61 protein-coding genes, 1 rRNA gene, 1 other RNA gene and 1 riboswitch (1 of these 64 running past the window's edge) are annotated in these 54,069 nt (G+C 60.8%); of the genes, 38 read left to right on the top strand and 25 right to left on the bottom strand.

From position 1 onward, the window contains the following. The 3 genes from rrf to ACB037_RS13490 form a co-directional block, all read left to right on the top strand. Positions 1–104, top strand: a 5S ribosomal RNA gene (rrf, locus tag ACB037_RS13500); the annotation flags it as partial. A 373-nt stretch (positions 105–477) separates the two neighbouring features. Next, positions 478–795, top strand: coding sequence for a PTS system regulator TmaR (tmaR, locus tag ACB037_RS13495; protein WP_010672687.1), 318 nt, complete (start codon positions 478–480; stop codon positions 793–795). A gap of 213 nt (positions 796–1,008) precedes the next feature. Next, a complete protein-coding gene (locus ACB037_RS13490; protein WP_124244971.1) occupies positions 1,009–4,092 on the top strand; it encodes a transglycosylase domain-containing protein in 3,084 nt (1,027 codons plus the stop codon). Between the two features lie 86 nt (positions 4,093–4,178). Here ACB037_RS13490 and yjgA read toward each other — a convergent pair whose 3' ends face one another. Further along, positions 4,179–4,703, bottom strand: coding sequence for a ribosome biogenesis factor YjgA (yjgA, locus tag ACB037_RS13485; RefSeq protein ID WP_010672689.1), 525 nt, complete (start codon positions 4,701–4,703; stop codon positions 4,179–4,181). A 114-nt stretch (positions 4,704–4,817) separates the two neighbouring features. On the opposite strand from yjgA, the gene pmbA reads away from it, so the two are divergent. Further along, on the top strand, positions 4,818–6,161 hold the full coding sequence (pmbA, locus tag ACB037_RS13480) for a metalloprotease PmbA (protein ID WP_371175425.1): 1,344 nt from the start codon (positions 4,818–4,820) through the stop codon (positions 6,159–6,161). A gap of 92 nt (positions 6,162–6,253) precedes the next feature. On the opposite strand, the gene murA is transcribed toward pmbA, so the two are convergent. Genes murA through mlaF form a run of 7 tightly spaced genes read right to left on the bottom strand, consistent with a single transcriptional unit; the run spans position 6,254 to position 10,775 of the window. Next, a complete protein-coding gene (murA, locus tag ACB037_RS13475) occupies positions 6,254–7,510 on the bottom strand; it encodes a UDP-N-acetylglucosamine 1-carboxyvinyltransferase (protein ID WP_045522219.1) in 1,257 nt (418 codons plus the stop codon). A gap of 19 nt (positions 7,511–7,529) precedes the next feature. After that, the gene (gene ibaG / locus ACB037_RS13470) at positions 7,530–7,787 is read right to left on the bottom strand and encodes a BolA family iron metabolism protein IbaG (RefSeq protein ID WP_010675882.1); all 258 of its coding nucleotides are present in this window, start codon (positions 7,785–7,787) and stop codon (positions 7,530–7,532) included. Then, positions 7,787–8,059, bottom strand: a complete 273-nt coding sequence (locus ACB037_RS13465; RefSeq protein ID WP_010675881.1) for a lipid asymmetry maintenance protein MlaB — start codon at positions 8,057–8,059, stop codon at positions 7,787–7,789. The genes ibaG and ACB037_RS13465 overlap by 1 nt, the downstream gene beginning before the upstream one ends. Continuing rightward, positions 8,056–8,688, bottom strand: a complete 633-nt coding sequence (gene mlaC / locus ACB037_RS13460; RefSeq protein ID WP_039040470.1) for a phospholipid-binding protein MlaC — start codon at positions 8,686–8,688, stop codon at positions 8,056–8,058. The genes ACB037_RS13465 and mlaC overlap by 4 nt, the downstream gene beginning before the upstream one ends. Before the next feature lie 2 nt (positions 8,689–8,690). Further along, positions 8,691–9,188, bottom strand: coding sequence for an outer membrane lipid asymmetry maintenance protein MlaD (gene mlaD / locus ACB037_RS13455; RefSeq protein WP_010675879.1), 498 nt, complete (start codon positions 9,186–9,188; stop codon positions 8,691–8,693). A gap of 7 nt (positions 9,189–9,195) precedes the next feature. Continuing rightward, positions 9,196–9,975 (bottom strand): lipid asymmetry maintenance ABC transporter permease subunit MlaE, encoded by a 780-nt coding sequence (gene mlaE, locus ACB037_RS13450; protein ID WP_010675878.1) that lies wholly within the window; start codon positions 9,973–9,975, stop codon positions 9,196–9,198. Next, positions 9,975–10,775: a phospholipid ABC transporter ATP-binding protein MlaF gene (gene mlaF, locus ACB037_RS13445; protein ID WP_069785529.1), complete on the bottom strand. Its 801-nt coding sequence runs from the start codon at positions 10,773–10,775 to the stop codon at positions 9,975–9,977. Before mlaF ends, mlaE begins: the two co-directional genes overlap by 1 nt. A 206-nt stretch (positions 10,776–10,981) precedes the next feature. Here mlaF and ACB037_RS13440 point away from each other — a divergent pair, with 206 nt between their 5' ends. From ACB037_RS13440 to npr, 10 genes are all read left to right on the top strand, one after another. Continuing rightward, positions 10,982–11,977 carry a KpsF/GutQ family sugar-phosphate isomerase gene (locus ACB037_RS13440; RefSeq protein ID WP_029314845.1) on the top strand — a complete coding sequence of 332 codons (996 nt, stop codon included), beginning with the start codon at positions 10,982–10,984 and terminating at the stop codon, positions 11,975–11,977. After that, complete coding sequence (gene kdsC / locus ACB037_RS13435; protein WP_042880203.1) at positions 11,977–12,531, top strand: 3-deoxy-manno-octulosonate-8-phosphatase KdsC; 555 nt, start codon at positions 11,977–11,979, stop codon at positions 12,529–12,531. Before ACB037_RS13440 ends, kdsC begins: the two co-directional genes overlap by 1 nt. Further along, positions 12,528–13,088, top strand: coding sequence for an LPS export ABC transporter periplasmic protein LptC (gene lptC / locus ACB037_RS13430; RefSeq protein ID WP_039040473.1), 561 nt, complete (start codon positions 12,528–12,530; stop codon positions 13,086–13,088). Before kdsC ends, lptC begins: the two co-directional genes overlap by 4 nt. After that, positions 13,075–13,593, top strand: a complete 519-nt coding sequence (gene lptA, locus ACB037_RS13425) for a lipopolysaccharide transport periplasmic protein LptA (RefSeq protein ID WP_010675873.1) — start codon at positions 13,075–13,077, stop codon at positions 13,591–13,593. Before lptC ends, lptA begins: the two co-directional genes overlap by 14 nt. 12 nt (positions 13,594–13,605) lie before the next feature. Further along, complete coding sequence (gene lptB, locus ACB037_RS13420) at positions 13,606–14,331, top strand: LPS export ABC transporter ATP-binding protein (RefSeq protein WP_010675872.1); 726 nt, start codon at positions 13,606–13,608, stop codon at positions 14,329–14,331. 65 nt (positions 14,332–14,396) lie between these two features. Then, entirely contained in the window at positions 14,397–15,836 is a 1,440-nt protein-coding gene (locus ACB037_RS13415; protein WP_201921319.1) for an RNA polymerase factor sigma-54, read from the top strand. Between the two features lie 20 nt (positions 15,837–15,856). After that, on the top strand, positions 15,857–16,144 hold the full coding sequence (hpf, locus tag ACB037_RS13410; RefSeq protein WP_005305957.1) for a ribosome hibernation promoting factor: 288 nt from the start codon (positions 15,857–15,859) through the stop codon (positions 16,142–16,144). Between the two features lie 2 nt (positions 16,145–16,146). Beyond that, entirely contained in the window at positions 16,147–16,593 is a 447-nt protein-coding gene (gene ptsN, locus ACB037_RS13405) for a PTS IIA-like nitrogen regulatory protein PtsN (protein WP_010675870.1), read from the top strand. A gap of 40 nt (positions 16,594–16,633) precedes the next feature. Next, positions 16,634–17,500: an RNase adapter RapZ gene (gene rapZ / locus ACB037_RS13400; protein WP_010675869.1), complete on the top strand. Its 867-nt coding sequence runs from the start codon at positions 16,634–16,636 to the stop codon at positions 17,498–17,500. 20 nt (positions 17,501–17,520) lie between these two features. Beyond that, a complete protein-coding gene (gene npr / locus ACB037_RS13395) occupies positions 17,521–17,793 on the top strand; it encodes a PTS phosphocarrier protein NPr (protein WP_010675868.1) in 273 nt (90 codons plus the stop codon). A gap of 15 nt (positions 17,794–17,808) precedes the next feature. On the opposite strand, the gene ACB037_RS13390 is transcribed toward npr, so the two are convergent. The 12 genes from ACB037_RS13390 to ACB037_RS13335 form a co-directional block, all read right to left on the bottom strand. Further along, on the bottom strand, positions 17,809–19,713 hold the full coding sequence (locus ACB037_RS13390; protein WP_371175424.1) for a transcription antiterminator: 1,905 nt from the start codon (positions 19,711–19,713) through the stop codon (positions 17,809–17,811). 103 nt (positions 19,714–19,816) lie between these two features. Beyond that, on the bottom strand, positions 19,817–20,557 hold the full coding sequence (locus ACB037_RS13385) for a KDGP aldolase family protein (protein ID WP_043154589.1): 741 nt from the start codon (positions 20,555–20,557) through the stop codon (positions 19,817–19,819). Continuing rightward, positions 20,557–21,672, bottom strand: a complete 1,116-nt coding sequence (locus ACB037_RS13380; protein WP_279982022.1) for a DgaE family pyridoxal phosphate-dependent ammonia lyase — start codon at positions 21,670–21,672, stop codon at positions 20,557–20,559. Before ACB037_RS13380 ends, ACB037_RS13385 begins: the two co-directional genes overlap by 1 nt. Then, positions 21,656–22,795, bottom strand: coding sequence for an amidohydrolase/deacetylase family metallohydrolase (locus ACB037_RS13375; protein WP_371175423.1), 1,140 nt, complete (start codon positions 22,793–22,795; stop codon positions 21,656–21,658). Before ACB037_RS13375 ends, ACB037_RS13380 begins: the two co-directional genes overlap by 17 nt. A 142-nt stretch (positions 22,796–22,937) precedes the next feature. Then, positions 22,938–23,588 (bottom strand): DUF4310 family protein, encoded by a 651-nt coding sequence (locus ACB037_RS13370; RefSeq protein ID WP_041214029.1) that lies wholly within the window; start codon positions 23,586–23,588, stop codon positions 22,938–22,940. 11 nt (positions 23,589–23,599) lie between these two features. Continuing rightward, positions 23,600–24,376, bottom strand: a complete 777-nt coding sequence (locus tag ACB037_RS13365) for a DUF4311 domain-containing protein (RefSeq protein ID WP_010675862.1) — start codon at positions 24,374–24,376, stop codon at positions 23,600–23,602. A gap of 25 nt (positions 24,377–24,401) precedes the next feature. Beyond that, positions 24,402–24,698 (bottom strand): DUF4312 family protein, encoded by a 297-nt coding sequence (locus tag ACB037_RS13360; RefSeq protein WP_041211841.1) that lies wholly within the window; start codon positions 24,696–24,698, stop codon positions 24,402–24,404. Further along, on the bottom strand, positions 24,698–25,063 hold the full coding sequence (locus tag ACB037_RS13355) for an SFCGS family glycine-rich protein (RefSeq protein ID WP_049637185.1): 366 nt from the start codon (positions 25,061–25,063) through the stop codon (positions 24,698–24,700). The genes ACB037_RS13360 and ACB037_RS13355 overlap by 1 nt, the downstream gene beginning before the upstream one ends. After that, entirely contained in the window at positions 25,064–25,426 is a 363-nt protein-coding gene (locus ACB037_RS13350; protein WP_010675859.1) for a transcriptional regulator, read from the bottom strand. It abuts the gene before it with no gap. Positions 25,427–25,734: 308 nt separating this feature from the next. Further along, a complete protein-coding gene (gene degS / locus ACB037_RS13345; RefSeq protein WP_010675858.1) occupies positions 25,735–26,862 on the bottom strand; it encodes an outer membrane-stress sensor serine endopeptidase DegS in 1,128 nt (375 codons plus the stop codon). A gap of 89 nt (positions 26,863–26,951) precedes the next feature. Beyond that, on the bottom strand, positions 26,952–28,310 hold the full coding sequence (locus tag ACB037_RS13340) for a Do family serine endopeptidase (protein ID WP_042015057.1): 1,359 nt from the start codon (positions 28,308–28,310) through the stop codon (positions 26,952–26,954). A gap of 81 nt (positions 28,311–28,391) precedes the next feature. Then, positions 28,392–28,772, bottom strand: a complete 381-nt coding sequence (locus tag ACB037_RS13335) for a YhcB family protein (RefSeq protein ID WP_010675856.1) — start codon at positions 28,770–28,772, stop codon at positions 28,392–28,394. 139 nt (positions 28,773–28,911) lie between these two features. Here ACB037_RS13335 and zapE point away from each other — a divergent pair, with 139 nt between their 5' ends. The 8 genes from zapE to ACB037_RS13295 all read left to right on the top strand — a co-directional run bounded on the left by zapE (position 28,912) and on the right by ACB037_RS13295 (position 35,094). Then, positions 28,912–30,006, top strand: coding sequence for a cell division protein ZapE (zapE, locus tag ACB037_RS13330; RefSeq protein WP_371175422.1), 1,095 nt, complete (start codon positions 28,912–28,914; stop codon positions 30,004–30,006). 266 nt (positions 30,007–30,272) lie between these two features. Next, complete coding sequence (gene rplM, locus ACB037_RS13325; protein ID WP_005336289.1) at positions 30,273–30,701, top strand: 50S ribosomal protein L13; 429 nt, start codon at positions 30,273–30,275, stop codon at positions 30,699–30,701. A 14-nt stretch (positions 30,702–30,715) separates the two neighbouring features. Beyond that, on the top strand, positions 30,716–31,108 hold the full coding sequence (gene rpsI / locus ACB037_RS13320; protein WP_005336286.1) for a 30S ribosomal protein S9: 393 nt from the start codon (positions 30,716–30,718) through the stop codon (positions 31,106–31,108). A gap of 299 nt (positions 31,109–31,407) precedes the next feature. Beyond that, positions 31,408–31,998: a ubiquinol-cytochrome c reductase iron-sulfur subunit gene (petA, locus tag ACB037_RS13315; RefSeq protein ID WP_010675854.1), complete on the top strand. Its 591-nt coding sequence runs from the start codon at positions 31,408–31,410 to the stop codon at positions 31,996–31,998. 2 nt (positions 31,999–32,000) lie between these two features. After that, positions 32,001–33,218 carry a cytochrome bc complex cytochrome b subunit gene (locus ACB037_RS13310; protein ID WP_010675853.1) on the top strand — a complete coding sequence of 406 codons (1,218 nt, stop codon included), beginning with the start codon at positions 32,001–32,003 and terminating at the stop codon, positions 33,216–33,218. Beyond that, positions 33,215–33,949, top strand: coding sequence for a cytochrome c1 (locus tag ACB037_RS13305; RefSeq protein WP_104454878.1), 735 nt, complete (start codon positions 33,215–33,217; stop codon positions 33,947–33,949). Before ACB037_RS13310 ends, ACB037_RS13305 begins: the two co-directional genes overlap by 4 nt. 87 nt (positions 33,950–34,036) lie before the next feature. Then, a complete protein-coding gene (gene sspA / locus ACB037_RS13300) occupies positions 34,037–34,666 on the top strand; it encodes a stringent starvation protein SspA (protein WP_039040485.1) in 630 nt (209 codons plus the stop codon). Then, positions 34,663–35,094, top strand: coding sequence for a ClpXP protease specificity-enhancing factor (locus ACB037_RS13295; protein ID WP_029314842.1), 432 nt, complete (start codon positions 34,663–34,665; stop codon positions 35,092–35,094). Before sspA ends, ACB037_RS13295 begins: the two co-directional genes overlap by 4 nt. Before the next feature lie 44 nt (positions 35,095–35,138). Here ACB037_RS13295 and dolP read toward each other — a convergent pair whose 3' ends face one another. From dolP to ACB037_RS13275, 4 genes are read right to left on the bottom strand one after another with little or no spacing between them, the layout of a single operon-like run. Then, a complete protein-coding gene (dolP, locus tag ACB037_RS13290) occupies positions 35,139–35,717 on the bottom strand; it encodes a division/outer membrane stress-associated lipid-binding lipoprotein (RefSeq protein WP_010675849.1) in 579 nt (192 codons plus the stop codon). A 4-nt stretch (positions 35,718–35,721) separates the two neighbouring features. Further along, the gene (locus tag ACB037_RS13285) at positions 35,722–36,312 is read right to left on the bottom strand and encodes an SIS domain-containing protein (protein ID WP_010675848.1); all 591 of its coding nucleotides are present in this window, start codon (positions 36,310–36,312) and stop codon (positions 35,722–35,724) included. Positions 36,313–36,321: 9 nt separating this feature from the next. Beyond that, complete coding sequence (locus ACB037_RS13280) at positions 36,322–36,717, bottom strand: YraN family protein (protein ID WP_371175421.1); 396 nt, start codon at positions 36,715–36,717, stop codon at positions 36,322–36,324. After that, on the bottom strand, positions 36,635–38,425 hold the full coding sequence (locus ACB037_RS13275) for a penicillin-binding protein activator (protein ID WP_049637188.1): 1,791 nt from the start codon (positions 38,423–38,425) through the stop codon (positions 36,635–36,637). Before ACB037_RS13275 ends, ACB037_RS13280 begins: the two co-directional genes overlap by 83 nt. Before the next feature lie 199 nt (positions 38,426–38,624). Here ACB037_RS13275 and rsmI point away from each other — a divergent pair, with 199 nt between their 5' ends. The 16 genes from rsmI to lfiJ all read left to right on the top strand — a co-directional run bounded on the left by rsmI (position 38,625) and on the right by lfiJ (position 53,749). Further along, positions 38,625–39,458: a 16S rRNA (cytidine(1402)-2'-O)-methyltransferase gene (gene rsmI, locus ACB037_RS13270; protein ID WP_069652269.1), complete on the top strand. Its 834-nt coding sequence runs from the start codon at positions 38,625–38,627 to the stop codon at positions 39,456–39,458. Positions 39,459–39,520: 62 nt separating this feature from the next. Further along, positions 39,521–39,907: RNase P RNA component class A (gene rnpB, locus ACB037_RS13265), an RNA gene on the top strand. 219 nt (positions 39,908–40,126) lie between these two features. Beyond that, positions 40,127–41,002, top strand: a complete 876-nt coding sequence (gene lfiM / locus ACB037_RS13260) for a lateral flagellar motor switch protein LfiM (RefSeq protein ID WP_371175420.1) — start codon at positions 40,127–40,129, stop codon at positions 41,000–41,002. Between the two features lie 7 nt (positions 41,003–41,009). Then, positions 41,010–41,387: a lateral flagellar motor switch protein LfiN gene (gene lfiN / locus ACB037_RS13255; protein WP_041211834.1), complete on the top strand. Its 378-nt coding sequence runs from the start codon at positions 41,010–41,012 to the stop codon at positions 41,385–41,387. Further along, positions 41,387–42,121 carry a flagellar type III secretion system pore protein FliP gene (gene fliP, locus ACB037_RS13250; RefSeq protein ID WP_041211833.1) on the top strand — a complete coding sequence of 245 codons (735 nt, stop codon included), beginning with the start codon at positions 41,387–41,389 and terminating at the stop codon, positions 42,119–42,121. Before lfiN ends, fliP begins: the two co-directional genes overlap by 1 nt. 1 nt (position 42,122) lies before the next feature. After that, entirely contained in the window at positions 42,123–42,392 is a 270-nt protein-coding gene (fliQ, locus tag ACB037_RS13245) for a flagellar biosynthesis protein FliQ (RefSeq protein WP_041211832.1), read from the top strand. Further along, positions 42,389–43,171, top strand: coding sequence for a lateral flagellar biosynthetic protein LfiR (gene lfiR, locus ACB037_RS13240; protein ID WP_104452187.1), 783 nt, complete (start codon positions 42,389–42,391; stop codon positions 43,169–43,171). Before fliQ ends, lfiR begins: the two co-directional genes overlap by 4 nt. Next, positions 43,168–44,304, top strand: a complete 1,137-nt coding sequence (flhB, locus tag ACB037_RS13235; protein ID WP_041214022.1) for a flagellar biosynthesis protein FlhB — start codon at positions 43,168–43,170, stop codon at positions 44,302–44,304. The genes lfiR and flhB overlap by 4 nt, the downstream gene beginning before the upstream one ends. Before the next feature lie 3 nt (positions 44,305–44,307). Next, on the top strand, positions 44,308–46,383 hold the full coding sequence (gene lfhA / locus ACB037_RS13230; RefSeq protein WP_371175419.1) for a lateral flagellar biosynthesis protein LfhA: 2,076 nt from the start codon (positions 44,308–44,310) through the stop codon (positions 46,381–46,383). A 193-nt stretch (positions 46,384–46,576) separates the two neighbouring features. Next, a riboswitch (cyclic di-GMP riboswitch) is annotated at positions 46,577–46,664 on the top strand. A 251-nt stretch (positions 46,665–46,915) separates the two neighbouring features. Continuing rightward, positions 46,916–48,178 carry a lateral flagellar response regulator transcription factor LafK gene (lafK, locus tag ACB037_RS13225; protein ID WP_371175418.1) on the top strand — a complete coding sequence of 421 codons (1,263 nt, stop codon included), beginning with the start codon at positions 46,916–46,918 and terminating at the stop codon, positions 48,176–48,178. An 11-nt stretch (positions 48,179–48,189) separates the two neighbouring features. Continuing rightward, positions 48,190–48,516: a lateral flagellar hook-basal body complex protein LfiE gene (lfiE, locus tag ACB037_RS13220; protein ID WP_128271445.1), complete on the top strand. Its 327-nt coding sequence runs from the start codon at positions 48,190–48,192 to the stop codon at positions 48,514–48,516. A 17-nt stretch (positions 48,517–48,533) separates the two neighbouring features. Beyond that, positions 48,534–50,279 carry a lateral flagellar M-ring protein FliFL gene (gene fliFL, locus ACB037_RS13215; RefSeq protein WP_371175428.1) on the top strand — a complete coding sequence of 582 codons (1,746 nt, stop codon included), beginning with the start codon at positions 48,534–48,536 and terminating at the stop codon, positions 50,277–50,279. Continuing rightward, positions 50,266–51,294, top strand: a complete 1,029-nt coding sequence (gene fliGL / locus ACB037_RS13210) for a lateral flagellar motor switch protein FliGL (RefSeq protein ID WP_041211827.1) — start codon at positions 50,266–50,268, stop codon at positions 51,292–51,294. The genes fliFL and fliGL overlap by 14 nt, the downstream gene beginning before the upstream one ends. 12 nt (positions 51,295–51,306) lie before the next feature. Then, on the top strand, positions 51,307–51,999 hold the full coding sequence (lfiH, locus tag ACB037_RS13205; protein ID WP_041211826.1) for a lateral flagellar assembly protein FliH: 693 nt from the start codon (positions 51,307–51,309) through the stop codon (positions 51,997–51,999). Next, entirely contained in the window at positions 51,992–53,323 is a 1,332-nt protein-coding gene (gene lfiI / locus ACB037_RS13200; RefSeq protein WP_041214019.1) for a lateral flagellar FliI-like assembly ATPase LfiI, read from the top strand. Before lfiH ends, lfiI begins: the two co-directional genes overlap by 8 nt. Before the next feature lie 9 nt (positions 53,324–53,332). After that, entirely contained in the window at positions 53,333–53,749 is a 417-nt protein-coding gene (gene lfiJ / locus ACB037_RS13195; RefSeq protein WP_371175417.1) for a lateral flagellar protein LfiJ, read from the top strand. A 4-nt stretch (positions 53,750–53,753) separates the two neighbouring features. Here lfiJ and flgN read toward each other — a convergent pair whose 3' ends face one another. Continuing rightward, positions 53,754–54,069 carry the 3' portion of a flagellar protein FlgN gene (gene flgN / locus ACB037_RS13190; RefSeq protein ID WP_042015073.1) on the bottom strand. Its footprint extends 128 nt past the window's final position, so only the last 316 of its 444 coding nucleotides appear in the window; the start codon falls outside the window, past its right edge; its stop codon occupies positions 53,754–53,756.

Below are 54,069 nucleotides of genomic sequence, written 5' to 3'. Positions count from 1 at the left end.
TAGCGCAGTGGAACCACCTGACCCCATGCCGAACTCAGAAGTGAAACGCTGTAGCGCCGATGGTAGTGTGGCATTCGCCATGCGAGAGTAGGACACTGCCAGGCACCCAATACAAGAAACCCCGCTCACTCGAGCGGGGTTTTTTATTGCCTGAAATTCAGCACTCACTGGAGGGCAAACGGGCACTATGGTGCTGTTCGTCGTTCACTTGTTGCCTGTACCGGAAAAAGTTGCGGCTGCTCTGGCCGCATTGAACCCACATGTTGGCTCTCTCCGTTTTCATCATTTTTCGCGTAATAACCCAGTCGGATCCGTTCTGTCTAAACCCGCCGCCCGCGCTGCGATTGGGGTTGTATCTGAATCATAACTCGGTAGAGTAAGGGGCATTCCGGGTTTGCCCGTGCCATGGTTTCGGTTTCTTTTTCTGGTATGGGACTCTCCGCCTGTTTTTATTCACCTTCACTCAGTGGTACCGATATGGAACAAGTAAACAAGTCAACCTTCAACGATGTGCTGGAATATGTGCGTATGTCCCGTCGTCAGAACAAGCTCAAGCGTGAAATCGCGGACAACGAGAAAAAGATCCGTGACAACCAGAAGCGGGTACTGTTGCTCGACAACCTGAGTGACTATATCAAACCCGGTATGAGCATTGACGAGGTTCAGGCCATCATCGCCAACATGCGGACCGATTATGAAGAGCGCGTAGATGACCATATCATTAAAAATGCCGAGCTTTCCAAGGAGCGCAAGGAGCTGAGTACCAAGCTGAAGAGTATGAGCACCAGCAAATAATACCGCCCCGCTCTCGTCAACACCGGCCTCTGGCCGGTGTTTCATTTTCATGCCGCAGCTCGGATCTCTTGCCGCGTTGCAACAATCGGCTCCCATTTTCACAATCGCCCTGTTAACATCGCTGCAAAGCGGTCAATAGATTTCAAGCCCTTGACTTGAAACGACTAAGCTTGATTGAAAGACAATAAATTGCGCAACCATGGTGGGGCTGATATGGGCGCATCAAAACAGACGGATTCAAATAAAGTGGCATCTCAGGATTCATCCGTACCTAATACGGACGGGCAACAGCAGCGTAAACGCCGACCCTGGTGGCGCTGGTTGTTCTGTTTTATCTTCTTGCTTTGCCTGGCTGCCGTGGTCGCCCTGGTGGGTTATGAAATGAAGACCTCCCGACTGCAGTCACAGGAGATCTCCCGCTATGCGGCCACCCTGACCTATCAGCTCGAACCCGGCCCCAGCAAGCAGATTGCCTTCCCCGACGACGGCCCGTTCGACAAGCGACTCGGTTATGTGCTGATGCCCATGATCCAGGAACGTCTCGTTCAGCGTGGCTACCAGGTGAGCGAACAGGTCCGTTTTTCCGATGCGCTCTACAACTACGCCAGCCACGGTTTCTTCGTGCCTTATACCGAGAAGGTCCAGGCAGGATTGACACTCTATGACTGCCGTGCCGAGCCTTTCTACCAGTACAAGTATCCGACTCATTACTATCCGGATTTCAATGCCATACCGCCCCTGGTCATCCAGTCTCTGCTGTTTATCGAGAACCGTGAACTCCTGAGCAACAAGGAACCGCTGGCCAACCCGGCCGTAGACTGGCCGCGCTTTGCCAAGGCGGCGCTGTCTCAGGTGGGCAAGGCGCTGGATATGCAGGATCAATCTGCTGGCGGCAGTACCCTTGCGACCCAGGTGGAAAAGTATCGTCATTCTCCCGATGGACTGACCGTTTCGCCGACCGAGAAGATCCGCCAAATGGTCTCGGCCAGCGTTCGTGCCTATCGGCTGGGGCCCGAGACCCTGGAGGCCCGCAAGCTGGTTGCCTGGGCCTACCTCAACTCGGTCCCGCTCTCTGCTGCGCCCGGTTATGGCGAGGTGCACGGTCTCGGTGATGGCCTCTGGGTCTGGTTTGGCGCCAATGTCGATGAGGTGAATCGACTGCTGGATCCCGCTCGCAACCAGGATTCTACCCTGGCCGAGCAGGGCCTTGCCTTGCGCCAGGTTGTCTCCCTGATGATTGCCCACCGCCGTCCTTCCTATTACCTGGCGCAGGGTAGAGAAGCACTGTCTACCCTGACAGACAGCTATCTGCGACTCTTCGTGCAGGAGGGAATGATCACGCCCCCCCTGATGGAGTCGGCTCTCAAGGCCAAGCTGGTCTTCCGCGATTTCCTGCAGGCACCTGCCATCACTCGAGTCAACAACAACAAGGGGCTGCAGGTGGCTCGCACTCGTCTCAGTCGTCAGCTCGGGGTGCAGCTTTATGATCTGGACCGCATGGATCTGACGGCCAACACCACCCTCAATATGCCGCTGCAGAACGAGGTGTCACGGTATCTGCAGCAACTGGCAGACCCTGCATTCGCAGCCCAGGTGGGCCTGTTTGGTGAGCGCCTGCTCTCGCCGGAGAAGACGGGTGATGTGAAGTACAGCTTTACCCTGTTCGAGAAGACGCCGGAAGGGGTCAAGGTGAGGGTGCAGACCGACAACACGGACCAGCCGTTCGACATCAATGAGGGCAGCAAGCTTGAACTGGGATCCACCGCCAAGTTGCGGGTGCTGACGACCTATCTCGAGATTGTCACCGAGTTGCATGACAGCTACGGCAATATGCCGGTGGAGAGCCTGCGAAAGATCGAAGTGTCCGATCAGGACAACATCAGCCGCTGGGCCATCGCCTATCTGATGAGTGCCAAGGACAGAAGCCTGCCGGTGATGCTGGAGGCCGCACTGGACCGCAAGTATTCCGCAAGCCCCTATGAAGGCTTCTTTACCGGCGGTGGCATGCACACTTTCAACAACTTCCGCAAGGAAGACAACGGTCGCATCCCGCCCATTCGCGATGCGCTGCGGGAATCCATCAACCTGCCCTTCGTGCGCTTGATGCGGGACATCGTCCGCTACAGCCTCTACAAGGAGGGAAATCGTGCCCAGTTGTTGAAAGATGACAGGGATCCTCGCCGTACCGAGTATCTCGCCAAGTTTGCCGACAAGGAGGGGCAGACCTATCTGCTGAGGTTCTGGCGCAAATATCGCGGCAAGAGTGCAGAAGAGCAGCTCGATACCTTCCTCGATGGTCTCAAACCCAGCGCGGTGCGTCTCGCCGCGGTGCATCGCTATCTGATGCCGGAAGCCTCCCAGGCCGACTTTGCCGCTTTCCTGGCCAAGCGCCTGCCGCGGGAGAAATTGACCGAGAAGCGCATAGAGCAGCTCTATACCAATTACGGCCCCGGCAAATATTCTCTGCCGGATCAAGGTTATATCGCACGGGTGCATCCACTTGAGCTGTGGTTGCTTGCCTATCTCAAGGAGTTTGACAAGGCCACCTTTACCGATGCGGTAACCGCCAGCCGTGACGAGCGTCAGGAGGTCTACAGCTGGCTGTTCAAGACCCGTCATCGCAGTGCCCGGGATAGCCGGATCCGCACCATGCTGGAGGTTGAGGCCTTCCTCGACATCCATCAGCGCTGGGCTCGCCTGGGTTACCCGTTCGATCACCTGGTTCCGTCCCTGGCGACCGCACTGGGCAGCTCGGGCGATCGTCCTGCTGCGTTGGCCGAGCTGATGGGGATCATCCAGAACGGCGGCATTCGTGCACCGACCCTGCGCATCGAGCACCTCTCCTTTGCCAAGGGGACCCCCTTCGCCACCGTCTTTGAACCGGCGAACACCCAGGGGGAACGGGTGATGCCTGCCGAGGTGGCCAACGCCTTGCGCAATGCACTCTCCAAGGTGGTGGAAGGGGGGACGGCGCGGCGCATCGCCGGGGCCTTCGCCTTGCAGGATGGTACTGTCCTGGCCCTGGGGGGCAAGACGGGGACCGGGGACAACCGGATCGAGACGGTCGGTCGCTACGGCAATGTGACCAGTTCACTGGCTCGCAACCGGACTGCGACTTTCGTCTTCTACATCGGGGATGATCACTTCGGCACGCTGACGGCCTATGTACCCGGCAGCCAGTCCGACAAGTTCCGCTTCACGTCGGCGCTGCCTGTACAGGTGCTCAAGGGGATGGCCCCCCTGCTGGTCCCCTATCTGCAACCTGCTACTCATACCCAGTGCATGGCGGGCAGCTGAGCGGAAATCGCATGAAAAAACGGGGCCGTTGCGGCCCCGTTTGATTGTGTACTGCACGCCGCCCTGAGGCGGACGTGAGTCATCACTTACAACAGATCTTCAATTTCACCGCGCAGGTACTGGTACATCTCGCGATAGGCTACCGGCGGCTTGTTCAGCTCCCGCTCCTTGTTGGCGGTGCGGATCAGCTGACGCAGCTTCTGGCGATCCAGCTCGTGGAACTGGGACATCAGCTCGTTGAGGGCGCTGTCGCCTTCGGTGATCAGCCGCTCGCGCCACTGTTCGAGGCGGTGCAGGCGGGCGTTCACGGTGGAGTGACGCATCTTGATGATGGAGAGGGCCTCTTCGATGGGGGCGACATCGCGGCTACGCATCAGACGGCCGATGAACTGGAGATGGCGGCGGAAGGACTCATCCTTCTTCGGCTTGAGCTTGCGGCCCAGCTCGACCGCTTCGGCAAGCTCTTCATCCAGGGGGATCTTCTCCAGCTCGCTGTGACTCAGGGAGACGATCTCTTCCCCCATTTTCTGCAAGGCCTCGGCATCACGCTTGAGCTGGCTCTTGCTGGGGCCCCAGTCTTCCCACTCGTTGTCGTCTTGATATTGACTCATCGGTCTCTGTATTCCTGTCATTCACGTTTGGCGGATATGTTACCAGCTTCTCCCGCTGGGCGCAGGGGTCTGATATGCTTAGCCCCTTTCCTTCCCTTCATACAGATGTGAGTTATGGACCAGCAAGATCAAATCCGCCAGGATCAATCCCATCTCGAGGCCGTGGTCGCCGAGGCCCTTGAGATAGCGAAAGGGCTGGGCGCCGGGCTTGCCGAAGTCTCCATCAGCAAACAGACCGGCCTCTCGGTGAACACCCGGGGCTGCGAGCTGGAAAGCATCGAATTCAACAAGGATGGCGCACTCGGCATCGTCGTCTATCGCGACGGTTGCAAGGGTTCCTCCTCCACCACGGATCTGACCAAGCCGGCCATTCGCGCCGCCGTGGAAGCGGCCATGGAGATCGCCCGCCACACCTCTCCCGATGACTGCGCCGGTCTTGCGGATGCGGATCTGCTGGCTTGGGATGCCCCGGACCTGCAACTGTGCCACCAAATCGAGCTGGATCCCCAGCGTGGCATCGCGCTGGCCATCGAGTGCGAGCGGCTGGCCCTGGGGCGGGATGCCCGCATCAAGCACTCTGACGGAGCCAGTTTCTCCAGCCACCTGGGCGTCAAGGTTTATGGCAACAGCCACGGCTTCGTCAAAGGCTATACTGCATCGCGCAACTCCCTGAGCTGCGTACTGATCGGCGAGCAGGATGGCGACATGCAGCGCGACTACGGCTACTCCTCCAGCCGCTCCCTGGACGGGCTGTGGAGCCCCCAGCGCATCGCTGACGAGGCGGTGGAGCGCACTGTTTCCCGCCTGGGGGCTCGCAAGATCAGCACCCGCCATGCCCCTGTGCTGTTCCACCCCGATACCGCTGCCGGCCTGTGGGGCCATCTGGTGATGGCCATCAGTGGGGGCAACCTTTATCGCAAGTCGAGCTTCCTGCTGGACAAACTGGGCAAGCAGATCCTGCCCGAGTGGCTCACCATCCAGGAGTTCCCCCACTTGCCGGGAGGACTTGCCAGCACCCCGTTCGACGGGGAAGGGGTTCGCACCCGCGACATGGACATCGTCCGCAGCGGCGAGCTGATGAGCTGGCTGCTCACCTCCTACTCCGCCCGCAAACTGGGCCTGACCACCACGGGCCACGCCGGGGGCATCCATAACTGGCAGGTCTCCAATACCGGCCAGGACTTCCATGGCATGCTCAAAGAGATGGGCACCGGGCTGCTGGTGACCGAGCTGATGGGGCAGGGGGTCAACATCGTCAATGGTGATTACTCCCGCGGCGCAGCCGGTTTCTGGGTTGAAAATGGCGAGATCCTCTATCCTGTGGAGGAGATCACCATTGCAGGCAATCTGGCCGACATGTTCAGCCATATCGTGGCGGTGGGCAGTGATGAGGATGAGCGTTCCAGTCTCAAGACCGGCTCCGTACTGGTCGAGCAGATGAAACTGGCGGGGCACTGATCCCCCTCCGTCCGATCTGGTACACGGCCATGAAAAAGGCCCCCTCGCCTGGCGAGGGGGCCTTTTTATGGTCGGCTCATGGTGAAGCCAGCTTATTCCTTGATGCGCTCGATGCGACCACCCAGGCCTTGCAGCTTGTGCTCGATGTCTTCGTAGCCACGGTCGATGTGATAGATGCGATCGACGATGGTGGCCCCTTCGGCCACGAAGCCGGCCAGCACCAGGCTGGCGGAGGCGCGCAGATCGGTCGCCATCACCTGGGCACCCTTGAGCTGCTGGGTGTCGCGGCAGATGGCCACATTGCCCTGCAGTTCGATGTCGGCACCCATCCGAACCAGCTCGGGCACGTGCATGAAGCGGTTCTCGAAGATGGTCTCGGTGACCATGCCGGTGCCCTGGGCGACCGCGTTCAGCACGGTGAACTGTGCCTGCATGTCGGTCGGGAACGCCGGGTAGGGGGCGGTCTTGATGGTGACAGGTTTCAGGGTGCGACCTGTCATGTCGAGGGTGATCCAGTCGTCACCCTTTTCAATCAGGGCGCCAGCTTCTTCCAGTTTGACCAGTACGGCTTCCAGCAGGCTGGGGTCGGTGTTGCGGCAGGTGATCTTGCCACCGGTCACGGCGGCGCCCACCAGGAAGGTGCCGGTCTCGATGCGATCGGGCTGCACGCTGTAGCTGCCACCGTGCAGACGTTCTACGCCGTCGATGGTCAGGGTATCGGTGCCCGCGCCCTGGATCTTGGCGCCCAGCGCGTTGAGGAAGTTGGCCAGATCGACCACCTCGGGCTCACGGGCGGCGTTTTCGATCACGGTGCGACCGTCAGCCAGGGTGGCGGCCATCATCAGGTTCTCGGTACCGGTCACGGAAACCATGTCCATCAGGATGTGGGCACCTTTCAGACGGCCGTTGACGCGGGCTTTGATGTAGCCCTCTTCGATGACGATCTTCGCGCCCATCAGCTCCAGGCCGTGGACATGCAGGTTGACCGGGCGGGCACCGATGGCACAGCCGCCGGGCAGGGAGACGTCTGCTGCACCGAAGCGGGCTGCCAGCGGGCCCAGGGCCAGGATGGAGGCTCGCATGGTCTTCACCAGCTCGTAGGGGGCGACATGATTGTTTACCGCACCGGTCAGCACGGTCACATTGCCGTTGACCTTGGTGGTGGCGCCCAGCATCTCCAGCAGCTTGAGGGTGGTACCCACGTCTTTCAAGCGCGGTACGTTGGAGAGTTGAACCTCTTCGTCACACAGCAGGGTGGCAAACAGGATGGGCAGGGCGGCATTCTTGGCGCCGGAGATGGTCACTTCACCGGAGAGGGTGCAGGGGCCGGTGATCTTGAATTTGTCCATGGTTTACTTCTTTACCAAATCAGGAGGGCAGCTGGAATTTACGCTCGCGTTTCCACTCGGCGTCGGTATAGGCCTTGATGGAGAGAGCGTGGATCTCGTTGGTGGCGATCTTGTCCATCAGCGGGGCATAGATGGCCTGTTGTTTCTTGACCCGGCTCATGCCGTCAAACATGTCGCCGACGGCGATCACCTGGTAGTGACTGCCGTCCCCTTTGACATGGACTTCGGACAATGGCAAAGCCTCGAGGAGTATCGCTTCAATTTCAGAGACTTGCATTATGAGTCCTCAGTTGTGAGCGGGGTTGAATGAAAGAGGCTGGCCACCCCGTAAAGGTTGGCCAGCGTATGGAAATCGTTGGAGGCACCCACCAGTGTCGGAGTGGCACCCCGTGCCAGTGCCGCCTTGGCCCACTTGACCAGCAGGGCAAGGCCGGCGGAATCCAGGGTAGTGACGGCACCGAGTTCGAGCCGGTCGTCCTGCCACCAGTCGGCGCGGCGTTGCCACAGATCGTTGACCTGCGGGGCCTGCAAGTCACCGCTCAGGATCATGACTTGATCACCAGCGGCTTGGCGTTGTGTTCACGCAGCTGGGCGATCACCGCATCGATGCCGTTCTGGCGAATGAGGCCACCCAGCTCGTTCTGCTTGGCGGAGAGCAGGCTGATCCCTTCGGCAACCATGTCGAAGGCTTTCCACTCGCCGGTCTTGTTGTTCTTGCGCAGCTTGAACTCGAGGAAGATGTCCGGCTTGCCGGCCTCTTTCACGCTGACGTTGACGGCGGTGATGTTGCTCTCGGCGGCTTTGCCGGGCTGGACCTTGACGGTCTGCTTGTCAAAGTGTGCCAGGGCGTCGGCGTAGGAGCTCACCATGTACTCGGTGAAGACGTCCACAAAGGCGTCACGCTGGGCAGGGGTCGTCTGTTTGATCTGGTTGCCGAGCACCTTGTAGGCGGCGAAGCGGTTGTCCACGTAGGGCAGCAGCTCCTCGCGGATGATAACGCGCAGGTGATCGGGGTTGCTCTTCACCTGGGCCTGATCGGCTTTCAGGCGGGCAAAGGTCTGCTGGGCGGCCTGATCCACGAGGGCATAGGGGTCCGAAGTATTGACATCCGCACGGGCGACGAGGGAGAACAGCATGCTGGTCATCAGACCCAGCATCAGGGCGATCTTCTTGAACATGGTTACTCCTTGGTTGCGGGTGTGTTGGCCGGAGAGGACTGGCTGTAGAGGAACTTGCCAATCAGATCTTCCAGCACGATGGCGGACTTGGTGTCTTCGATCATGTCGCCATCCTTGAGCATGCTGGTGCCCATCTCCTCATCGCTGAACCCCGGTGCCAGACCGATGTACTGCTCACCGAGCAGGCCAGAAGTCAGGATGGAGAGGGTGCTGGTCTCGGAGAACTCGCCGGCACTCTTCTGCATCTGCAGGGAAACGATGGGGACCTGGCTCTTGGGATCCAGGGTGATGTCGCTGACACGACCGACGACGACGCCGCCGACCTTGACCGGCGAGCGTACTTTCAGGCCGCCGATATTATCGAAATGGGCGCGCAGGGTATAGGTTTCTCCTTCCGGTTTGAAACTCAATCCCGCCACTTGCAGTGCCAATGCCAGAATGGCCGCGATGCCAGCCAGCATGAAGGCGCCAACCAGAAATTCTACTTTGCTGAACTTCATCTTTCCCTTATCCAAACATGACTGCGGTGAGTATAAAATCCAGACCGAGCACGGCCAGGGATGAGTGAACCACGGTACGGGTCGTCGCCTGACTGATCCCGGCCGAGGTCGGTTTGGCATCATAGCCGTTGAAGAGCGCTATCCAGGTCACCACCAGGGCGAAGATCAGGCTCTTGATGGCGCCCTGCATGATGTCGTCCTGCCAGTCGACGGAGGCCTGCATGGCGGACCAGAAACTGCCTTCGTCCACCCCCAGCCAGTCGACACCAACCAGCTTGCCGCCAAAGATGCCGATCAGGCTGAACATGAAGGCCAGCAGCGGCATGCTGATGACCCCGGCCCAGAAGCGGGGCGCCACGACCCGACGCAGCGGATCGACCGCCATCATCTCCAGGCTGGAGAGCTGCTCGGTGGCCTTCATCAGGCCGATCTCGGCGGTGAGGGCGGAGCCCGCACGACCGGCGAACAGCAGGGCTGTGACCACAGGGCCCAGCTCACGGAGCAGGGAGAGGGAAACCAGAGGCCCCAGGCTCTGCTCTGCGCCGAAATCCTTCAATACGTTGTAACCCTGCAGGGAGAGCACCATGCCGATGAAGAGGCCGGACACCAGTATGATGGCGACGGATTGCACTCCCACCACATACAGTTGCTGCACCAGCAGCGGGAAGTGCTTGCGTGGCTGGGGCCGTCCTGCCAGTGCATGAAACAGCATGATGGTTGCCCGGCCGACGGCGTTGATGAAACGCACACCGCTGCGGCCCAGCTTGCTTATCTGACTTGTCAACATCACAGATCCTGTAGCAGGTCACCTGCCGGAAAATGAAACGGAACAGGACCGTCGGGCAATCCCTTGAGGAACTGCTCGACTTCGGGATTGTGCTCCTCGCGCAGCTGCTCCGGTGTGCCGTGTGCCACTACCTTGCGGTTGGCGATGATGTAGGCGTAGTCGGCGATGCTCAGCACCTCTTTCACGTCGTGGGTGACGATGACGGAGGTGATGCCGAGGGCATCGTTGAGCTCCTTGATGAGCTTCACCAGCACCGCCATGGTGATGGGGTCCTGCCCCACGAAGGGCTCGTCATACATGATGAGATCCGGATCCAGCGCGATGGATCTCGCCAGGGCCGCGCGACGCGCCATGCCACCGGAGAGCTCGGACGGCATCAGCTTGGCCGCCCCGCGCAGACCGACAGCCTGCAGTTTCATCATGACGATGGTGCGGATCAGCTCTTCCGGCAGGCCGGAGTGCTCCCGCAGCGGGAAGGCCACGTTGTCGAAGACGGTCATGCCGGTGAACAATGCGCCACTCTGGAACAGCATGCTCATCCGTTTACGCACTTCATACAGGCGTGAACGGGAGAGAGTGGGAACGTCTTCCCCGTCAAACAGGATCTGACCGGACTCAGGCTTGAGCTGGCCCCCGATCAGGCGCAGCAAGGTGGTCTTGCCGATCCCGCTCGGACCCATGACGGCGGTGACCTTGCCACGGGGAATGGTCAGGTTGATCCTGTCGTACAGCAGCCGATCCCCGTGACTGAAGGTCAGGTCGGAGATGGTGATCAGGTCATCGTTCAAACAATTGTCCATCCGGTATAAATGAAGAGCGAATTTTATGGGCTAGTCTAGGTCTAAGCAACAGCGAGGAACAACTATTGAGCGGGTTTCCCCCCCAAGTACGCGACAGTTTTATGTAACAACCTGCGTCAATGACCGCCCATTCCGCATCCGATTCGCTTATCTCGGCAGACTTTTTTATAATCCCGCAGCAAATTTCGGCCCGGAGCTGTGCCTTTATGTCTGTAAAGCCTGAAAAAGTGTCTGAATTGTTCGATTTCCGTCGCAGCGCCCGAGCGGTGCTGGACATAGAAAAACAAGCCATTGATGGACTCTACCAGTACCTTGACGAGGCGTTCGAGCGCGCCTGCGAGATGGTGCTGCGCTGTGGCGGCAAGATAGTGGTGACCGGCATGGGCAAGTCGGGTCATATCGGCAACAAGATTGCCGCGACCCTGGCCAGCACGGGAACGCCCGCCTTCTTCCTGCACCCGGGCGAGGCCAGCCACGGGGATCTCGGCATGATCTCAGCCGGGGATCTCATCATCGCCATTTCCAACTCCGGCGAGAGCGACGAGATCCTGGCTCTGCTGCCGGTGCTCAAGCGCCGCGGCATTCCACTCATCTGCATGACAGGCAATCCTGCTTCCACCATGGCGAAAGAGGCCAACGTGCACCTGTGCATCAAGGTGGAGAAAGAGGCCTGCCCCCTCGGTCTGGCCCCGACATCCAGCACTACCGCCACCCTGGTGATGGGGGACGCGCTGGCCGTGGCCCTGCTGGAGGCCCGTGGCTTCACCGCCGATGACTTTGCGCTGTCGCACCCGGGCGGGTCCCTCGGCAAGCGGTTGCTGTTGCGAGTGGGCGATCTGATGCACAGCGGCGAGCTGTTGCCCAAGGTGGGGATAGATGCCACCATCAGCCAGGCGCTGCTGGAAGTGAGCCGCAAGGGGCTCGGCATGACGGCGGTGGTGGACGATCAAGGGCTGCTTGCCGGTCTGTTCACCGATGGTGACCTGCGCCGCATTCTGGACCTGCAGGTGGATATCCATCACACCCCCATCAGCCGCGTCATGACGGTGAACTGTGTTACCGTAGGGCCTGAGATGATGGCGGCCGAGGCCGTCAAGCTGATGGAAACCAGGAAAATCAACGGGTTGTTGGTCGTGGATGGGGAGAGACACCCGCTGGGTGCCTTCAACATGCATGACCTGCTGAAAGCCGGAGTAATTTGATGCAAGACGTACCGACCCTCTATGGTCCGGTGACGCGCAGCCAGTACGAGAAGGCGGCGCAGATCCGCCTGCTGGTGTGCGATGTGGATGGGGTGCTCTCCAACGGCTTCATCTATATGGGCAATAACGGCGAAGAGCTGAAGACCTTCTGCACCCGTGACGGTGCCGGCATGCGTGCCCTGCTCAATGCGGGCATCGAGATTGCCATCATCACGGGGCGAACCTCCCGCATCGTCAGCGATCGCATGAAGAGTCTGGGAGTCCAGCACCTGGTGCAGGGTGCAGACAAAAAGCTGCCCCACTTCGAGGCCTTGTTGACCAAGCTCGGGCTGGATGCATCGCAAGCCGCCTATATGGGAGATGACACCATCGATCTGCCGGTGATGCAGGCTTGCGGCCTGGGTATCGCCGTTGCCGACGCTCATCCGCTTGTGCTGGCGAAGGCGGATCTGGTGACGCGGCTTGGCGGTGGCGTCGGGGCCGTGCGCGAGGTGTGCGACCTGATCTTGCAGGCCCAGGGATTGGCTGACTATCAACCCGAGGCGTCGCGATGAACAAACAGACTGTGCTGTTCGGCCTGCTGTTTCTGGCTGCGCTGGCGGCCTGGCAGCTGGGGGAGATCGAGCTGGTCCCCGAGCCGACCACCAAGACGGAAAATTTTCAACCGGACTTCACCGCCAGAGAGTTGGTGACGACCCGCTTCAACGAGCAGGGCAAGCGCACCGAGCGGCTGGAATCCGAATATGCGGAGTACTACCAGGTACTCGAGCAGGCCACTTTCACCAAGCCGGTGGTCTACATGTTCGATGACAAGGGCGCGGCCGAATGGAAGCTGACGGCCGAAACCGGGGTGCTCAACACCGATGACAATGTGATCCTCCGTGACAAGGTGCATCTGGACGGTCTGCTGCCCGCTTCCTTCATCTCCACGCTGGATACCTCCTATCTGGAGCTGGATCTGGTGACGCAGGGGATGAGAAGCAACCAGCACATCAGCATTGTGGGCCAGGAGTTCCAGACCGAGGGCGTTGGCCTCAAGGGTCACCTGGAACGTAAATATTTCGAGTTACTGGATAAAGGCCATGCCACTTATTTCAATGAAAAACGTTAATCTGGCCCTCACGGCCCTGTTGCTGTGCGGTTCCCTGAATGCCAAAGAGTCCGACTTTGCCGAGAAGGTCTATGTGGATGCGGTCAAGCAGGTGGCCGAGATGCAGGACAACCGCATCACCTTCAGCGAGGATGTCATCATCACCCAGGGCACCATCAAGATTAAGGCCGACAAGGTGGTGGTGATCCGCTCCGGCGACAAGGGCGCCGAGGTGATGACCGCGTATGGCAACCCAGCCACCTTCTTCCAGGTGCTGGACAACGGCAAACCGGTCAATGCCCATGGCAACAGCATCCGCTACGAGCTTAAGAACCGGCTGGTGACCATCACCGGCAACGGCCAGCTCAAGCAGGAAGACAGCCAGGTGACCGGCGATCTGATTCGCTACGACATCGTCAAGCAGAAGATGATTGCCGAGAGCAAGGGGCCCACCCAGCGCGTCAAGACGGTGTTCCTGCCGGATCAGGTGGAGAACTTTGACAAACCCGCTGATCAGAAGAAGTAGGAAACAACAGCCATGGCAGTGTTAAAAGCAACGGGTCTGCAAAAGAGCTACAAGCGCCGCATGGTGGTCAGCGATGTGAGCCTGGAGGTGGGAACGGGCCAGATCGTGGGCCTGCTCGGCCCGAACGGCGCGGGCAAGACGACCTCCTTCTACATGATCGTGGGCCTGGTGCAGCGGGATGCTGGCCTCATCACCATCGACGAGCAGGACATCAGCCTGCAGCCCATGCATATCCGTGCCCGCAATGGCATCGGCTATCTGCCCCAGGAGGCCTCCATCTTCCGGCGCCTGTCGGTGTTCGACAACTTGATGGGGGTCATGCAGACCCGCAAGGGGTTGAGCCGCGAAGAGCGGGAGGATAAGGTCGAACAGTTGCTGGAAGAGTTCAATATCACCCATATCCGCGACAGCCTGGGCCAGAGCCTCTCGGGTGGGGAGCGTCGCCGGGTGGAAATCGCCCGGGCGCTGGCGGCAGAGCCGAGATTCATTCTGCTCGATGAGCCTTTCGCAGGTGTTGATCCTATTTCTGTCATCGATATCAAAAAGATCATCCAGCATCTGAAAGAACGCGGGTTGGGTGTGCTGATAACGGACCACAACGTCAGAGAGACGCTGGATGTGTGCGAGAAGGCCTACATCGTCAGCCACGGCAAGATGATTGCCGAGGGCGCGCCGGCCGATATCCTCGCCGATGAGCAGGTCAAGCGCGTCTATTTGGGCGATCAATTCAGTCTATAGTAAGGGGGCACCCCTCATTTTTGTTAGGTGACTGCCTCGCTGAACATAAGGATATCCCGACGTAGATGAAGCCGACATTACAGTTGCGTCTCGGTCAGTCCCTGACCATGACGCCACAATTACAACAAGCGATTCGTCTGCTCCAGCTCTCCACCCTGGAACTCCAGCAGGAAATTCAGCAAGCGCTCGACAACAACCCCTTGCTGGAGCAAGAGGAGAACGAGGCGCAGGAAACCAGTCAGACAGAGACACAGGACGCCAGTCAACTCGACTCCAGCGACGCCATGGCCCAGGAGAGCATGCCGGATGAACTGCCGGTGGACACCACCTGGGACGAGGTCTACTCGGCCGGTACGGCCCAGAGCGCAGGCCCCATCCATGACGGGGAAGACAGCGTCTATCAGGGGGAGACCACCGAGAACCTGCAGGACTACCTGCTGTGGCAGATGCGGCTCACCCCGTTCAGTGATGTGGATGCTGCCATCGCCCTTGCCATCATCGATGCCATCGACGAATCCGGGTATCTGACTGCCACCCTCGAGGATATTCAGGCTGCAGTCAGCAGCGAGGAGGTAGAAGTCGAACTGGATGAGATCGAAGCCGTGCTCAAGCGGGTGCAGCATTTCGATCCGGTCGGCATCGCCGCCCGTTCGGTGCAAGAGTGTCTGCTGATCCAGCTCGGCCAGTATTCGCCGGACCTGCCCTGGCTCGACGAAGCCAGAGAGGTGATCCGCGAACACATGGACCTGCTCGGCAATCGCGACTACCGCACCCTGGCTCGCAAGACCCGCCTCAAGGAGAGCGATCTCAAGGAGGTGCTGGATCTCATCCAGCAACTGGAGCCCAGACCCGGCAACGGCATCATCCAGAGTGAATCCCAGTACGTGATCCCGGATGTGTCCGTGGTCAAGAAGGGCAGCAAGTGGGTGGTTGAACTCAATCCGGATTCTGCTCCGCGCATCCGTGTCAACGAGGCCTATGCGGCCATGGCGCGCAATGCCCGCAGCAGCACGGATACCCAGTTCATCCGTTCTCATTTGCAGGAGGCCAAGTGGTTCATCAAGAGCCTGGAGAGTCGTAACGACACCCTGCTCAAGGTGGCCAGCTGCATCGTCGAGCAGCAGCAGGGCTTTTTCGAGTTCGGCGAAGAGGCCATGAAACCCATGGTACTCAACGACATCGCGGAAGCGGTGGAGATGCATGAGTCGACCATTTCACGGGTCACGACCCAGAAGTACATGCATACGCCCCGCGGCATTTTTGAACTGAAGTTTTTTTTCTCCAGTCACGTCAATACGGAGGGAGGAGGAGAGTGCTCATCGACCGCTATTCGCGCCCTGATCAAGAAGCTGGTGACGGCGGAAAACCCCGCCAAGCCGCTTAGTGATAGCAAGATCGCGGATTTGCTGGCCGAACAGGGTATTATGGTGGCGAGACGCACGATCGCAAAGTACCGTGAATCCTTGTTGATCCCGCCATCCAATCAGCGCAAACGCCTGGTTTAGGCAAACAAAAGGAAGACGTTATGCAAATTAACCTGACCGGACACCATGTCGAGATTACCGAAGCTCTGCGTGATTATGTGAACAACAAATTTGCCAAACTCGAGCGTCACTTTGACCATATCAACAACGTACACGTGGTGTTGAGCGTCGAAAAACTGAACCAGATCGCCGAAGCCAAGCTGCATGTCAGCGGGGGAGAGGTGTTCGCCAATTCGCAGCATGCCGACATGTATGCGGCGATTGATACCCTGCTGGATAAACTGGATCGGCAGATCATCAAGCACAAAGATAAGTTAAATCAAAAATAACTATGCAACTTGAACACATACTGAGTCGGGACTGCACCAAGAGTGCGGTCCCTTGTACCAGCAAGAAACGCGCGCTCGAGATCATCAGTGAACTGGCCGCAGAGCGCCTCGGCGCTTCCCGCCAGGTCCTGTTTGAAAGCCTGCTGGCGCGAGAAAAGATGGGCAGTACCGGGATCGGAGCCGGTATCGCCATCCCCCACGGCCGGATTGACGACGCCTTCGCGCCGACCGCCGTGTTGATGACCTTCTCCGAGCCCATCCCTTTCGATTCTATCGACAATCAACCGGTTGACCTGCTCTTTGCATTGCTGGTGCCGGAAAGCGAGTGCAAGCAGCACCTCAAGACTCTTTCCCTGATGGCATCCAAACTGGGTGACAAGGCCGTCTGCCGCCAGCTGCGCCAGGCGACCAGCGACGAAGAACTCTATCAGATCATGACGTCGGCCTGAGGCCGGGTCTGACACAGCCACGTTGGCGTGAGGGGACAAGATGCAGTTAATAGTAGTAAGCGGTCGTTCGGGCTCCGGCAAGACGGTGGCCCTGAGGGTGCTTGAGGATCTCGGGTACTACTGCGTGGACAACCTGCCGGTCAACCTGCTGCCCCAGTTGATCGTGTCGGTGGAGAGCCAGTATGACAAGCTGGCTGTCAGCATCGACGTGCGCAACCTGCCTGCCCAGGCAGACAGGCTGGAGAACCTGCTGAGCCAGGTGCGCAACGAGGGGCGAGTCAAGTTCTCGAGCTTCTTCTTCGATGCGGACAACGCGACCCTGCTCAAACGCTACGGTGAGAGCCGCCGTCTGCACCCTCTGTCCCGCAACAAGCTTTCGCTGGACGAGGCGATCCGGGAAGAGACCCACCTGCTGGCGCCGCTCTCCTCGACCGCCGACCTGCGCATCGACACCACCAACCTCAGCATTCACGATCTCAGCGAGCTCATCAAAACCCGGGTGCTCGGCAAGAAAGAGAACGAGCTGGTGCTAGTGTTCGAGTCATTCGGCTTCAAGTACGGCATTCCCAAGGATGCGGACTTCGTGTTCGACGCCCGTTTCCTGCCCAACCCGCACTGGATCCCGGAGCTCAAGCCCTTCACCGGCAAGGATGAGCCCGTGGCCAACTACCTCTCCAGCCAGCCGGATGTCATGCTGTTCATCCAGCAGATCGAGAACATGCTGGGGACCTGGTTGCCCCACCTGGAGCGCAACAATCGCAGCTATGTGACCGTCGGGATCGGCTGTACCGGCGGACAACACCGCTCGGTGTTCATCGCCGAGCGGCTGGCCAGCGCATTCCGGTTGCTTGGCAAGAACGTGCAGATCCGCCATCGCACGTTGGACAAGCGTTCAAACCCCGCCTGACAGATCCACAGGATGCTCAGATGACCGTTTCCGCCTCGGTAGAAGTCAAAAACAAGTTAGGCATTCACGCGCGACCGGCCATGATGCTGTTCGAGCTGGTGCAGGGGTTCGATGCCCACGTGTTGCTGCGCAACGAAGAGGGGGTCGAGGCCGACGCGGACAGCGTGATCGGCCTGCTGATGCTGGACTCCGCCCAGGGCAAACAGGTGGAGGTGCAGGTGGAGGGCCCCGAAGAGGTGGAGGCCCTGGCCGCCGTGGTGGCGCTGTTCACCTCGGGCTTCAATGAGGAGTAATACGCCTCGGCGTGCTCAAGGTGCGCTGCGAGCCAGCGCCTTGAAAGCGGCAAAATCCCGACAAGCCAGCAGACTTCTGCTGGCTTTTTCGTTCATCAGTGCCAGAAACAGATCATAAAGTCCCATGGCTTCCTCATAATCCGCCTTGGCGATGGCCAGCACGAAGATGAGGGTAGCGCTCTCGCCGTTGCCCCAATCGATCCCTTGGGGGGCCAGCACGGTATAGACCAGGGTGCGGCGCGCCAGCAGGCCGAGGGAGTGGGGCAGAGCGATGCCGTCCCCCAGCATGGTTGAGACGATCTGCTCCCGCTCCTGCAAGGATCCCCGGAATCCGCTCTGCACCAGATCCTCCGCCTCAAGCTGGCTGCAGATGCGATCAAACAGCGCCCCCTGGCTGATTGGTTCATCAAGCACCATGAAGTGGTCGGCATCGAAATACTTGTCGAGCAGATAGGGACGGGTGCGATCGACGAGCACCAGCTTGCCGAGCTGCTCCAGCTGGTACTGGGTCGGGAAGGGGGAGACCTGCACCACGGGAGCATTCTTCTCGCTCACCTTGAGGGTGCTGATGACGAAATCCTGCTCGACTCGTACCAGTCCCTCATAGTCCCGCACCGACTCCAGCGTGGTCAGCTGCAGTTGGGGGTATTCCCGCCGGATGCGTGCTTCCAGCACCCGGAAGGTGGCGTTGCCCGCATCGCACAGCAGCAGCGCCTGGGGGCGCCGGGTGTAACCGATGTCGTAGTGGCGCTCCAGGCCGACCCCGATGTGGATCACCAGGTAGCCGATCTCGTGGTGGGTCAACCGGTAGGGGGTCTGCCTGATCCACTCAGAGATGGCCGCCAGGGTGATGTCGTAGGCGAGGGGGTAATACTGCTTGATGTGGTCCGCCAGGGGATTGTGGCTGCCAATCTGGTATTTGACCCGCAGCAGCATGGCGCCGATATGGGTCTGCAGGTCGGCTCGCAATTGCGGGTCGCCGCGCAGGTCATAGGGGTAGTGGTGGTGGATGTAACCCAGCAGGTGCGTAGTCAGCTGCTCGCTCTCGGCCGCCATGGCCGGGCTGAGCAGGGGCGTCTCTGCAGTGAGGCGAGCCTGGATCTGGATGGCGAGACAGGCGATCTCTTCCTGCCCCGGTGACGTCAGGGTTGGCAGCTCGGCATAGATGTCGCGGGCCACCACTGCCAGGGGTGGGGTGATGTCGTCGCTGGCAAACTGGCGCAACTCGTGGCCAGACGCCTGGCGAAGCAGTGCGACGGCACAGTAGACGGTGACTTGCTGCAGGCTCTCGTCGGCCAGGCGCAGCTGATGGCGACCGAGTTGCTCGTGAATGTGGTTGCCCACTACCTCCAGCGTCTTGCTGGGGCAGAGGGTGGGCAACAGGCTCTGGAGCGGATGCTGGTGCAGCAGCTCCTGGCAGAGCAGTTGGGTGAGGCAGGCGCGGATCGCCATCTCGCTTCCCGCAATGCGCATCCCCACTCTGGGTTTGCTGTCGATGGTGAGCCCGAAGTGGGCGAGCCGCTCCCGCACCTCCGTCATGTCCCCTTGCAAAGCCGCCCGGCTTAGATACCAAGTGTCCGCCAGCTCGTCGAGTTTGATCCCCTGTTCCGCCGTCAGCAGCAAGACCTGGAGGTGCAGCACCCGCTCGCGGCTGGTGCGAGGCAGAGGGCTCTCCTGCCCCTGGGCGGCCAGCAGCGCATCGAACAGTCCCTGATTGTAGATCTTGAGCTGGTAACCGCTGCCCCGCTGATGGATCAGGTGGGCGCCCCGGGTGGCAATGAGCTCGTTCAGGGTCGCCACGTCGGTACGCACCGTGCGGGTGGAAACATTGAGACGGCGGGCCAGCTCCTCCTGTGGCAGAGGCTCGGCGTGAAGCAGGGCGAGCAGTTGCTGGAGTCTGGGGTGGGGCAGCTTGGTCATGAGGGGGTGAGGACTCCTGTCGCGCATGGTGGGTCGATGTTAACAAGGGGGTCATTAACAAGCCAGGCACCGCCCAGTGATCGGACCGGTGCCTGTGGGGTTGCTATGCCAGCAGTGCCTTCACCATGGCGAGGAGGGTACGCACATCCTCGGGGCGGGTCTGGCCACTGACACTGTCGATGATGGAGCTGTAGACGTGGGGGATCACCTTCTCGACTCCTGCCTCCAGCGCGATCCGCACTATCTCCTCGAAGTTCTCAAGATCGATGCCGCCGGTGGGCTCCAGCCAGAAGCCGTGGCGGGCACAGGCCTCGGCCACTGCCTGATACTCGGTGCGGCAGGCGAGTCCCCCCATGGGGAAGAACTTGACCGAGCTGCCGCCCATGTCCTTGAGCAGGGCAATGGCGGTATCGATGGGGACGATGCCGTCAGCCTGCTGCGCGCTGAGGGGGCCGGTGGAGATCTTCACCATGCCGGGGGTGCCGGTGGGGGAGACAAGGCCATTGACGAGGGTGTCAGCTTGACCGAGCAGCGCCCGGCTGGCCCCGACCCCGGTGAACACCTGATTGACATGCTGAGGCTGCAACTGGCGGGCCAGCTCGGCCACCATGGCGGACTGGCGCGGATCACCTGCTCCCAGCCCGATGGAGAGGGCGTTGTCGATAAGTTTGGCGTAGGCCTGCATGTCGGCGACGGCAGAGGGGATGTCCGGGTAGTTCTTGGAGAGCACACCGACCAGGACGTGGCCCTCGGCAGCCTCATAAATGTCGACGGCATTCTCTTTGGAACCTGCCAGCACGTTGAGGCAGACCCGATCGCGGTAGTAATTGGGGGTAAGAGACATCAGTTGTTCTCCTGAGCGAGGTGGGCAATGGCGGAGTGAATCTGGTCGAGCTGGGGCAGGGTGACGCTGCGCACGTCTATCTCGATATGCCCCTCGTTGGCCTTGTAGCCGCGGCAGTAGATGGCGGGGGTACCCTGTTGCAGACGGGAGACCACTTCCACCGTGGTCATGCCGATCTGCTGGTGGTCGAAGGCGATGTCGGTGCGGGCGATGTCGCGCCCCGCGCTGTCCCACACCACCTTGGCGCTGACGCCGGGCAGCTGGTTGAGGCGCTCGATGAAGGGGGTCATCTTGGCGACCATGGCGGTGCCGCTTTCCTTCTCTTTGGCCAGGTAGCGCTCGATGGCGTGGGTCAGGCCGAGGATCCCCTCCTTGCCCACCTTCATGGCACGGCCGATGCCGTTGGCCTGCTGCTTGACCCACTCAACATACTGACGCCTGCCGAGCACCAGGCCGCTGGTGGGCCCTTCGATGGCCTTGGCGCCGCTGTAGATGACCAGATCCGCACCCTGGTTGTAGTAGAGACGCAGATCCTCTTCGGCCGCTGCATCGACGATGAGCGGGATCCCGTGGGCCTTGGCCACCTCGGCCGCCTCGGCCACCGACAGAATGCTCTTCTGCACGCAGTGGTGGGACTTGATGTAGAGGATGGCGGCGGTATTGGCATGGATGGCGGCGGCCAGCTGGGCGGGTGAACACTCGTTGGCGTAGCCTGCCTCCACCACCCTGCCGCCCCCCAGGTTGACCATGGTGCCGACGGGGGCACCAAAGTTCACGTTGTGGCCCTTGGGCAGCACGATGTCGCTCGGCACGTCGTGGGCATGAGCATGCAACTGCTCGAGGCGATAGGGGTCGCCGCGCACGATCACGGCGGCCACCGACTGGGCGATGCCGGCGCTGGCGCAGGAGACCACTACCGCATCTTCAACGCCCAGCAGATCGGCCAGGTAGGCGCCGGTCTTGTTGACCAGATCCTTTACCTCGAAGTAGTGGCCGAGGCCGAAGTTGACCGCATCGACCACCTCCTGCTCGGGGGTGGAGACGCCGAGGATGGTCATGCGCCCGGAGGCGTTGATCACCGGTTTGAGCCGGTATTTCTCATACACAGAAGGCATGGTGTGATTTCCCGTAGTGAGTCAGAACCAGTTCGCCGCCCACCAGGGCGGCGAGAGGGAGCAGTTGCCGGTCACCGTTGCGGGTGCCGGCCTCGGTATCGGTAAAGAGAGTGGGGCCGCAGCTCACCTCGAACAGGGTGATGTCTGCATCGGCGCCCACCTCGAGTCGCCCCTTACCGGGCAGGCGCAGGGCATCGGCGGCCTGGTGAGTGACGCAGGCGAGTACCTGCTCCAGAGTCATGCCGATGGCGAAGAACTTCGACATCACGTGGGCAAGGCTGTAGACGGGCCCCTTGATGCGGTTCTTGCAGTAGATGTCTGAACTGATGGTGTGGGGCAGGATGCCCTGGGCAATGGCCAGCTCTGCCACCTCGAAGCTGAAGCTGGCACCGCCATGGCCGATGTCGAGCAAGAGTCCCCGCCGCATCGCCTCGCGCACCGCCTGGCGCAGTTCACCCGCAGGGGTCAGGATGCGGTTGGGCTTGCCGTTGAAGCAGTGGGTCAGCAGATCGCCCTCCCCCAGCAGGGCGACGATCTCGTCCAGATCCGGCGGCGTGTTGCCCACGTGCACCATCAGTGGCAGGTTGCCATTGGCCTGCTGGATCTGCTTGGCCATGCGCAGGGGTTGCAGACCGCTTTCACCCACCACGCTGCCGCTCATGCGCGCCTTGATGCCGACGATGAAGCCGGGATGGCGCCGGATGGCCGCCTGGGCGAGGGCGGGATCGATGTCTGCCGGATCCGCCAGCTCGTTCTGGTGCAGCAGACCGATGCGGGAGATGTTGAGCAGGGCGTTCACCCGGGTCTTGCAGGTGGCGGCTATGCGCTGGAAGTCGTCCACATCGTCGGCTCCGGTGCTGCCGGCGTCGATGACGGTGGTGACGCCGGACGCCACCCCCACCTTGTCCGGCTCATCGTGATAGAGGGGGGAGGCGGGGTAGCAGTGGGTGTGGCCGTCGATCCAGCCGGCGCTCACATGGACCTGCCCGCCCAGAGTGAGGGTTTGCTTCGCCTCCGTGCTCCCTGGCAGCGAACCCAGCGCCGCTATCTTGCCATGCTTGATGGCGACGTCGACAAGCTGCCCGTTTCCCAGGCGTCCCGCCCTGATGATCGTGTCGTACATGCTGATATCCCTCTTGTAACCTGCTTGCGCTCTTACTGCGAGGCGGCTTCCAAGGCTCATGTGTTGCTCTTCACCTTGCTGACGACCTCTCGCGACAGAGCGCAAACAGGTTCTTGAATGCCGCCCAAGAGACGGCCTTGGATTAAGCCAGGGCGATGGGGAAGAAGGTCCCGAACAGCATGGCCCCCAGAATGGCGCCGCCCGTGATGGGCTTCTCCCAGATGTAGAACAGCAGGGCACCCAGCAGGGAGCCTATCCCGATGGGAATGGAGGCGCCCATGGCGGAGAGGATGATGAGGGGACCGAGGAAGCGGCCGGAGCTGTTGCCAGCCCCCATCATGACGTCCGCCCCGTAGGTGGAGTTGCTCTGGTTGATGGTGAACTTGCGCGCCAGGATGATCACGTAGCCGATGGCCATCCCAATCCCCATGCCGGTGATCAGGGAAGCGGTGAAGTTTTCCACCGGATAGATGATGCCGGCCCCCAGCAGCAGGGCGGGCACTCCGAGGCCGACTCCGGTCTGGATGGCGCCGCCGATGTCGAGGATCCCCACCAGGGAGCCCTCGATGATGCGGGCGAACAGGAAGCTGGCACCGAAGGCGGCGACTGCACCATAGGCCCCCGTGTCCATGCCGGCCTTGAGCATGGCAACGAAGGCCACCTCGTTGAAGGCGCCGACCCCGTAGAGGTAGAACATGTGGGTACCGGCGAAGACGCCGGAAGAGAGCAGACCGACAAAGATGGGGAAGGACCAGTCGGCATACCAGAAGTTGTTTCTCAGTTTCTCATCCATGGTGTGCTTCCTTATTTTCCGCTCATGAGGTTGTGGACGTTTTCCAGCCACAGGGGAACGCCCAGGTGGAAGGATTCAATGAGTTTCATGTCAAAGCCGCGGAAGAAGCCGCTCAGCACGAACAGCAGGACGATGGCACTCATCATCACCTTGGTGACGTGGTTCCAGCCGCTCTCTTCCACCCCCTTGCCGATCAGGATGCCAAGCACCAGGCCTGGTACCGCGTTGCCCATGATGAGCTGGGCCAGACCGCCGAAGATGGTGGCCCAGAAGCCGGACTTCTTGCCTGCCTCGATGGCGGCCAGCCAGAAGATCACCGGCATGACGGTATTGACCAGCAGGTTGGCGGCGGGCACCAGTACCTTGACCGCGGTCACCTGCAGGGCGGCTGGCACGGCGGCGGCCGTGCTGTTGAGGAAGGCGACTACGATGGCACCAATGATGCCGCAGGCGATGGCCATCTTTTTGGGATCATGGAGGGTGGTGGCGAGATCCCGGTTCTTGATCATCAGGGCCGCTGCACCCCAGTTCGGCAGGATGCGGTGATCCACGTCCTGGGTGAAGGCGCCGGCCGCGACCGTGGAGGCCCAGGCGTTGAAGAAGAAGCCCAGACCGAACGAGAAGTGGGATGCGGGGTCCCCTTCGCAGGAGTTGAGCTCGCCCAGGGTACGGAACGCGCCCATCCCCTGCACGGTCGGGGCGTGGAACATCCGCGCCGCGCCAGCCCCCACCCCGACGCCTACCAGGCCGCCGATGATGAGTGACTTCATCAAAATGATTAGAAACATCCAACTTGTCCTTTTGGTTGTGGGGTCAGGCCCGGGTGAAATCCACCTTGTCGACATCCAGGCTGGTGACCTTGACGGTGATCGCCAGCCGGACCCGGAACTCGTGGCGCTGGCGTGGCAGGAAGAAGAACAGGAACTTCTCCACCCGTACCGACTCCTCGGCCTCGAGCACCTCGACCTCGAGGGGTTCGATGCGCAGCATCACCTTGGGGCTCTCCTTGAGCAGGCTGGGTTGCACCTGGCTGAGGGCTGCAGCGAACGCCTGCTGGCGAGTCGCCCCCTTGCCGTTGACCGTGATCCGGGTGGTGAAGTGTTCTTTCATCAGGTGCGCCCGTGTTTCTTGGCGAAGGCTTCGATCAGCTTCTGGCCCAGCTCTTCCTTGTCCATGAAGCCGAAGCCCAGTACCACGCACCCCTCGTTGATGGCGGTGACACCCTCCTCGATGGATCGCATGCCGTAGCGGCACTTGTAGCCGTACTTGGTCTGGGCCGTGATGGCGCCCGCGCCACCGCTGCCGCAGAAGGAGATGCCAAGGTCGGCCTGCTCCTTGTTCATCACATCACCGAGCTTCATGTCGGCGGCCATGCCGGGGATGACGGTCACGGTGGCGCCGGCGGCTTCTGCGCCCGCCCCCACTTTCTGACCCTTGCCGAGACGATCTCCAATCACGAGTTTGATGGCAGTCATTTAGCTTTCTCCTTTTACTGAGCTGAGTTCGTTTTCTTTGGCCACTTCAAAATGGACGGACAAGAGGTGCGCCTCCTCGTAGGCGAGGCGGTCGAGCCAAGCGACGACCTGTTCGGCCAGGCGCAGGGAGAGGGGGGAGATCTCCTCGAACAGGCTGAGGTCAACCTCCGGCAGGGATTCCCCGCTGTAGGAGCGCCACACCATGGCCTTGACGTGGGAGGCCAGCATCTGCTGCTGCACGTCGTTGGGGCGTATGCCCTGATCCGCCAGCAGGTTGTGAATGCGGGCCAGGGTCAGGTCGGTCTTGCGCAGCAGTGCCGGGCTGTCCGGGGTCAGGGGGGCGTCATGGGTGTCGGTGTTCAAGGTCTGCTCTCCAGGCTGGCAGAAAAGATGGGATCACCATAAAGCGGAGGAGAGTGCGGGAGGAGGCAGGTTTTTTCCGATTCGAAGTGGAAATCCGGAGGGGAAGGCATCAAAAGAAGCCCTTTTGGCGATCAAGAAGAGGAAAGGAGCGGACTGGCGGCAAGGGAGTGTGATCGGTGGCGGGTTTTGACGGCGCCTTCGCCCGATCGTTTATTGGCGCAATGTGTGAGCTGTCTCACGCACAGGTGGGAGCCGGAGGAAAGCGGGCACAAAAAAGGGCCCTGTCGGGCCCTGCGAGGATCCGCCTCTCAGGTGGCGGGTGCCGCACTGCTGGTCGGCAGGGTCTGATTCTGGTAGCGCAGGTCCTCTTCGATGATGACATCGACGTCCAGCGGCTTGCCGTTGCGGATCACCGAGATGGTGAGCTTGGTGCCGGGGCGGCTCTCTACGATCTTGTCCATGACGGGACGCACGCCGGTGATGGCCTCTCCGTTGATCTTGAGCAGCACATCCCCACGTTTGAGACCGGCCTTGGTGGCTGGGCCATTGGGATCCAGGCTCTCCACCACCAACCCCTGCAAGTCCCCCAGGTTCAGCATGCGCGCGACGATGGGATTGATCTCGACGCTGGAGATGCCGAGGTAGCCGCGGATGACCCGACCGTTGGCGATCAGCTCGTCCATGATGCGCTTGGCCAGCTTGTAGGGGATGGCAAAACTGATGCCATAGCTCTCCTGATTGCCGTTGAGGTGGTAGGCGGCGGTATTGATACCCACCAGATCGCCACGGCCATTGACCAGGGCGCCTCCGGAGTTGCCCTCGTTGATGGCGGCATCGGTTTGCAGCAGATCCTGTCTGCCATTGCTGTCCGGCCCCATGCTGGAGAGGCCGATACGCCCGGTGGCGCTGATGATGCCTTGGGTGATGGTCTGGCCGACGTTGTAGGGGTTGCCGATGGCGAGCACCACGTCTCCCACGTCCGGCAGACGATCCGGGTCCTGAGGGATCACCGGCAGGTTGTCCGATTCGATGTAGAGCACGGCCAGATCGGTCAGTTTGTCGGTGCCGACCAGCTCTGCACTGAATACCCGACCATCTTGCAGGGCGACGATGATCTGGTCCGCATCGGCGATGACGTGATAGTTGGTGAGCACGTGACCGCGCTGGTTCATGATGACGCCGGACCCCAGCCCCTGGGGTCTGAGTTCGGCTTTTTCACCGCGATTGCCGGCGAAGCTGCGGGTGTAGATGTTGACGACGGCTGGGCCGGCACGATGGGCCGCGTAGGAGAAGCTCAGCTCGCGGGCATTGGTGATGAGGCCCGGCAGGGGGGCGCCGCCGCGAAAATTGGGAAACACCAGCAACAAAAGCGCAGCCATGGCGAGGCCAAAGCCGACGGACTTGCCCAAGTAGCTGATCAGAGGTGGGATTTTCATGTCTTTCTCGTCCGTACAGGCTGCGGGCAGAGAATAACATTATCGATGGATAAAAATCACCCGCGGCGGTTGCCGCGGGTGTGAGGGGCTTAACGGATCACCAAATAGAGCGAGGAGTCACCGCGCTGGATGTTCAGCGCCAGGACTTCCGGCTTGTTTTTCAACACCTTGGTCAGTTCACCCATGGAGTTGATGCGCTGGCGATTGACTCCGATGATGATGTCACCCTTCTGCAGGCCGGAGGCGGCTGCCGGTGAGCGGGGATCGATGTCGGAGACTGCCACGCCGGTCACGGGGTCCGTGGTGGTGCTCAGCTTGGCCCCTTCCAGTGCCGGATGCAGGGCGCTGGCCAGGATCTCGCTGTCATCCGCTTTCTTCAGGGTGACCTTGACGGTCTGCTCCTTGCCGTCACGGATGAGGCCGAGCGAGACCTGCTTGTCGGCCCCCATGGTGGCGATTTTGGCACGCAGCTCGCCGAAGGAGCGGATGGGCTTGCCATCGATGCTGATGATGATGTCGCCTGCCTTGATGCCTGCCTTGGCGGCGGCGGAGTCAGGCATGACCTGGTTGACGAAGGCACCGTCCTTCTTGTTGTAGCCGAAGGTCTTGGCGATTTCGCTGGTGAGCTCGGTGCCGGTGATCCCCAGCTGGCCACGGCGTACTTCGCCGTATTTCACGATCTGCTCGGAGAGATCGCGCACCATGTTGGACGGGATGGCAAAGCCGATGCCGATGTTGCCGCCGTTGGGGCCCAGGATGGCGGTGTTGATGCCGATCAGCTCCCCGCGCAGGTTGAGCAGGGCGCCGCCCGAGTTGCCGGAGTTGATGGCCGCATCGGTCTGGATGAAGTTCTCCAGATTTTCGATGTTGAGGCCGCTGCGACCCAGGGCGCTGACAATGCCGGAGGTGACGGTCTGGCCCAGGCCGAACGGGTTGCCGATGGCCAGCGCGTAGTCACCGACTCTCAGCTCGTCGGAGTCGGCGAACTTGATCTGCACCAGATCCTCGGCCTTGATTTGCAGCAGGGCGATATCCGACTGTTTGTCTTCCCCTATTTTCTTGGCCGCATACTCACGGCCATCCTTCAGGTTGACCTTGATCTCGTCCGCCTCGTGGACCACGTGGGCGTTGGTGATCACGTAGCCTTTCTTGGCATCGATGATGACGCCGGAACCAAGCGCCTGGAAGGGCTGCTCGCTCACCTGCTCGTCAGGCATGTTGGGGCCGAAGAAGAAGCGGAATTGTTCCGGCAGGCGCTGGCGGGTGATCTTCTTGCCAGAGACGGAGATGTTGACCACGGCAGGGGTCACCTGCTCGAGGACGGGGGCCAGGCTCGGCATCTCCTGGTTGTTCGCCATCAGGGGCAGTGCGGCCTGCGCCGGTGCTGAGGACATGGCGATACCGACACTGAGGGCTAAGACACTGAATACAGAAAGAGATTTACGCATATGAGAAACAGCTCCCAGAAAAAGTTGCAGTGCAATCGTCAAGGTCTGACCACGATAAAGCGTAATTAGTTCAACCGACGATCAGCCCGGCTGCTTGAGCAGGCCGGACGCACCGGCGTAATCGCGGGGAGGAAGGCCCGGCTCCTCGCTGTTGGCGGCATCGCCTGTTTCTTCCACTTCGGGTTCGCGGAACAGTGGTTCCTGTACCTTGGCCAGGAACTTGCTCTGTTCCGCCATATGGCGATAAAGGGTCTGGTACTGTTCGGCCAGTTGCTCCATCAGGGCTGCGCTGTCGGCGAAGTGGGTGGTGATCTGCCCCTGGTAGCTTTCCAGCTCCTTGTGGGCTTTTTTCAGCTCCTGTTCCAGGCGTCCGGCATCCCGGCTACGGACAGAGAAGCGGCCGATCAGCACGCCGATGATCAGGGCGGCGATCGCCAGCAGGATCCCGTTAAACAGAGTCATAGAAGCTCCTTGTTACAGCTAACACGATGAATTTGAAGCGGTCGGATGGACCGCAACGCCTCGTTGGCACTATACCGTGCCCCCCGAGAGCGTGATACCATTTTGTCCCTCATTCAGGGACTTGGAGGCGGTTTACAGGATGACCCCGCAGCAAAAATATCAGCAGGATTTGCAGCGCCCCGGCTTTGTGGCCGATCCGGCCCAGGCCATGGCAGTCGCCCGCCTGGAGCGACTCTATCAGGATCTGTGCGCAAGCCCGACTCCGACCAGATCCCGTGGCCTGCTGGGTTGGCTGCAAAAGCCGAAAACCCGTGACCCCGTCCAGGGGTTATATATGTGGGGCGGTGTGGGCAGAGGCAAGACCTGGCTGATGGATACTTTTTTTGAGAGCCTGCCGGGGGAGCGCAAACTGCGCATCCACTTCCACCGTTTCATGCACCGTGTGCACGACGAGCTCAAAGGGCTGACCGGTCAGTCCGATCCGCTCAAGCTGATCGCCCGCAAGCTGGCCGACGAGACCGACGTCATCTGCTTCGACGAGTTTTTCGTCTCGGATATCACGGATGCCATGCTGCTCGGCACTCTGTTCCAGGAACTCTTTGGCCATGGCGTAGTGCTGGTGGCCACATCCAACATTCCCCCTCAGGATCTCTACCGCAACGGGTTGCAGCGTGCTCGCTTCCTGCCTGCCATCGCGCTTATCGAGCGTCACTGCGAGGTGATCAATGTCGATGGCGGCGTCGATTACCGGCTGCGAACCCTGGAACAGGCAGAGATCTATCACTCCCCGCTGGATGAGCAGGCCAGGAGCAACCTGGATCGTTATTTCAGCCAGTTGACCGGGATTGGGCAGGTGACTGCCGCTGCACTGGAAGTCAACCATCGCCAACTGAGTGCACTGGGCGTGGGGGAAGGGGTGCTTTATATGGAGTTTGAACAGCTGTGCTGTACTCCCCGCTCCCAGGGCGACTACATCGAATTGGCCCGTGAGTTCCACACTGTCCTGCTGGCCAATGTGCAACCCATGGGCAGCGGCACGGATGACGCGGCCCGCCGCTTCATCGCCATGGTGGACGAGTTTTATGAACGGCATGTAAAGCTCATCATATCGGCGGCGGTCCCCATGACCGGGCTCTATGGCGAAGGCTTGCTGAATTTCGAATTCAAGCGTTGCCTTTCACGGCTTCAGGAGATGCAATCGCACGAATACCTTGCCAGAGTGCACCTTCCTTAGTCACAATACCGCGCCTGCCAGTCGGATGGGCATCTGCGGCAGGTAGGGCCGGGCGACATTTGCTAGCTTCATGGCAGTGAAATTAGCAGGTGATATTTAAGGCAACTTCACTTATAATCGCCCGGCCCACGTTACAGCTGTCGATAAGACAGCAACACTTTAAGCTTTACTTGTATTCGAAGGGGTACAGGTAGGCCATCGTTTGTTGTTTGTGGGAGAGCCCCCATAAGCAATTGGGTCTGTAACAGGTAATTGGGTTTAACTTAATGAAAACTTTCGTTGCCAAGCCAGAAACCGTAAAACGTGACTGGTACATTGTGGACGCAGAAGGTAAAACTCTGGGTCGTATCGCAACCGAGATCGCTGCTCGTCTGCGTGGTAAGCACAAAGCCGAGTACACTCCGCACGTTGACACCGGTGACTACATCATCGTTGTAAACGCTGAGAAGGTACACGTAACCGGTAAGAAATTTACCGACAAAATGTACCACGCTCACTCCGGTTTCCCGGGTGGTATCAAGTCCATCAGCTTCGACAAGCTGATTCAGCGTAAGCCGGAAATGGTAATCGAAGCTGCCGTCAAGGGCATGCTGCCGAAGGGCCCGCTGGGCCGTGCCATGTTCCGTAAGCTGAAAGTTTACGCAGGCGCAGAGCACGCTCATGCTGCTCAGCAACCTCAAGTACTGGATATCTAACGGGAACTGGCAACATGGCAGAAAATCAATACTACGGTACCGGCCGTCGCAAAAGCTCCACTGCTCGCGTATTCATCAAAGCGGGTAGCGGTAAAATCGTAATCAACCAGCGCTCCCTGGAGCAATACTTCGGCCGTCCGACTGCCCGCATGGTAGTTCGTCAGCCGCTGGAACTGGTCGAGATGACCGAGAAACTGGATCTGTACATTACCGTTAACGGTGGTGGCATCTCCGGTCAAGCTGGTGCGATCCGCCACGGTATCACTCGTGCTCTGATGCAGTACGACGAGACCCTGCGTTCCGAACTGCGTAAAGCTGGCTTTGTTACTCGTGATGCCCGTAAGGTTGAGCGTAAGAAAGTCGGTCTGCACAAAGCGCGTAAGCGTCCGCAGTACTCCAAGCGTTAATTCGCTTTTGGTACGCACTCTCAGGAGTGTCAAAAAAGCCTGGCAATTTGCCAGGCTTTTTTTATTGGTAATGTTACATGTGGCAATGCTAAGCATACGTCACAAAAGACAAAAAATTGTGTATTTATTGTTTTTGCCCATCGACTCCCTTTCTTGTCAAATTGTTATCTTTTCTTTAAAATTTCCATGGTCTTTCTGTGTCAATTGCCACTCCGCTTCCATCGCAGTTGTCAGAGGGAGAGGAGAAGTAAACAGGGACACTATAAGAATGAGCGGAGTCCACATGGGAGAGTTTTTGGATGAGCAATGCGCCAGTTGATACCGGTCGCCGCAGATTTCTTACCTGGTCAACGGTTGCCGTTGGCGGTGTAGGAGCTGCTTTTACCGCAGTGCCGTTTATTAAGTCATGGAATCCGAGTGCCAAAGCCAAGGCGGCAGGGGCCCCGGTTGAAGTGGATATCAGCAAGCTGGAGCCGGGTCAGCTGATCCGCGTCGAGTGGCGTGGCAAACCGGTCTGGGTGGTGAAGCGCACCAAACAGACGCTGGATGCTCTGGCTGCACACGATGACAAGCTGCGGGATCCTGCGTCAGACGAGCCACAGCAGCCGGACTATGCCCACAATGGCTACAGATCCATCAAACCGGAAATCTTCGTGGCCGTTGGCATCTGCACTCATCTGGGATGCTCCCCGTCCTATCTGCCCGACAGCTTCGGCGAGCAGGTCCAAGGGGTAACTTCCGGCTTCTTCTGCCCCTGCCATGGCTCTAAATTCGACATGGCTGGTCGAGTGTTCCAGGGCGTCCCCGCACCGCTGAACCTGGTCATTCCGCCATACCAATTTCTTAGCGACACCACCATTCTGGTCGGTGCCGATGGCAAGGAGGCCTGACCATGTTTGCCAAACTCATGGGCTGGATCGATGATCGTTTCCCGCTCACGGCCATGTACAACGACCATATGGCCAAGTATCCGGCGCCCAAGAACCTGAACTTCTGGTACTTCTTCGGCTCGCTTGCCATGTTGGTGCTGGTCAACCAGATCATCACCGGCATCTGGCTGACCATGAACTACAACCCTTCGGCGGAAGGTGCCTTCGCTTCCGTGGAATACATCATGCGGGATGTGGATTACGGCTGGCTGCTGCGTTACATGCACTCAACCGGGGCATCCGCCTTCTTCATCGTGGTCTACCTGCACATGTTCCGCGGCATGATCTACGGCTCTTACCAGAAGCCACGGGAACTGCTGTGGATCTTCGGCATGCTGATCTTCCTGGTGCTGATGGCCGAGGCCTTCATGGGTTACCTGCTGCCCTGGGGGCAGATGTCGTTCTGGGGGGCCCAGGTCATCATCTCGCTGTTCGGTGCCATCCCCGTTATCGGTGACGATCTGACCCTGTGGATCCGGGGGGATTATGTCATCTCGGGTGCGACCCTGAACCGCTTCTTTGCGCTGCACGTCATCGCTCTGCCGCTGGTGCTGGTGATGCTGGTGGCCATGCATATCCTGGCGCTGCACGAGGTGGGCTCCAACAACCCCGATGGCATCGACATCAAGAAGCACAAGGACGAGAACGGCTGGCCACTGGATGCGGTCGCGTTCCACCCCTACTTCACCGTGAAGGACATGATCGGGGTAGCCGGTTTCCTGTTCTTCTTCTGTGCCATCATCTTCTTCAAGCCGGATATGTGGGGCTATTTCCTCGAGAAACCGAACTTTGAGGTGGCCAACGGCCTGAAGACACCGGCGCATATCGCTCCGGTCTGGTACTTCACCCCCTTCTACGCCATCCTGCGTGCGGTGCCGGACAAGCTCCTGGGGGTCATCATGATGGGCCTCTCCATCGTGGTGCTGTTCCTGTTGCCCTGGCTGGATCGCTGCAAGGTGCGCTCGGTGCGTTACCGCAGCACCCTGCACAAGCTGAACATCGCCCAGTTCGTGGTCTGCTTCATTATCCTGGGGGTGCTGGGCGTGCTGCCATCAACCCCGACCCTGACGCTGATTGCACAACTCTGTACTCTGGGTTATTTCGGATTCTTCGTCCTGTTGTTCTTCTACAGCAAGAATGAGAACACCAAGCCGCTGCCGGAGAGGGTGACATTCAAATGAAAAGAATAATTTTTGCAGTGCTGGCCCTGCTGCCTGGTCTGGTGTTGGCCTCTGGCGGTGGCTTCCCTCTCGACAAGGCGGAGTACGATCTGAGTGACAAGGCATCCCTGCAACGGGGGGCCGCCACCTTCATGAACTACTGTGCCGGCTGTCACTCCACCCAGTACCAGCGTTATAACCGGGTGGCGGCCGACATTGGCATTCCGGACGATCTGATGAAGGAGAACCTGGTCTTCACCGGCGCCAAGATCGGCGATCTGATGAAGAGCGCCATGTCCGAGAAGGATGCTGCTCGCTGGTTCGGCGCGCCGCCCCCCGACCTGACCCTGGTTGCCCGGGTGCGTGGTGCAGACTGGATCTACACCTATCTGCGTTCCTTCTATGTGGACGAAACCCGTCCATTCGGGGTGAACAACGCCGTCTTCCCGTCCGTGGGTATGCCCCATGTGCTGGAGCCGTTGCAGGGGACGCCCCGCGCCGAGTTCAAGACGCACACCCTGGATGGCGTGGAGATGCAGCAAGTCGTCAGCATCAAATCTGACGGCAACGGTGAAATGAACAACGAAGAATATGATCAGACGGTACTGGATCTGGTAAACTTCTTGGTCTACTCGGCTGAGCCGGTGCAGCAGGAGCGCGAACGCATGGGCTTCTGGGTACTCGGATTCATCGCTATCTTCTTCATCTTCACTGTGCTGTTGAAGAAGGAATTCTGGCGCGACGTTCACTAAGCGACCAGATCGGAGTAATATGACGCACGGCAATGAAGACAGACATGCTTCATTGCCGTTTCTGCTTTTTAATGACGGGAGGGTTCAATGGCTGTAGCTGCCAATAAGCGTTCGGTAATGACGCTGTTTTCCGGTGCCAACGATATGTTCAGCCATCAGGTGCGTATTGTCCTGGCGGAGAAGGGTGTTAGCGTGGATATCTGCCAGGTTGATCCTGCCAACCTGCCGGATGAGCTGGCCGAGCTGAACCCGTACAACACTGTACCGACTCTGGTGGATCGCGAGCTGGCGTTGTACACCTCGCGCATCATCATGGAGTATCTGGACGAGCGTTTCCCGCATCCGCCCCTGATGCCGGTTTATCCGGTCGCGCGCGGCAACAGCCGTTTGATGATGCACCGCATCGAGCTGGACTGGTACTCTCTGGCCGACAAGATCATGGCGGGCACAGATACCGAAGCCGCCCGTGCCGAGTTGCGCGACAACCTGCTGGCCATCGCCCCCATCTTCGGCGAGATGCCCTACTTCATGAGCGAAGAGTTCGGTCTGGTCGACTGCTACATGGCGCCGTTGCTGTGGCGTCTGCCGAGCCTGGGCATCGATTTCACCGGCCGTGGCGCCAAAGAGCTGAAGGCTTACATGGTACGCCTGTTCGAGCGTGAATCCTTCCAGGCTTCCCTGACCGAGGCCGAGCGCGAGATCCGTGCCGGCGTATGAGCATGGAACCGACAATGACACCCAGTCGCCCGTATCTGCTGCGGGCGTTTTTTGACTGGTTGCTGGATAACGATCTGACACCCCATCTGGTGGTCAATGCCAACATTCCCCATGTGATGGTACCGATGCAGTTCGTGCAGGATGGCCAGATTGTTCTGAACATCGCCCCCCGGGCCGTGGGCCAGTTCCACATGGACAATGACGCTGTCAGCTTCAGCGCCCGTTTCGGTGGCGTATCGCAGCAGGTCTATATTCCCATGGCGGCCGTACTGGCCATCCATGCCAGGGAGAACGGAGTAGGGACCCTGTTCCCGCCGGAGCCCGGGTATGACCTCTGGCTGGAACAGGCACAGACACCAACGTCGGTTGACCCCGAGCCGGAACCACCGCGCCCGAGCGGTCGCCCGACCCTGAAAGTCATCAAATAAAAAAACGCAGCCTGAAGGCTGCGTTTTTTCATCCTGCCAGATGGTCAATTCTGGGCAAACTCGAAGGCTTTGATCACCTGTTTAACGCCGCTGACGTGGCGGGCGATTTCCACGGCCTGATCCCCTTCCTGGCGGGTGACCAACCCAATGAGAAATACCTCGCCATTCTCGGTGACAACCTTCACCTTGGCGCTGTCGAAGTTCTTGGTGCCCAGCATGTCGGCCCGCACCTTGGAGGTGATCCAGGTGTCATTGCTGCGCACGCCGATACTGACTGGTTTGCCAAGGCGCAGCTCGTTGTAGACATGGCGAACCCCTTCAATCCGGCTCACGATTCTGCCCGCTTCCTGTTTGTAAGCGTCAGAGGGTGTCTGACCCACCAGCAGCACACGGCCGTTGTTGCTGTAGACACTGATCTTGCTGGCGGCGCTCAGGGGCTTGTTGTCGGCCAACAGGTTGGCGGCTTTCAGCTCTATGGTCTGATCGTCCCACTGGGCACCCAGGGTGCGGCGATCGCCGCTCGCCTTGGCGGTGCCAGCCGCGCCACCGACCACCACGGCAGCACAGCCTTGCAGCAGCAGGACGCCGGTCAGCAGGGCAAGAGCGAGAATAGGCTTCTTCATGGTTTCAGTCTTCCTGTTGCGGGAAAAGTGTCTGGTCGATGAGATCACAGAGACAGTGCAGGGTCAACAGGTTCACTTCCAGAATACGAGGACGGCGAGCGGAAGGAACGCGGATCTCCACGTCATTGGGGCCCAGCAGACCGGCGATCTCTCCCCCGTCTCCGCCACCGAGAACAATGATGGTCATGTCGCGGGAGAGGGCGGCCTCCGCAGCCTTGATGAGGCTGCGGCTGTTGCCTGTCGTGGTGATGACCACCAGGATGTCGCCTGGTTGTCCCAGAGCACGTATCTGTTTGGCATAGACCTCTTCGAAACCGTGATCCGTGGCGATGGCGCTGATGGTCGCCATGTCGGGCGTCAGGGCGAGACCGGGCAGGGAGGGGCGAGGCGTTTCATAGCAGTTCACCAGTTCGGAAATGAACAGCTGTGCCAATGCCGAGGAAGGACCATTGCCACATGCCATCACCTTGTGGCCATTGAGCAGGCAGATGGTCAGCATCTGGGCTGCCGTATGGATGGCATCCGGCAGTGCTTCGGCGGCAGCTATCTTGGTCTGGATGCTTTCGGTGTAATTCTCTTTGATGGGATCAGTCATGGGGTCCTCTTAAAACGCGTTCTGGATCCAGTCCGGCTGGTCGCCCTCGAACGCGATCACATCGAATCGACAGGCCTGGTTGGCCTCATTGATGGCATGGTGCTTGAAATAGTGGCGCGCGGCCAGCACGATCTTGTGCTGTTTGCGCCGGGTGACCGAGCTGGCTGCACCGCCATGGGTGGCGTTGGCGCGATATCTCACTTCAACGAACACCAGGGTCTCTCCCTGGCGCATGATGAGATCGATCTCGCCGCCACGGCAGCGGTAGTTGCGGGTCACGGGTTGCAGGCCGCGGGCCTGCAACCAGCGTTCCGCTATTTGCTCAAAGTGTTGTCCCTTGCTCGTCGCTGCCGACGGCAACAGGTTCAACCACTGCTGGTGAAGTTGTGTCAGTAGCCTCTTCATGAGTCGCATCCTCCAGCTGGGGGGCGGCGCTGTCGCTGACCAGCTTGCCATTCTGGTAGGTGGCCCAGTCCAGCATGCGCACTATGTTGCCCTGGGGATCCACGCTGAGCTGGCCACTCATGCCGGGTTGCTGCATGGCATTGACCTTGCGCATTTGCGGCAGGTTGCCTGCCAGGCTGACGGCATCGTAACCGAGGGCGAACAGGCGCAACAGGTCGCCCTGGGTCTGGGGCCAGAGCAGGGCAATCTGTTCACGCTGCGTCTCGAAGCCACCCAGCAGCAGTGGCATGTCGGAGATATGCATACCGTTGAGCTCGGATGCCACCTCGGTCGTCCCGCCGTCGTATCCCCGCGAGCTGCTGTAGATGGGCAGGCTGCCCATGGGGTTGACCGAGATGTCCACATAGGGCTTGATCATCCGGGTTTCCAGGCTGTTGGCCACCACATAGACGGCGTCGATGCTGCGCGGCGCGGCATCGGACAGCTGGACAATCTCCCCGGCTCGTGCGGTGGAACGGCCGCTCAGAGCGTTCTTGACCATGCCCTGCACTTCGTTGCGCGCCCCGAAGGTGGCAACCACGGGCTTCTCCTGGCTGACGCCGGCCCAGGCCTGCTCAAACGCCTTGATACTGCTGTAGCCAATCCGGCCTTGTGCCGCGATCAGCAGCGGCTTGCGATAGCCCTGACCATAGAGGTACTGGGCCGCCTGGCTCGCATCGGCAGCGGCGGAGAGCGAGAAATAGAAGGTGTTGTCGTTGACGATCGGCTTGTCCAGCTCGTTGAGCGCCAGCACCGGCACGGTCGGATTCGACTTGAGCAGCTCCTCCACCTGATCCTTGAGCAGGGGGCCGATGATCATGTTGGCCCCTTCCTGAATCGCCTGCTTGTAGAGATCCCCCATCGCCTTGCCCTGGGTATCGTAGAAGTTCAGGGTGAACTGGCTCTGATTTTCCTTGTAGGACATCAGCATGCCGTTGCGGATGGCGGCGCCCTGGGCTTCCAGGTTGCCGGAGAGCGGCAGGAAGACGGCGATCTGCTGCAGCGAACCGTTGTCCGTGATAGCGAGATCCCCAAGGCCGGCCGGCATGTCGCTCTGGGCAGGGTGGTTAGGGAAGCTCTGCTTCCAGCCGGCAAGCTGGCGGGCCAGCTGGCTCGGCTGTGCCCCGAACTCGTTCACCAGCGCCGCCAGTCGCAGCCAGCCGGTGGTGACATCGGGAGCTGGCTCCTCTTCGAGCGCCTGCAGGGTGGAGGGGGTCATGCTTTTCAGCAGTGACCAGATCTGCTGGTGATTGGTGGCCAGCTCATTCTTGGCCAGATAAGGTTCCAGCAGGATCAGCGACTTGGCCGCACCAAACTTGTTGTTGATGTCGAGCTGCAGCACCACGCGCTGGCGGTACCAGTCCTTCTGGGTATCGGCATCCAGCACCACATCCGGCTTGCCTTCCAGCAGGATCAGCGCCTGGTTGGCGTTGCCCTGGGCGAGCAGCAGGTGTGCCTGCAGCAGTTGCAACTGCGCCTGCTGCACCGGGCTCTTCGCCTGCTTCTGCAACTGCTGATACAGAGCGGCAGCCGGTTTGGCCTGGCCGAGCGCCAGATAGCTGCGCGCCGCCATCATCTGCCACACGAAGGCCTCTGCCGGTTTGGCGGGATCCACTTGCTCCAGATACCACTGGGCATTCTTGGTCAGATCCGAGAAGGCTGACGGCATGCCGGGTTGTCCGGAAGATTGATTGGGCTCCGACGCACAGGCGGCGAGCAGGACTGCCGCGAGTAGGATGCCGAAGAGTCGTGATACACTTAGCTGCTTTATAACCCGGTTCAAGTTCATTCCCCGACCAGTGTTGAAATTCTCCATAGTGTAAACGGGCCAATATGGCGACACAATTGTCGGGACACTCGGAGCTCCCATGAGTGACATCCCAACCCTGTATATAGTCCCCACTCCGATCGGCAATCTGGCCGACATCACCCAGCGAGCACTGGACGTGCTGCGCAGCGTCGATCTGGTGGCCGCCGAGGATACCCGGCATACCGGGATCCTGCTCAGCCACTACCAGATCTCGGTACCGACCTTTGCCCTGCACGATCACAACGAGCAGCAAAAGGCGGATGTGCTGATCGCCCGCATCAAGGAGGGCAAGAGCGTGGCCCTGGTCTCCGATGCGGGGACGCCGCTCATCAGCGACCCCGGTTATCACCTGGTCACCCGTTGTCGCGAAGCCGGGGTCAAGGTGGTGCCGCTGCCCGGTCCCTGCGCCGCCATCACGGCGCTGTCCGCCGCCGGGCTGCCCACCGACCGCTTCGCCTTCGAGGGTTTCCTGCCGGCCAAGGCCAAGGGGCGGGATGATCGCCTGCAAGCCGTCATCGAAGACACCCGCTCTCTGGTGTTCTACGAATCGCCGCGCCGGGTGCAGGATACCGTGGAAGCGATTGCTCGCATCCTTGGCGAGCGCCAGGTGGTGGTGTGCCGCGAGCTGACCAAGACCTTCGAGTCCATCCACGGTCTGCCCGCCTCCGAGATGCTGGCCTGGCTCGGAGAGGACGATAACCGTTGCCGCGGGGAGATCGTGCTGGTGGTCGCCGGTGCCAGCAAGGTGGATGATGAGTTGCCTGCGGAGGCGATCCGCACCCTGGGCCTGCTGGTCGGCGAGCTGCCCCTCAAGAAGGCTGCAGCCCTCACCGCCGAGATCCACGGGGTGAAGAAGAACGCCCTCTACAAATACGGTCTCGAGCACTATTAATTGCCGTAAACCGGAATTGACGGTTTACCCCGTCCGTCTCGCGAGGCTATAATCCGCGCCTCGGAGTTGGCTGGGCAATCGCTGCTTCGTCGTTGTGTCCCTCGGGACAGACGGGCGGAGGGGAGGAAAGTCCGGGCTTCACAGGGCAGGGTGCCAGGTAACGCCTGGGGGGCGCGAGCCTACGACCAGTGCAACAGAGAGCAGACCGCCGATGGCCCGCAAGGGATCAGGTAAGGGTGAAAGGGTGCGGTAAGAGCGCACCGCGCGACTGGCAACAGTTCGTGGCACGGTAAACTCCACCCGAAGCAAGACCAAATAGGCCCCTATTGGCGCGGCCCGCGTTGGGGGCGGGTAGGTTGCTTGAGCCAGCGAGCGATTGCTGGCCTAGAGGAATGATTGCTACCCGGGGCAACCCGGTACAGAACCCGGCTTACAGGCCGACTCCGACCTCTTTCTGGTAAGTGATTACCTCGAAATCCCGGCACCTTTTGGTGCCGGGATTTTTATTTTCGGCTGGTCACGCGGTCGCGTGGCGCCTTTTGGGGTTTTGTAATAAAGTTCTCGCCCCTTTCGGTCGCTCTGTGTCGTCTGGGCTATCGGTATCGATCATGGAGCCGGCATGTCTCCATGCAGCAGGACGAGATGAAAATGGCAAAGGTGGATTTGTAATGTCATCAAGCGGCGTAATGCACACCCCTTCCCGGTTGATCTGTGCCGAGCGGGGCAGAGCCCTGCCTCAATATGACTTGCTGGGGGTCGAGAGGGCCAACCAGGCTCGTCTCAGGCAACTCAACACCCAACTGAGCGTCTTTTCCCAGCAGGCGTCGGGCTGCATGGCCCAGTTGTTCAATGCGGCGGATTGCGATCTGGGTTACCAGGACTTTTCTTCTGCGTTGCCGCAAGAGGAGGATGATCATCAGGTCTGGGTCGAAGCCCGTACTCCTCTGGATGCCCAGCGTGTCGCCTTTTTCTCCATCTCTCCTGCGGTCATCTATCGGCTTGCCGTGCTGTTTTTCGGCGGCACTCTGCAACACAAGGGGGCCACGGCAGCCCATGGCAGGGGATTGACCGACACTGAACAGCGACTGCTGCTGCGGCTGTGCCAGTACCAGGTGGAAATCTGGTCGACCTGTCAGGGGCAGGGAGACCTCTCCTGGCAGCTGAATCTGATCTCCCGGGAAGCCCTGCCCGCAGGCCCGCTCTGGAAGGCGCAGGCCAGTATGCTGGCCGGTGGCAGCCAGCACGATTGGCAGTTCTGGCTGGCGCCCCCTGAAGAGGCGCCCGGTATCGCTGAAGGTCAGCGTGTGCAGGTGGCGCAACTGGAAGAGGCGTTGATCCAGGTGCCGGTGCGGCTGCGGGTGGTCATGGGACAGATGTCCATGACGCTGGCGGATCTCGAATGCCTCAAGGTGGGAGACGTGCTCTCGCTGGATTTACCCGAGGTGGTGCCGGCCCTGACCGGCCAGCGCCCCTGTTTCAATGGACGCATTGCCGAACATAAAGGCAGCCTGGTGTACCAGGTCGCAACAGTGGTAGAGGAGTAGTCGAATCGTGAACGAGCACAACATGAATGACCCGCTGGATCTGGATGGCCTGGATCAGCTGTTTGGGGACGACATCAGCATGCCGAGTGCGGCCGACTACATGGCGCCGACCAGCAGTACCAAGCAGCGGGATCTCTCCTTCTTTCATCACATTCCGGTCAAGGTGACGCTGGAAGTGGCCAGCACCGAGGTGGCGCTGGGCGAGCTGATGAAGGTGGAAGAGGGGGCCGTCATCGAGCTGGACAAGCTGGCGGGCGAGCCGCTGGATGTCCGCGTCAACGGGCGCCTGCTGGCCAGGGGCGAGGTGGTGGTGGTCAACGGCAAATACGGGCTGCGGCTGGTGGACGTCGTGGACACCAAATTGCTGGGCGGCATGAACGACTGATGCGTTACCTGCTGGTTGCCCTGCTCCTGCTGGCGTTGCCGAGCTGGGGCGCGGACATGACGCTGTTCTCGGTATCGCCGAGCGAAGCTGGGGGAGAGGACTACAGCGTCAAGCTGCAGATCCTCTTCTTCATGACCCTGCTGGGTCTGCTGCCGACCCTGCTGCTGATGATGACCAGTTTTACCCGGATCATCATAGTGCTGGCCATCCTGCGTCAGGCCCTGGGATTGCAGCAAAGCCCACCCAACCGGGTGCTGATCGGCATCAGCCTGATCCTGACCCTGGTGATCATGAGGCCGGTCTGGACCGAGATGTACCAGAACGCCTTCGTGCCATACGACCAGAACGAGATCACCCTGACGGAGGGGCTGGCCCGCGCCGAAAAACCGCTGCGCCAATTCATGCTGGCCCAGACCCGGGAGCCGGATCTCGAGCAGATGCTGCGCATCTCCGGAGAGCCGACCACCCTCGCCAAGAGCGAGGTGCCGTTCGGCGTGCTGTTGCCGGCCTTCGTGCTGAGCGAGCTGAACACCGCCTTCCAGATAGGTTTCATGCTGTTCATCCCCTTTCTGGTCATCGATCTGGTGGTCGCCAGCGTGTTGATGGCCATGGGGATGATGATGCTCTCCCCTCTCATCATCTCGCTGCCATTCAAGTTGATGGTCTTCGTGCTGGTGGATGGCTGGTCCATGACGGTCGGTACCCTGGCGGCCAGTTTCGGCGGGGGAGGCTGACGTGACCCCCGAGCAGAGTGTGGCCCTGGTGGGCGGGGCCGTGAACCTGGTGGTCATCATGGTCTCGGTGCTGATCGTGCCCGGTCTCATCGTCGGGCTGGTGGTCAGCATCTTCCAGGCAGCGACCCAGATCCAGGAACAGACACTGAGCTTCCTGCCCCGTTTCATCGTGACCCTGCTGACCCTCATCTTCACGGGAAACTGGCTGCTGTCGCAGATCACCACCCTGTTCGCCGACCTGTTCCAGAAGATCCCCGGGCTTATCGGATGAACTCCCTGCTGTCGTTCAGTGCGGCCGAGCTGACCGCCTGGCTGGGACAGTGGTGGTGGCCCTTCATTCGCATCGCGGCCGCCTTCTGGGTGATGCCGGTATTCGGCGACGGCCGGGTGCCTGCACAGGTTCGCATCCTGCTGGCCTTCGTCATCAGTCTGCTGATCGCCCCCATGATGAAAGGTATGCCGGCGCTGGATCCCCTCAGTGCCGGCATGATGGTGCTGACCCTGGAGCAGTTGCTGTTCGGTCTGCTGTTCGGGCTCTGCATACAGATGCTGTTCATGGTGATGACCATGGCGGGGCAGATCCTCTCCATGCAGATGGGGTTGGGGATGGCGGTGATGAACGATCCTTCCAACGGAGACACGGCGCCCATCGTCAGCCAGATCATGCTGGTCTTCTGCTCCCTGTTGTTCCTCGGTCTGAACGGCCATCTGGTGACTTTGGATGTTCTGGTGCAGAGCCTGCGCACCTGGCCGCCGGGAACCTCGCTCTACGTCCTCGATCTGAAGGGGGTCATCGGCCTGTTTGGCTGGAGCATCGGAGCCGCCCTCATCCTGACCCTGCCTGCCGTGGTGGCCATGCTGATGGTGAACCTCACCTTCGGGGTGCTCAATCGCACGGCCCCTTCCCTGAACATCTTCTCTCTGGGCTTCCCCATGACGTTGCTGCTGGGGCTGCTCACCATGGCCATCTCCATCAGCGGCGTCCCGGCCCGCTATCTGGATCTGGTCGGTTACGTGCTGACCCAGCTCAGGGCATTGACGCCGACATGAGCCAGCACAGCGCCCAGGACAAAACCGAAGAGGCCTCCTCCCAGAAACGGCGCAAGGCGCGGGAAGAGGGCCAGATTGCACGCTCCAGGGAGTTGAGCTCGGCCGGCCTGCTGCTCGTCGGCGGTCTGGTCATGCAGTGGATGGTGCCGAGTTTCGGGCTCTTCTTTGCCGAGCTGATGAAGCAGCCCCAGCGTTTCAACTGGCAGGGGGCACGGGATCCCCAGATGATGATCCAGTGGACCGCGGACGCCCTGATCGGGATGCTGTGGGTGCTGCTGCCTCTGTTTGGCGTGCTGGCCCTGCTGCTGGTGCTGCTCAGTAGCGTGCCTGGCGGCATGGTGCTGGTCTGGAAGAAGCTGATGCCAAGCGGGGAGAAGCTCAACCCGCTCAAGGGGCTCAAGCGGATGTTCTCCACTCACAGCCTGATGGAACTCCTGAAATCCCTGCTCAAGGTGCTGCTGATCGGCGGCACCCTGGCCATGATGCTCCAGCACCAGTGGCCCACTCTGATGATGATGAACCGCATGCCTCCCCAGGCGGCCATGGAGCAGGCGCTGCGGATCCTCTCCCAGGCATTCATCTTGCTAGGCAGTGTGCAGATGCTCATCGCGGTGCTGGATGTGCCCTACCAGCGCTGGTCCTTGAACAAGCAGTTGAAGATGACCAAGCAGGAGGTCAAGGACGAGCACAAGAACAGCGAGGGGCGTCCGGAAATCAAGGCGAGGATCCGCCAGGTGCAGGGGATGCTGGCCAGGGCCCGCATCGAACAGCGTGTGCCCCAGGCCGATGTCATCATAGTGAACCCGACCCATTATGCGGTGGCCATCAAGTACGATCCCGAGCGGGCCAACGCCCCCTATGTGATTGCCAAAGGGGTGGACGGCATGGCGGAGCGGATCCGCGAGGTGGCCAAAGCCCATGACAAGCGGGTGATGAGCCTGCCCGAGCTGACCCGGGCCATCTACTACTCCACCCGGGTGGATCAGGAAGTGCCGGCGGGTCTGTACACCGCGGTCGCCTATGTATTGAACCATGTATTGCAGCTACGGGCCTATGAGGCTGGCAAGGGCAGGAAACCCAATCCCCTTGCCCCCCTGCACGTACCGCCCGAATTACGTCAACCTGAGAGGTAAGTTGTGAACTGGCGTGTCTTTACCCAATCCTATACAGCCATCCCCATGATGCTGCTGGCCATCCTGGCGATGATGATACTGCCTCTGCCAGGCTGGCTGCTGGATGCCCTGTTCACCTTCAACATCGTGCTGGCGGTGCTGGTGCTGCTGGTCTCCGTCTCGGCCCGCCGGCCCCTCGACTTCTCCGTCTTCCCGACCGTGCTGCTGGTGGCCACCCTGATGCGCCTCTCCCTCAACGTCGCCTCCACCCGGGTGGTGCTGCTGCACGGCCATGAGGGCAACGAAGCGGCCGGCAAGGTGATCCAGGCCTTCGGCGAAGTGGTCATCGGTGGCAACTACGTGGTGGGTCTGGTGGTCTTCGTCATTCTGATGATCATCAACTTCGTGGTGATCACCAAGGGGGGCGAGCGGATCTCGGAAGTGTCCGCCCGCTTCACCCTGGACGCCATGCCGGGCAAGCAGATGGCCATCGACGCCGACCTCAATGCAGGGACCCTGGATCAGCACCAGGCCCGGGCAAGACGGGAGGAGATCGCCAGGGAAGCAGACTTCTACGGGGCCATGGACGGGGCCTCCAAGTTCGTACGTGGTGATGCCATCGCCGGTCTGCTGGTGCTCATCATCAACCTGGTAGGGGGCCTGGCCATCGGCATCTTCCAGCACTCGCTGCCGGTTTCCGATGCCTTCCGCATCTATGCCCTGCTCACCATAGGTGACGGTCTGGTCGCCCAGATCCCCTCCCTGCTGATGTCCACGGCGGCAGCCATCATCGTCACCCGCGTGAGTGACGAAGGGGAGATGTCGGATCAGGTTGGCCAGCAGATCCTGGCCTCTCCTCGGGTGATCTACACGGCGGCTACCGTCATGCTGATCCTGGGGCTGGTTCCCGGCATGCCCATGCTGGCCTTCCTCAGCTTTGCGGCCGTGCTGGCCTGGACCGGCTGGAGCGTCAGCAAGCGCCGGGTGCAGGATCCCGCGCTGGATGCGGCCGAGGCGCTGACGCGCCAGATGGTGCAGCCGGAGCCCCAGGGACTGGAGTGGCAGGACCTGCCCCCGGTGGATGCGGTCGCCATCGAACTGGGTTATCGCCTGGTACCGCTGGCGGAGGCGGACAAGGGGGCCGAGCTGCTGGCCCGGGTGCGCGGTATTCGCAAGACACTCTCCGAGCAGTACGGCTTCCTGCTGCCCGAGATCCGGGTGAGGGACAACCTGCAATTGCAGCCGGATGAGTACCGCATCAAGCTCTCCGGCATCCCTTTGGCCTCGGGCAATGTGGATTGCCAGCGGTTGATGGCCATCAGCAGCGGTGAGACCTATGGCGCCCTGGATGGCGAGCTGACACAGGATCCTGCCTATGGCATGAGTGCGGTCTGGATTTCGCCGGACAACAAGGCCAAGGCCCTCAATCTGGGCTACTCGGTGGTGGATTCCGCCACCGTCATCGCGACTCACGCCAGCAAGCTGCTCAGGGAGCAGCTCGACGGCCTGTTTGGTCATGACGAGGTGGGCAAGCTGGGTCAGCATCTGGCGGCCCAGTCCCCCCGTCTTGCGGAAGAGCTCAATCTGGCCCTGACCCAGATGCAGCAACTGCGGGTCTTCCGCCAGTTGCTCAAGGAGCAGATCAGCCTCACCGACATCCGCACCATCGCCACCACCTTGCTGGATGCGAGCGAGCTGACCAAGGATCCCGTCCTGCTGGCGTCCGATGTGCGCTGCGCACTGAAGCGCCAGATCGTCAGACAGGCGATAGGGTCCCGCGACGTGCTGGCGGCCTTCACCCTGGATGACCGGCTGGAGCAGACCTTGCTGACGGCCATGAGCCAGTCACAGCAGCAGGGCAAGATCCAGCTGGACAGCTTCCCGGTGGATCCCCAGTTGCTGGCGCAGTTGCAGCAGAACATGCCGCTGGTGAAGGAGCAACTGCAGCAACAGGGATATGCGCCCGTGCTGGTGGTGATGCCCCAGCTCAGACCACTGATAGCCCGTTACGCCCGTTCCTTCTCGAAAGGCCTCAAGGTGCTCTCCTATAACGAGATACCGGAAGATTTGCGAGTCGAAGTCATCGGGACTCTGGGCTGAAGTGGAATTGCCTTGGCGTCACAGGGACAGGAAGCGCCTATTCCGCATATCTGCTTGAATTGTCATATAAAGCCGCTATCATGTGACGACTTTTGACGCGATACATACTGACAGCAAAGAAAAAATAGAAATAGTCGGATGTATCACATGGCTTCAGGGACAACGTAGCCATGCCATCCAAATACGGGTCGTCGCATGATAAAGGCAAACTGAACTGAAAAGTCAGGACGCAAAGCCTCCGGTCTAACAGCATTGATGCTAATGATAGCGGGGTTACCAAGGCCATGATTTCCCGCCTTGTTTTTATACTGATATAGACCATTCACTCAATAACGGGTGCGGTCTCTATTTGTGTGTCTTTATTTTTCACGCATCAGTTCTGTTGATTGATTCATGTGCAATCACAGGTTCGGGATATATGTTTTCTGATTTATCTAGCAAGGAAAATTCAATACCGACCGGTATTGAAACGCATGCTCATTTATTATTAGTTTCCGCTTCGTTATCAAATGGAAACGATGTTGATCGTATATTGCTCAGTGCCGGTTATCGTGTTTCCTGTGTCGATTCCGTGTCGCTGGCCAAGCAATTTCTCTCGAACCATGCGGTCGATCTCATTTTGCTCGACATGGCGGTCATGACCGAGGCCGGGCCCGCCATGGTGCAGACGCTGACAGGGACCGACTGCGTCATTCTGGTCAACGAGCATCAAGCCTACCTGGCGGCGGAAGCCATGCGGGCCGGCGCCATCGACTACATCATCAAGCCCTTCAGCCAGCGCCAGATCCTCGATGTGGTGAGAGGGGCCCTGCGCCTGCGCCAGGCCATTCCCAATCTGATCGCCACGTCTCCCCAGAGCCTGCAGGTGTTGCAGCTTGCCCGGCGGGCAGCCAAGACATCGGCCACCATCCTCATCGGTGGCGAATCCGGGACAGGCAAGGAGCGACTGGCTCGCTACATCCACGAGATGTCCAGCCGGGCCGGCAAGCCTTTCGTGGCCATCAACTGTGCGGCCATCCCGGAAGCCATGCTCGAATCCATCCTGTTCGGACACAGCAAGGGGGCCTTCACCGGGGCAACCGCCAACCAGCAGGGAAAATTCGAGCTGGCCCAGGGCGGTACTCTGCTGCTCGACGAGATCTCCGAACTGCCGCTGGCGCTGCAGGCCAAGTTGCTGCGGGTGTTGCAGGAGAAAGAGGTGGAACGCCTCGGCAGTCATCAGGTGATCGCGCTGGATGTGCGGATCATCGCCGCCAGCAACCGGGACCTGAGGGAGCTGGTGCTGCAGGGCGCGTTTCGCGAGGACCTTTTCTACCGGCTTGACGTGCTCCCCATGAGCTGGCCGGCACTGCGGGAGAGGCGGGATGACATCCTGCCTCTGGCGGAATACTTTATCGAACGCTACGCCGCACAGCAGGGGTATCGCCTCGGTGAGAGTGCCCGTCAGCAACTGCTCTCCTATGACTGGCCTGGCAATGTGCGTGAGCTGGACAACGTGATTCAGCGAGCGCTAATTATGGCTCGCGGCTTGCATATTCAGGCCGTCGATCTGATGTTGCCCCATTACGCCGCCGAAGCCGACACCCCGCAACCGCAGGCGCTTGCGGCCCCCGAGGGGCTCAGCGAGACCAAGCGGCATGCTGAATTTCAATTCGTACTTGAGACGTTGCGCCGTTTCCGTGGTCACCGGACACGCACGGCCGAAGCCCTCGGAATGACGACCCGGGCACTTAGATACAAGCTGGCTGCCATGCGCGAGCAGGGCATCGATGTCGAGCAGCAGATACAAAACTAAGGGATAACCGAGTGAAGATTGAGATCATGTCATCACAGGTGACGCTCCTGCAGCAGATGCAGGAAATGCAGCGAGTCGCCAGTCAAGCCCCTTCCATCGAACCGAACGAGGCGTCAGGCGTCTCGTTCAGCGACGCCATGCGCGACGTCGTCGGCCGCGTCAACGAGCAGCAGAACATCGCCTCCCGATTGATGACCGCCGTCGATGCGGGTCAGAGCGACGATCTGGTGGGGGCCATGGTGGCCAGCCAGAAGGCCGGTCTCAGTTTTTCCGCCCTGATGCAGGTGCGCAACAAACTGATGACGGGTTTTGATGACATCATGCGCATGCCGCTCTGAGGTTGATCATGACTGAACTGGTATCCTCCGCACCGGGGGCGTCGGGCTCCCTGCTGGCCCGGGTGCAGGACGGGGTGCGCAACTGGCGTACCCTGTCTCGCGACAACAAATCCATTCTGACCATCGCGCTGCTGGCCGCCGTGGTTGCCGCCACCATAGTGGTCATCCTCTGGACCTCCAGCAAGAATTACGTGCCCCTCTACGGCAAGCAGGAGCTTTACGACACCGCCAACATCATGGAGATGCTGGAGAAGGAGCAGGTACCCTTCCGGCTGGAGAAAAGTTCCGGCCAGATCCTGGTGCCTGAAAGCCAGTTGGCCCACATCCGCATGGCGCTGGCCGCGCGGGGCGTGAGGGCGGCCATGCCGTCCGGCCTGGAGGGGCTCGACAATGTCACCGGCCTTGGCACCAGCGAGTTCATGGAAGGGGCGCGCTACCGCCATGCCCTGGAAGGGGAGCTGGCCAGAACCATCATCTCCCTGGATGCAGTGCGCAGTGCCCGGGTACATCTGGCCATTCCGAAGCGGACCCTGTTCGTGGGGCGCGACGAGGAAAAACCCAGCGCGTCCGTGATGCTGGATCTGCAACCGGGCCAGACCATGGAGCCGGGCCAGGTCGAGGCGATTGCCAACCTGGTGGCGGGCAGTATCTCCGGCATGAAGCCCGGGGCCGTCACCGTGGTGGATCAAAGCGGCCAGCTGCTGAGTGCCGAGCTCGGCGACAAGGCCGGTTTCGGCAAGCAGAGCGTCCAGCAGATGGAATATGTGCGCAAGCTGGAGCAGTACATTCGCCAGCGTGCCAGCGACATGCTCTCCCCCATGCTGGGCACGGGCAACTTCCGGGTGCAGATCGCCGCGGACGTCAATTTCAATGCGGTGGAAGAGACCCAGCAACAGCTCGATCCCAATGCCGTGGTGACCAGGGAGTCCAACAAATCGGACAAGACCATTGATGCCCTGGCCCTCGGTATCCCCGGTGCGCTCTCCAATCGACCGCCCGAAACCGCTCCCAAGACCGATCAGGCCGCCACCGAGGGGAATGCTGCCCAGGAGCCTGCCAAGAACGATACCCGCACCGAGCGGCAGGAAGTCAGCAGGCAGTATGAAAGCAGCCGCACCATAGTGCATACCCGCTATCAGCAGGGACGACTGGAGAAAATGAATGTCTCCATCCTGCTCAATCAGCAGAGCGCTCCCAAGGAGGGGTGGAGCCCGGAACAGCTCGAGCAGATCCGCCAGATGGTGGAGCGTTCGGTGGGCTTTGACGGCTCCCGTGGCGACCAGATCAGCCTGCAGGTCTTCGATTTCACCGGTGCGGTGCCGGTGGAGCCGCCAGCGTCGAGCTGGCTGGAAACCCCTTACTGGCAAGACTCCCTGCGTTACCTGGTGGGTGGTTTGCTGGGGCTGACCCTGGTGTTCTTCGGCATCCGTCCTCTGGTGAAGCACCTGGTGCGTACCCAGCAATATCCCGACACTGATGCCGCACAGGAGCCGGACGAGGAGCAGGAGCCAACCATGGGCCTCTCCATGCGCCGGGAAGGGGATGGGGAACTGGAAGAGTCTGCGACGGGCAAGAGCCTGTCCCAGTCTCAGTCCGAGTTCCGGCTCGAGCCCCAGTTCTCCTCCCTGGATCTGGAGGCGCTGCCCGAACCGGGTTCCGAGCTGGAAGTCCAGCTCAAGCACCTGCAACTGCTGGTAGACAAGGACACGGCCCGGGTGGCGGAAGTGGTCAGACAATGGGTGAGTGGCAATGAGCAACGTTAATCTGAATCAGAACGCGGTCGACATCGACATCGACAATCTGGAAAAAGCCGCGATCCTGCTGCTGAGCATGGGCACCGAGGCGGCGGCCAAGGTGATGCAGAAGTTGTCCCGTGACGAAGTGCAGCGCCTCATCTCCAAGATGGCCAGCCTCTCCGGCGTGAGTTCGATAGAAGCCAAGTGGACGCTGCAGCAGTTCTTCAACCAGTATCGCGAGCAGAGCGGCATCGGCAGCGCCTCCCGGGAATATCTGGAACAGACCCTGGATCTGGCGCTGGGCCAGCGGCTTTCCCGCAGCCTGCTCGACAGCCTCTATGGCGATGCGATGAGCCAGGACATCCAGCGTCTGCAATGGGTGCCGGCGGATGTGCTGGCCCGCTTCTTCCGCAATGAGCATCCCCAGATGCAGGCTGTCTTGCTCGCCTTCCTGCCCCCCCAGACCGCCTCTGCCGTGCTCGATGCCCTGCCGGGGTCTGTGCACGACGATCTGCTGGTGCGGGTCGCGAGCCTCAGCTCGGTCAGCGAACACGTGCTGGGTGAGCTGCGGCTCACCCTGGATCGCTGCCTCGCCTATGTGGCCGATCAGTCCGGCGCCAAGGTCAACGGGGTGCGCCAGGTGGCCGATATCCTCAATCGATATCAGGGGAACAAGGAGCAGATGCTCACCCTGCTGCGGGAGCACGATGGTGAGCTGGCCCTCGAAATCGAGAAGAACATGTTTGACTTCATGGCCCTGCGTCGCCAGAGCGACGATACCCTGCAACGTCTGGTGCAGGAGCTGCCGGCGGATCTGCTGGCCCTGGCCCTGAAGAACACCGATGCCGGTTTCCGCAAGGTGGTGCTTGGCGCCATGCCCAAACGGATGGCACAGGCACTGGAGGCCCAGATCCAGGATCAGGGCAGCGTCTCCCTGCGCAAGGTGGAGCAGGCCCGGGAAGAGGCCATGAAGCTGGTGCGCGAGCTGGTGGAGCAGGGCGAGATCGAGTTCCAGCTGTTCGAAGAGCCCACCGTCAGTTAACAGGAGACAGGCATGAGTCAGCATGTGCGCAAACTGGCGGCAGGTGCCACCCGTCTCTACCGCTTCCCGGCGCTGGGCCAGAGCGGGGAAGAGGCCAGAAGCCAGCAGGAAGAGTTCGAATACGGCTACCAGCAGGGGCTGGAGCAGGGGCAGGCGGAAGGGTATCAGGCCGGTTACCAGCAGGGGCTGGCCAGTGGCCTGTTCGAGGGGGAAGCCAAGGGGCTGCAACAGGGACAGGTGCGTGGTCTGGCCCAGGGGCTGGCCGAGGGACGTGCCGCCTTCGATGAGGCCATGGTGCCCTTTGCAACGTTGCAGCAGCAGTGGGAATCCCTGACCCGGGCCCGGATGCTGGAACAGAAGGCCCTGGTCGCCCAGCTGGTGGCCCAGGTGGCCAAGCGCGTGATCCAGGCCGAGTTCACCCTCAATCCCCAGCAGGTGCTCCAGCAGGTGGAGCAGGCCATGGCCAGCCTGCCGAGCGAGTCGGAAGAGCTGGTGATCTACCTCAACGAAGGAGACCGGCAGCGCCTGGCCGAGCAGGGGGTGACCCGCTGCGAGAAGTGGCCGTTGCAGGTGGACCCGGCACTGGCCGTGGGGGACGCCCGCATCGAGACACGGGCCGCGGTGGTCGAGATCAACACGGGGGAGCGCCTCGGCCGCTGCATAGAACAACTCAACCAGACCCTGGAACTCTCTTCGGATGCATGATGCGCTGCAACAGGCGCTGACCTGTGCCCTCGATAGCCTGGAGGAGGTGCCCGGCTATCGTCGTTATGGCAGGCTGGTGCGCGTGACCGGCCTGACTCTGGAAGTCGTGGGGTGCCAGCTCATCATGGGGCAGCGCTGCGAGGTGGAGACCGCCACCGGCGCCGCCCTGCTGGCGGAAGTGGTCGGCTTCAACCGGGACATTTCCTACCTGATGCCGCTCCAGCCCATGAGCGGTCTCTATGCCGGCGCCCGGGTGCTGCCCGTCGACGGAGAGGAGACCATCCGGGTCGGCGAGCATCTGCTTGGCAGGGTCGTGGATGGCCTGCTGCAACCGCTGGACGGCCGTCCCCTGAAAGAGGAAGGGGAACGGGTTCCCCTGTTTTCCTCCCCTCCCAATCCCCTGTTGCGCACCCCGGTGCGCGAGCCGCTCGACGTGGGCATCCGGGCCATCAATGGCCTGCTGACGGTGGGCAAGGGCCAGCGTCTGGGACTGTTTGCCGGTTCCGGTGTGGGCAAGAGCATGCTGCTCGGCATGATGACCCGCAATACCAGCGCCCGCATCGTGGTGGTGGGGCTCATCGGCGAGCGTGGCCGGGAGGTGAGGGAGTTCATCGAACACAGCCTGGGTAGCGAGGGGCTTGCCCGCGCCGTGGTGATCGCGGCTCCGGCGGATCAATCCCCCCTGATGCGGCTGCGCGCCGCCCAGCTGTGCCACCGCATCGCCGAATATTTCCGCGAACAGGGTCAGGATGTGTTGCTGCTGATGGACTCCCTGACCCGCTACGCCCAGGCCCAGCGGGAAATCGCGCTGGCCATCGGCGAACCCCCTGCGACCCGCGGCTATCCGCCCTCGGTGTTCAGCCTGCTCACCCAGCTGGTGGAGCGGGCGGGCAACGGCACGCACCCCGAGGGCAGCCTGAGCGCCTTCTATACCGTGCTGGCGGAAGGGGATGACCAGCAGGATCCCGTGGTGGATTCCGCCAGGGCCATTCTCGATGGTCACATCGTGCTGACCCGCCGCCTGGCGGAGGAGGGGCACTATCCCGCCATCGACATCGGTGCCTCGGTGAGCCGGGTGATGCCTCAGGTGGTCTCTCCCGAATGGCAGGGGCTGGCGGTGAATCTGCGCCAGCTCTGGGGCCGTTACCAGCAGGTGCGTGAGTTGCTGCCCCTGGGGGGTTATCAGCCCGGGGCGGATCCCCAGATGGACGAGGCGGTCCAGCGCTATCCTGCCATCGCCAGCTTCCTGCAGCAGGGCATTCAGGAAGAGACGCCCATCACCCAGGTGCTGGGCGGTCTCAAGCATGTGCTCGGCAGGGCGTAAGGAGGCGTCGTGCTGAAATCCTATCTCGGTCTGCAGCAGGATGCCCTGGAGGCCATGGGCAAGGAGCGGCAGCGTCTGCGCGAGGTGGCGATGAAGGAGGAGAACCGAGCCCTCAGGCTGCAGGAGGTCATCGAGACGATGCATCCGGGCTCGTCGAGCTTTCATCCCCTGCTGTGGCAGAACAAGCAGCAGATGCAGGGGCAGCTTCGCCACCTGCTGACCCACCAGTTGCAGCAGTGTGCGCTCGCCAGCCAGGATCTGGCTCATCAGGAGGGGCAGCTCGTCAGGCAGTTCGGTCGGGTCAAGGGGCTGGAGCTGTTGCTGGACAAGCGGGCCCTGGCGGCCCGTCAGCGTCAGGAGTCAGGTGAGCAGCGGCAGCTCGACGAACTCGCCGCACTGGGTCATCGTGCCCGGCAGGGAACGTAAAGGGTCAGTCGGGGAAGTGCTCCTGCCTGCCATAGGATGACTCCTGGCCCAGCAGGGTGTGGATGGTCTCTATCTGGCCTGCCAGCAGGCGGCCGTTCTGCTCGTTCTGGCGACGGCACTGCAGCAGCAACTGCTCCAGCCGCTGCCACTGCTCGTCCACTTGCTGGCGCAGCGGGGAGGGGAGCTTGCCGATGAGGATGGCCATGCCCCGCTCGTCAGGCTTGAGCCCCAGTGCCTGGAGATGTTCGCAGCGCAGCCTGACCTGGTGCTGGATCTCGCCCATGAGCCGGGTCTGTTGCCGGTTGTGTTCCGTCAGCCCT

Source organism: Aeromonas sp. S19(2024), assembly GCF_041402625.1.
GTDB classification, from domain to species: domain Bacteria; phylum Pseudomonadota; class Gammaproteobacteria; order Enterobacterales; family Aeromonadaceae; genus Aeromonas; species Aeromonas caviae.
The sequence above is the reverse complement of the archived record's forward strand: the minus strand, read 5'-3'. Positions and strand labels throughout refer to the sequence as shown.

What these genes read in the sequence shown, in the direction of transcription:
- tmaR (WP_010672687.1), top strand. Translation starts at nt 478, where the DNA reads ATGGAACAAGTAAACAAGTCAACCTTCAACGATGTGCTGGAATATGTG.
- ACB037_RS13490 (WP_124244971.1), top strand. Translation starts at nt 1,009, where the DNA reads ATGGGCGCATCAAAACAGACGGATTCAAATAAAGTGGCATCTCAGGAT.
- yjgA (WP_010672689.1), bottom strand. Translation starts at nt 4,703, where the DNA reads ATGAGTCAATATCAAGACGACAACGAGTGGGAAGACTGGGGCCCCAGC.
- pmbA (WP_371175425.1), top strand. Translation starts at nt 4,818, where the DNA reads ATGGACCAGCAAGATCAAATCCGCCAGGATCAATCCCATCTCGAGGCC.
- murA (WP_045522219.1), bottom strand. Translation starts at nt 7,510, where the DNA reads ATGGACAAATTCAAGATCACCGGCCCCTGCACCCTCTCCGGTGAAGTG.
- ibaG (WP_010675882.1), bottom strand. Translation starts at nt 7,787, where the DNA reads ATGCAAGTCTCTGAAATTGAAGCGATACTCCTCGAGGCTTTGCCATTG.
- ACB037_RS13465 (WP_010675881.1), bottom strand. Translation starts at nt 8,059, where the DNA reads ATGATCCTGAGCGGTGACTTGCAGGCCCCGCAGGTCAACGATCTGTGG.
- mlaC (WP_039040470.1), bottom strand. Translation starts at nt 8,688, where the DNA reads ATGTTCAAGAAGATCGCCCTGATGCTGGGTCTGATGACCAGCATGCTG.
- mlaD (WP_010675879.1), bottom strand. Translation starts at nt 9,188, where the DNA reads ATGAAGTTCAGCAAAGTAGAATTTCTGGTTGGCGCCTTCATGCTGGCT.
- mlaE (WP_010675878.1), bottom strand. Translation starts at nt 9,975, where the DNA reads ATGTTGACAAGTCAGATAAGCAAGCTGGGCCGCAGCGGTGTGCGTTTC.
- mlaF (WP_069785529.1), bottom strand. Translation starts at nt 10,775, where the DNA reads ATGGACAATTGTTTGAACGATGACCTGATCACCATCTCCGACCTGACC.
- ACB037_RS13440 (WP_029314845.1), top strand. Translation starts at nt 10,982, where the DNA reads ATGTCTGTAAAGCCTGAAAAAGTGTCTGAATTGTTCGATTTCCGTCGC.
- kdsC (WP_042880203.1), top strand. Translation starts at nt 11,977, where the DNA reads ATGCAAGACGTACCGACCCTCTATGGTCCGGTGACGCGCAGCCAGTAC.
- lptC (WP_039040473.1), top strand. Translation starts at nt 12,528, where the DNA reads ATGAACAAACAGACTGTGCTGTTCGGCCTGCTGTTTCTGGCTGCGCTG.
- lptA (WP_010675873.1), top strand. Translation starts at nt 13,075, where the DNA reads ATGAAAAACGTTAATCTGGCCCTCACGGCCCTGTTGCTGTGCGGTTCC.
- lptB (WP_010675872.1), top strand. Translation starts at nt 13,606, where the DNA reads ATGGCAGTGTTAAAAGCAACGGGTCTGCAAAAGAGCTACAAGCGCCGC.
- ACB037_RS13415 (WP_201921319.1), top strand. Translation starts at nt 14,397, where the DNA reads ATGAAGCCGACATTACAGTTGCGTCTCGGTCAGTCCCTGACCATGACG.
- hpf (WP_005305957.1), top strand. Translation starts at nt 15,857, where the DNA reads ATGCAAATTAACCTGACCGGACACCATGTCGAGATTACCGAAGCTCTG.
- ptsN (WP_010675870.1), top strand. Translation starts at nt 16,147, where the DNA reads ATGCAACTTGAACACATACTGAGTCGGGACTGCACCAAGAGTGCGGTC.
- rapZ (WP_010675869.1), top strand. Translation starts at nt 16,634, where the DNA reads ATGCAGTTAATAGTAGTAAGCGGTCGTTCGGGCTCCGGCAAGACGGTG.
- npr (WP_010675868.1), top strand. Translation starts at nt 17,521, where the DNA reads ATGACCGTTTCCGCCTCGGTAGAAGTCAAAAACAAGTTAGGCATTCAC.
- ACB037_RS13390 (WP_371175424.1), bottom strand. Translation starts at nt 19,713, where the DNA reads ATGACCAAGCTGCCCCACCCCAGACTCCAGCAACTGCTCGCCCTGCTT.
- ACB037_RS13385 (WP_043154589.1), bottom strand. Translation starts at nt 20,557, where the DNA reads ATGTCTCTTACCCCCAATTACTACCGCGATCGGGTCTGCCTCAACGTG.
- ACB037_RS13380 (WP_279982022.1), bottom strand. Translation starts at nt 21,672, where the DNA reads ATGCCTTCTGTGTATGAGAAATACCGGCTCAAACCGGTGATCAACGCC.
- ACB037_RS13375 (WP_371175423.1), bottom strand. Translation starts at nt 22,795, where the DNA reads ATGTACGACACGATCATCAGGGCGGGACGCCTGGGAAACGGGCAGCTT.
- ACB037_RS13370 (WP_041214029.1), bottom strand. Translation starts at nt 23,588, where the DNA reads ATGGATGAGAAACTGAGAAACAACTTCTGGTATGCCGACTGGTCCTTC.
- ACB037_RS13365 (WP_010675862.1), bottom strand. Translation starts at nt 24,376, where the DNA reads ATGTTTCTAATCATTTTGATGAAGTCACTCATCATCGGCGGCCTGGTA.
- ACB037_RS13360 (WP_041211841.1), bottom strand. Translation starts at nt 24,698, where the DNA reads ATGAAAGAACACTTCACCACCCGGATCACGGTCAACGGCAAGGGGGCG.
- ACB037_RS13355 (WP_049637185.1), bottom strand. Translation starts at nt 25,063, where the DNA reads ATGACTGCCATCAAACTCGTGATTGGAGATCGTCTCGGCAAGGGTCAG.
- degS (WP_010675858.1), bottom strand. Translation starts at nt 26,862, where the DNA reads ATGAAAATCCCACCTCTGATCAGCTACTTGGGCAAGTCCGTCGGCTTT.
- ACB037_RS13340 (WP_042015057.1), bottom strand. Translation starts at nt 28,310, where the DNA reads ATGCGTAAATCTCTTTCTGTATTCAGTGTCTTAGCCCTCAGTGTCGGT.
- ACB037_RS13335 (WP_010675856.1), bottom strand. Translation starts at nt 28,772, where the DNA reads ATGACTCTGTTTAACGGGATCCTGCTGGCGATCGCCGCCCTGATCATC.
- zapE (WP_371175422.1), top strand. Translation starts at nt 28,912, where the DNA reads ATGACCCCGCAGCAAAAATATCAGCAGGATTTGCAGCGCCCCGGCTTT.
- rplM (WP_005336289.1), top strand. Translation starts at nt 30,273, where the DNA reads ATGAAAACTTTCGTTGCCAAGCCAGAAACCGTAAAACGTGACTGGTAC.
- rpsI (WP_005336286.1), top strand. Translation starts at nt 30,716, where the DNA reads ATGGCAGAAAATCAATACTACGGTACCGGCCGTCGCAAAAGCTCCACT.
- petA (WP_010675854.1), top strand. Translation starts at nt 31,408, where the DNA reads ATGAGCAATGCGCCAGTTGATACCGGTCGCCGCAGATTTCTTACCTGG.
- ACB037_RS13310 (WP_010675853.1), top strand. Translation starts at nt 32,001, where the DNA reads ATGTTTGCCAAACTCATGGGCTGGATCGATGATCGTTTCCCGCTCACG.
- ACB037_RS13305 (WP_104454878.1), top strand. Translation starts at nt 33,215, where the DNA reads ATGAAAAGAATAATTTTTGCAGTGCTGGCCCTGCTGCCTGGTCTGGTG.
- sspA (WP_039040485.1), top strand. Translation starts at nt 34,037, where the DNA reads ATGGCTGTAGCTGCCAATAAGCGTTCGGTAATGACGCTGTTTTCCGGT.
- ACB037_RS13295 (WP_029314842.1), top strand. Translation starts at nt 34,663, where the DNA reads ATGAGCATGGAACCGACAATGACACCCAGTCGCCCGTATCTGCTGCGG.
- dolP (WP_010675849.1), bottom strand. Translation starts at nt 35,717, where the DNA reads ATGAAGAAGCCTATTCTCGCTCTTGCCCTGCTGACCGGCGTCCTGCTG.
- ACB037_RS13285 (WP_010675848.1), bottom strand. Translation starts at nt 36,312, where the DNA reads ATGACTGATCCCATCAAAGAGAATTACACCGAAAGCATCCAGACCAAG.
- ACB037_RS13280 (WP_371175421.1), bottom strand. Translation starts at nt 36,717, where the DNA reads ATGAAGAGGCTACTGACACAACTTCACCAGCAGTGGTTGAACCTGTTG.
- ACB037_RS13275 (WP_049637188.1), bottom strand. Translation starts at nt 38,425, where the DNA reads ATGCCGTCAGCCTTCTCGGATCTGACCAAGAATGCCCAGTGGTATCTG.
- rsmI (WP_069652269.1), top strand. Translation starts at nt 38,625, where the DNA reads ATGAGTGACATCCCAACCCTGTATATAGTCCCCACTCCGATCGGCAAT.
- lfiM (WP_371175420.1), top strand. Translation starts at nt 40,127, where the DNA reads ATGTCATCAAGCGGCGTAATGCACACCCCTTCCCGGTTGATCTGTGCC.
- fliP (WP_041211833.1), top strand. Translation starts at nt 41,387, where the DNA reads ATGCGTTACCTGCTGGTTGCCCTGCTCCTGCTGGCGTTGCCGAGCTGG.
- lfiR (WP_104452187.1), top strand. Translation starts at nt 42,389, where the DNA reads ATGAACTCCCTGCTGTCGTTCAGTGCGGCCGAGCTGACCGCCTGGCTG.
- flhB (WP_041214022.1), top strand. Translation starts at nt 43,168, where the DNA reads ATGAGCCAGCACAGCGCCCAGGACAAAACCGAAGAGGCCTCCTCCCAG.
- fliGL (WP_041211827.1), top strand. Translation starts at nt 50,266, where the DNA reads ATGAGCAACGTTAATCTGAATCAGAACGCGGTCGACATCGACATCGAC.
- lfiH (WP_041211826.1), top strand. Translation starts at nt 51,307, where the DNA reads ATGAGTCAGCATGTGCGCAAACTGGCGGCAGGTGCCACCCGTCTCTAC.
- lfiI (WP_041214019.1), top strand. Translation starts at nt 51,992, where the DNA reads ATGCATGATGCGCTGCAACAGGCGCTGACCTGTGCCCTCGATAGCCTG.